This is a genomic window from Methanolobus vulcani, assembly GCF_900100715.1.
Taxonomy (GTDB): Archaea; Halobacteriota; Methanosarcinia; order Methanosarcinales; family Methanosarcinaceae; genus Methanolobus; species Methanolobus vulcani.
On record NZ_FNCA01000008.1, the window covers coordinates 1 to 57,671 of the forward strand.

Genomic DNA, 57,671 nt, shown 5'->3' on the forward strand with positions numbered 1-57,671 from the left:
TGCTATTGATAGAGTTGGGAAAAGGTTCATCAACTGTTCTTTTGGCAGCAGAGGCACAGAAACTGGAATACAACTCTGGGACAAATTAAAGGATATTGAGATAAAAGAAGTCATGACGGATCACTGGAAAGCATATGCAGAGTTTCTTCCAGCGGCGATTCATACTCGATCCAAAGCAGAAACATATACTGTAGAAGGATATAATAGTATATTTAGGCATTTTCTGGCAAGGTTGAGAAGAAAGTCCAAGTGTTATACAAAGAGTATTGAAATGCTGCGGTACTCTGTCCTACTGTTAATGAAATTCAGAAATAAAGAGTTAACTATATTTGAGTAACAATGCCAATAATTCTATTAAGATCCAGAATAATATCAGATGGTAGTGACAACTATGCAGATCAAGACTGGCAAGAGGATAGAGCTTATTGATATTACGGACAAAGTAAGAGAACAGTTAAAAGATACCGGAGTAAAGAATGGAATATGTGTAATAAGTACAAAACACACAACAACCTCGATCATTATCAATGAGAATGAATCAGGTCTTGTGTCAGACATACTTGAATTGCTGGAGAAACTTGTTCCTGCACATGCCGGTTATGCTCATGACAGAATTGAGAACAATGCTGATGCACACTTAAAAGCGGTGTTGCTTGGAAGCAGTGAAACACTTCCGGTCATTGATGGCAATTTACATCTTGGGACATGGCAGAGTATTTTCCTTGTAGAGATGGATGGTCCAAGGACAAGAGAGGTCACAGTTACTGTTATCAGTAGTTAATGAGACGCATGAGCTGCATAAATCTGATCATCTGATGGTAACTGATGCAGTAAAAAGAAAAAGAAAAGAACTGAATCAGTTTTATATTTTATTACTCTGACTTTTCGTAGTCAGCGTGTGCATAGAAGCATCTCTTTGGAGTGCAGACCGCATCTGCGCTCTTGAGTGTTTTGAGGATCTTGCTGACCTCTTTGCTTTCAAGACCTGTTGCTTCAGCAATCTCTCCAGGTCTCATTGGCTTTCCAGCATCCTTAAGTGCGTCAAGTACTTTCTGTTCATCATCTGCCATATTTTATTCTCCTACAATTATTTTACCATAAACGTGATTGTGAAATAAATAGTTGATGCAATTGATTGTGCTATTTTTCCCAGATATTTGAATCGGATGTTCAGATGCGATTTAAAATGAGTTCCTGAGCTTTTCAGCAAGTTCAGCAATGTTGTCTGTGGATGGATGAAGTTCCACGATGGTGTGCATATTCCCTTCTCCGTCACCTGCACGTCTTGGAATAATGTGAACGTGCACATGTGGCACTGTCTGTCCGGCTATCTCCCCGTTGTTTATACCAATATTCATCCCTTCAAGTTCCAGTGTTTTTCCCACTGTCTTTGCAATCTTATTAACTGAAGCAAACAGGCTGGCAGCCTCGTCCTCACTCATATCAGTGAATTTTCCAAAATGCTTTTTCGGAAGCACAATTGTGTGTCCCTCTGCACAGGGATAGATATCCAGAAACGCATAAACAAAATCATCTTCATATACTTTATGTGAAGGAATTTCACCGGCAACGATCTTACAGAACAGACAATCCATATATATCACCCTCTTCCTTTGAGGCTCTGGATATTTAATTATTGTTGTTGATTTGTTTTTTGTAAGCGTTAGTTTGTTTCTATATTAATTAAATTGATTTTAACTAAAAACATTCATCTTTTTATTCAAGCTTGTGATACCAATATATTTAGTGAATTAACGAAACTTTCTACATTATTTTTATCTAAAAAGGAAACTTCATTTGTTATGGATTGTCCGCCGGTGTTGTATATTGTGAAAGTTGTAGTATAGCAATTAAGGATGCCAAATAATCCCAAAAGAAGTAAAATTACTAAAAGGGATTGAATTAGTATTGATAGAAAAGCCAAACCTTCGATTGAAGGATTAAATATTAAATTTATTCCTAATATATCTAAGGCTACCAGTAATATTTTTGGCGATAAAATACAGAGTGTACCAATAATAAATCTTTCTGGATATAATTTATTTGATACTGTAACAGATGCTATTGTTTTTAATGGTTGGGTTATTTTTGTTTTTCCTAAAGGAATGCTATTGAATGCATATGTGTTATGTTTGCTTCCAAATAAATTCTTACTTGTTATCCAATAATTTGCTTTAATCCAAAAAAACAATATATTTATTCTGAAACTATAATATGTTAATATGTTTTCTTTGTCGTTAAATAAATTGTCCATATGTTCACCAAAAATACGATGGTGAATATATTTTGATTCTCATATAAATTTGTTATCATGAGAACTATAATGTAGTTAATATAATAGTGTGTTGATTCACATGGAGAAAAGAATACCTCAGGCAGAGTTACTAAATACCTTTCCTATAATCATTAAAGAGAGGGTTATAGTTGATCTTGATACGAAAATATGTAGTTATTGTACTTTTGATCGTTCTGGCGCTGGTTTCAGTCACATATCTGGACATCGGATTAAAATCAAGCATCACAAGTTCGGATTCGTCCGTAAGTGCATATTCCAGTGGTAACAAAACAGATCTGTCCAGTGATATTATCCTTTACGTTCATCAGCAAAATGCAAACACCAATATACTGGAAAAAGAACTTGTCAGTTCCCTTGAAGAATACGGCTACTCAGTAACAGTTGTGAATGAAATAAAAGATGATTATGCTTCACAGTTTGCGTTCGTGAATATCGTCAGCATAAGTAGATCCTATACACCTGTGTATTCAAGCTCCGATAGTCAGGTACGCTTCGGATTTTCTTCAACAGGTGAAACTAAATATCTCGATATTACAGGAAAAGATACACAAAAGACAGTTGTTTTCTCGTCAAATGATGGTTATTCCTACAATCTACTTATTCAGGGAGATATAACCCTGCATGATAAGACAAAAGGACTTTTCACTTATAGGTCATACCAGAACCACATTGAAAAAGAGATAGCAAAATCCGTTGCTTCCCAGCTTGATTCACAGTTAAGGGCACAGATGATCTCCAGTTAATAGTTGTTTGACAGTCAGACATTCCGCGAATTAAGGTATAATTATGACACAGAATGCTTCTTCCCCGTCCAGTACATCTCAAAAAGTCCTCAACATCCAAACTGATGTTGAAGGCACACTTATTGAAAGGCCAAATCGTTTTCTGGCCATCGTCGAGATCGATGTGAACGGAACCAAAAGTCAGGAAAAGGTACACGTCCATGACCCTGGAAGGCTCATTGACATACTATATCCGGGAAACCGGGTGCTGCTTAGAAAAGCCAGCAATCCGAAAAGAAAAACCAGCTGGGATATGATAGCCGGAAGGTCCGGGAATAACTGGATCCTCATTAACTCTGCATTTCACAGGCAGCTATCCGAATGGGTGATTGAGAATAACATCATTGACCTTTTAAGTAATGCAGATACCGTTCTGCCGGAGCAGAAATTCGGAGAGAGCAGGCTTGACTATCTCTTAATGAAAGGGGACACAGATATCTGGATCGAGGTCAAAGGTTGCACACTGGCAGAAAGAAAAACAGCATCTTTTCCCGATGCACCAACAACCCGCGGAAAACGCCACCTTGATGAACTTATCAAAGCCAGGTCAGAGGGCCACGAAGCTGCAATCCTCATTCTCATATTCAGACCAGAAGCAGAATGCTTTACAGCAAATGGAATAATTGACCCGGATTTTGCTCAAGCATTTGAAAAAGCACTGGAAGCCGGTGTTAATGTGTTTCCACTTTTGTTCTCATTCGAGAATAACACGGTTATATATCACTCACAACTTCCGTTCTGCAAGAACGTCCTTTACAAAAAATAAATTGTAATAATAACATTCATTTATCATTAACCAGCCAGCAGTGACAATTTGCCTGGAAAATATCCCTTCTTGTGAAATTAGCCGCAATGCAGCTTCCCCTGCACACAGGAAGCCACTGACAACGACTGCATTCACCTTTCATGTCCGAGGCTTTCAGGCTCCTGAAATAATTAAGGAAACGTGAATTATCCCATATCCACCGGAAAGACCGGTCTTTCACATTCTCAACATCTGCCCCCTCAAAATAGTTACATGGAAGCACATCACCTCTTGAAGTGACCGTGCAATATCCTATGGCACCATCACATCCGATCCTTATGTCAGTATCAATCTCAATCTCATGTTCTGGAATTGGTCGGAAAGTACACTCAAATTCCATGGGTGCGATCTCAGGACCATCAGATTCTCTTTTACTGAGAAGGAATTCTGTCAGCTTCCGCATCCTTGCGGGTTTTACTTCCAGGTCAAAAGCACCTGTTCCACGTCCGGAAGGAACAAAAGGCAGGATTCTGAATGTCTGCACTCCAAGTTCTTTCCCCAGTTCATAGGTTTCAGGGATATTATCTATATTCATTGTGGTTACTGCGGCTGCCAGTGTGACAGGAACACCGGCTTTTACCAGCAGTTTAATTCCCTTCACTGTTTTTTCCCACGAACCTGAAGACTGCCGAAAATCATCATGAATCTCAGGTACGCTTGAATCAAGGCTCACCTGCGCCCTCGCTCCGATATTTGCAAGTTTCTCAGCAGCATCCTCATCAATCAGCGTTCCGTTGGTGGCTACCTGTATCATTATATTTTTGGAAGCGGCATATTCTGCTATATCGAAAAAGTCCTTTCTTATCATAGGCTCGCCGCCGCTTAGTATCAACTGGCCGACTTCAAAATCAGCAAACTCATCGATAAGCCTGCAACAATCATCAAAGCTCAGCTCATCGCTGCATTCCTCTCCAGCACTTACAACGCAATGTCTGCATCTGAGATTACATTTTGATGTAAGGTCCCAGAGCACACCAGCAGGAGCAGGGACTTTCCAATAGTTCATCCTTTCATTGCGCCACCACAAAAGTCCTCGATAGGTGAGTTCATCAAGTACCGGTTTGCTTTTCTCCATCACAGTGTCCCGGTCAGAATGAAAAGATGTACTCAATTGTGCAGTGATCTCGTCAAGTGTCCGGTACCCGTCACACATTTTAAGCAGCCAGTATGCAGCTTCATTCAATTCCTGTATTTCAGAACTGAGAGGGTCTTCTGTTATCCAGATATCATCTTCTTTCCTTATCCTGAAAGGAAAATAAGGGACAGCAGATCTATCCGGAAGGCCACTGCCAAAAGCCATTCCAGCATCTATATTATATGCATCTGCTGTCAATGTGCCGGACTGCTTTTCTATCACTTGATTTCCCCAAGCATCACAAGTGTCTTCTTTCTCCAGTCATGTATCCTGTTTTCTGATATTCCAAGTGTCTTTGAAAGTTCAGCTACCTTTTTTGCATCCTCTGTTGCTTTCAGGAAGTCTCCAAGTGTTGAAATTGATCTTCCCTTGAAAAGGGTTGAAGTTTCAGGTCCGATACCGACGATCTCTATGATGTCAGTTTTCAGTGTAATGACCGGGTTCTTGACACGTATGTATGGGTCATATGGCAACGGGTCCGGTCCTGGCAGACATGAAAGTCCCGGAGATGGGGGACAGGCTATGTAAGGTGACGGTGGACAGATTACCATTGGTGATGGCGGGCATACAAAGTCCGGTGCAGGCGGGCAGATGTAAGGAGCAGGCGGACATACAAAGCCTGGTGCAGGAGGACATAGTACATGTGGTGACGGTGGACAGATCATCGGAGCTATCCAGCATGTGAATGGGCATATCACAGACGAACCTATTCCAACAGCAGCAAATGCATTGATTATGCTTGCTCTCCAGCGTGAATAATGCGGATTGGTTGCATATAGATCATGAAGTGAATCCAGTACTGCATCCCTCATGTCGCTGAAATCCGAACTTGATACCAGATATGTTGTAAGTGCCTGATAATAGAGAAGCCCAAGCACATCACGTCCAAGCCCCTCACATACCCTGATTCCTCTGTGCGTTCCGCCGGTGGCTATCAGGTAAGCGGCTTTGTTCATAATCCCACTGTTGATATGGACTCCACCGTTATCCGAATATCCTGTATATTTGTCGTCCATGTGGTCTGGCTGATGACCTGCTCTGCAACTATCAAGTGGATTTGCAGGGTCATACTGTCCCCCGTTTGTCGGATCTTCCATATTACGCAGGGCTGGCGCTGTTGCAGGCAACCACGCATCTTCACCGATGAGCCAGTTACCGGATATCAGAGCACCGAAAACATCTGACATGGATTCGTTAAGTGCACCAGATTCATTACTATAGACCAGTCCGGCTGTATGTTCAGTAACTGCATGTGTCCATTCATGGGCTATAATGTCCAGTGCACAGAGTGAATCAAACCTTGATCCGTCACCGTTACCAACCTTTACATAACTGCCGTTCCACGTTGCATTGTTCCAGTTAGTTCCGCAGTTGGCGTAGATATGCATGTCAGCTCCTGCATCATCGTAACTATCACGTCCGTGTACGGTAAAGTAATAGTCGTAAACCATTCTTGTATAAAGATGACAATCAACGTCAGGCCCCTGTCCGGATGCAGACCAGTTATTATTGTCGTCTTCCGAAACAGGAGCAGGAGGATAGTCGCCGTTGGCATCATGGGTAATTACTCTTGCAGAACTTGGTACCCATTGATCCTCGAGCAGATATTTGGCTGTGCCATGATCGTGTAGTGTGTTGATGGTTACAGAACCTGCATATGTTCCGATTCCCGAACCAGTGGTCCTAGTGTGTCCCTGCTCGTTATTATATTTCCAGACCACTTTTCCGGTCAGTGCATCAACAAAATATTCCCATTTGGCAGGAGTGTCTTCACCGCCAAGATCCTTGTCAATTCCGTTAACTGTAACATGCCATACCAGATGTGGTTCTTTCACAAACTGTGACAGTATCATCAGTGTAGGTTCTGCATGCAGTTTTTCTCTGGAATTGTTCCTGTCATCTCCAAGAACGGTCTTCAATGCCTCTTTTCCTGTTACCTTTGCCTTGTCCGGCAGATCAATTTCAGGAGTTAGCTTTCCAGTCGTTCCTTTAATATTATCATCGGCATCTATATGGACTATTATCTCACTGCCAAAAACAGGCAGTTCTTTGTAGACCTGCTGCATACGCACATGTCTGGCGCCGATACGGTCAGTATCGATCCTTTTAACAAGCATTTCCTTGCTGACAGAATTTAGCAGATAAAGGTCTTTGTTAACTTCCATAAATTCGATGGCAGCCTTTCCCGGATCCTTCTGTTCAGATTTTGCAAGCAAGCCTTTGAGTCTAAGTGGAATGCCGGTACGTTCATCCCATTTAACATCTACGTTCTCATCGAAGATTTTCAGCTTATCGAGTATGTCTTTTTGTTTCCTGACAGGTTCATACATTACCTATCTCCCCCTGTATAGTTTCCACTATCCTGATCACACTTCAGTCAGGGCAAATGAAAAAGATTGCAGACCTTTCCTGGAGCACCCCCGCCCGGCCAGATTCAGAACCTTCCCCTATCCTTATTACCCTAATTATAAATTCCCGCTAATAATCTATAAAGTTTGCTCTGGGATTCAGTTCAATATATTAAAATAAGTGAAAATAAGTAAAAAGAATTAATCTTTTTTCTCTCTTTTTTTCTTCTCTTCTTCCTCAACTGTAGTATTGTCACACCATGCATCAACTTCAAGATCTGCTGCACTTTTGTTTTCATCATTTGAATCCGGTACTGTACACCATGTATCGATCTGTTCATCAAGGCTTGGTATCTCTATATCTTCAATTTCTTTCTTTTTAACATCCTTTTTGTCCATTCTAAACCTCCGTTTTGGTTTAATTATACTATGTATTCAAAGCATCTGTTTTGTTTTCCTGAAATTCTATCAGTCCTGAAGCTTAAAAAATGTTTTTACCGTGAAGAATCGATGAAAGAATGATACCAAATTATATTAAGCTAAAAAAATGAATAATTCTGCAGGAAAATTATTAGTTCCGGGAAAAAATGGGGTAGTTATATCTATGGGAATGGAGTCAGGCTGCTAAAGTTGAAAAAGGGTTGGTATAAATCATTTAATGGAGATTGTTATGAAGCGGATCGTTTTAGGATTCCAGCATGTGCTGGCCATGTTTGGTGCGACAGTGACAGTCCCTCTGGTTGTTGGTTCTGCCATTGGGCTTTCACTTTCGGAAATTGCAGTGATGATGCAGGCTGTTCTTTTTGCAATGGGAATTGCAACCCTGCTGCAGACATTTATCGGATCTAAATTCCCAATTGTGCAGGGTTCAAGTTTTGCTTTCATTCCGGGTCTTATTGCAATAGGGTCTGGCCTTGGCCTTGCAGCTGCTGAAGGAGCTCTGATTGTTGGGGGTATCATTGAAGGACTTACCGGCGCTTTAGGTCTCATTGGCAGGCTGAAAAAACTGTTCTCACCACTTGTTACGGGAATAACCATAATGCTTGTGGGTTTCTCGCTTGCCAATGTGGCTGTCATGTACACGTTCAATTATTACGCTGATGCCGCTGGCACAACTATTCTGCCTTCTTCTATTATTGCTATAGTGACGTTCATTACAACTATTCTTGTAGCGCTCAAGGCAAAAGGAACCTACAAGACGATGCCTGTTATTGCAGGTGTAATTGTAGGGTACATTCTGAGTATGGCATTCGGACTTGTTGATTTCAGCCTTGTTAAGAGCATGCCTATTGTGAGTCTGCCAAAACTGTTTCCATGGGGAACTCCGGTGTTTGATGTCAGTGCCATCATAATCCTGCTCTTTGCTTTCATGGTAAGTATAATAGAGAGTGTAGGCGACTATCATGCAATCTCAACCATCGCTGACCTGCCAATTGATAATAAGAAGATAAACCGAGGTATAGGTTCAGAAGGTCTTTCCTGTTCAATTGCAGGTATTTTCGGTGCATGTGGTACAACCAGTTATTCAGAGAATATCGGTCTTGTGGCTCTGACAAGGGTTTCAAGTGTTCAGGTCGTGCAGATCGGTGCCGGAATTCTTATCCTGTTCTCACTTATCCCTAAATTCTCAGGTCTGCTGGCATCAATTCCTGCTCCGGTACTTGGAGGACTGACAACAGCGCTGTACGGAATGATCGGTGTTACAGGTCTGAAACTCATCAAGGACAGGGTAGAGCTCAACGACAGGAACACGCTGATCCTTGCAAGTTCACTGGTTCTGGGACTTGGTGCTCCTCAGCTTCCTGCAGAATTCCTTGCAAATTTCCCGCAGATAATTGCAAGCATACTCGAATCCGGAATGGCAGTGGGTGCGATCTCAGCAATCCTAATGGATCAGTTACTCAAATAGGGCAAACTAAACAGATACGACAGATACTGGATATTGATCAATATTAAGGGTGTTAACATGATAGAAGATAAAAGATGGGAAGGTGTGTATTCCTTTGAAGATTCTCCTTATCTTATGGAGATACTTACCGAGCTTCGTTCAAAAGAAACGGAAAATGTTAGATTCAGGAAAGATCTTGTGAAACTTGGCAGATACATGGGCTATGAGTTCACAAAGACAATGGATTTCAAAAAAGTAAAGATAGAGACTCCTCTTGAGAGCACAGAGGGTGTTGCCTCAGGTGACAGGGACCATGTGTATATCATTACTGTGCTTAGGGTAGCCATTCCGCTCATGGAAGGCCTCATCAAGACACTGGAACATTCAAGGGTAGGAATTGTCTCTGCTTCCAGGGGCAAGGCTCCTGATTTCAATATTGAGATGAGCTACATCAAAGTTCCTCATATGAGGGAAGAGGACACTGTAATAGTCTGCGATCCTATGATAGCCACAGGTTCAACTCTTCTGAAAACGGTTTCAGAGATAAAGAAATGCGGAAGCCCAAAGAGGATTGTCATCATAGGTATTCTTGCAGCTCCTGAAGGCATAACCGCTCTGAAAGAGGAACTTCCTGATGTTGAGATATACGTTACAAAGATCGACAGGGAGCTTAATGATAAAGGTTACATCCTTCCGGGTCTTGGAGATGCAGGTGACAGAGCATTCGGAGAACCGCTTAACATCTCAATGCTTCCACTGATGCATAATCTGGAATAAGCTGAAAAAGTTAAAGATAAAATCAAAAAATAAGTCAGGTCTGTTACAGGCGTAACAGAACCCTGTTTTTCTTTATTTGAGTTTAAAGTTTTAAGTAAGTTGAAACTAGCTTACAGTATCGGACTTATCGTTCTTATTTCTACAATCTGTCCCCACATGTGGAAACTTGCCATATCGCCACGTGGGTAGGCTGTGAATCTTACTTCCGTTCCATCAGTTCTAAGATCTTTCGGCAGATTTATAGGGTCATATCTCGCATCGTCGGTGCCCACGATTCCATAAAAGCCGCCTTCAAGGTTGTTGTATGTCACAGTTCCGGTATCGGTTATAAGCTCGCTTTCCGGAATTACCTGGATTGTCAGTTCATAGCTGTTCTCGTTTCCTGTAGTTTCTTCCCATGGCCGTTTGTAAATTGCGGATATGTTTTGTTCACCTGTTTCAGTAACCTCAAAAGTCCACATGTGAGAACCGCCTGCGCCAACAAGAGTTACATTTGTACTGGTTTCAAGGAACGCATCCTCTGTAAGCTTAAGTCCTTTACTGTATGTCATATTCCATGAATATCCGGTTGTGGGATTCTCTTTAAGCTCAACTATAATGGTGTCTCCGACAATGGCATAGGCAGTGCTCTGACTGTCAGTCTCTGAAAATTGATGGCTTAGGGTTGACACTGTGCCTATGGCAACGTCCGAATTATCGGTGTTTCCTGCCTGTTCGTCTACATTCTGTGTTGCATTGCCATTGTTGTCAATGCTGTTGTTACTGCCGGTATCTTTGCTGTCTGATACACAGCCGGAAGCCATGCATACAAGCAGGACAACTGCCGCAACCGTAACTAATCTAATGTTCATTTTAATGTTCATCTCCCTGTATTTATTACTTACAGAATTGTTTTTCAGATATATACAGGTTTATTTAACTGCGAATATGCTTGCATTCATAGGCTATAGTAGGATCACTGTCTTGAAGAATCGTAGTATTAATATGTATAGTATAAGTTAAAAGACTTATATCTCATGAGTATAAGTTAAAATAATTATATATTATAAATATAATTTATAAAAATGATATTATATATAAGCTAAAAACACATATAAATAATAAGCTTTTAATATGATATTATTAAGATATAATTTTGAAAACTTATAATTAGTCTTCATCTGACATATGATACGAAAACAGGAAGTGGTTTCATTTGCAAGATAAAAGAAAACTGTATGCAGTTATCACAGGCGACCTTGTAAGTTCTTCTGATATGGATTATAGTGACAGGGAATCACTTCTCTCGGTAATGCATGATTCCTTTTCTTTTGTGAAAAATTGTCTGTACCTGGATGGTGGCAAGATCATGCCCTTTGAGATATCCAGGGGCGACAGCTTTCAGACTGTGGTCAGGAATCCGAAGGATGCGTTGTTGATATCAGTGCTCCTCCTTCTGAAATTAAGTGTTGGTGAAAATGGGCAAAGGCTTGAATCCAGGTTTTCAATAGGTATTGGAAGTGTGGAATATTTCCCGGATTCCGGTAGTGTGGGTGAGGCTGACGGACAGGCTTTCAGGTTTTCAGGTAAGGAACTGGACAACATGAAAGAGCAGGAAAAACAGCTTCTAATAACAACAGCAAATCCGGCATTGAATCTAATGCTGGAATCACAATGCGCATTTTTTGATAACATGGTTGCCAGGTGGACAGATGTTCAGAAAGAGATACTTCTTGAGAAGCTTAGTGGCCTGACGCAGGATGAGATCGCATCAAAACTTGGTAAATCCCAGTCAAGCATTTCCCAGAGCCTTAAAGCCGCAGGTTTTGATGCGTTGAGGAAGTTTCTGGATAACTATGCAAACTTATTTGAATATACGGAGATATTCCATATGGAGAATGAATGATGGATGCTGCTCTGTTAAATGTATCACTGCTTGCGAGACTTCTTCTTTCACATGTACTTGCAGATTTTGTATTCCAGAATCAGGTAATGGTCAATGACCGTTTTGAAAATAAGTGGCATTCAAAATGGCTTTACATACACGGCTTCCTTGCAGGTCTGCTTGCATATGTTCTTTCAGGTGCTTATGGTTTTTTCTGGCTTTTTTTTGTCTACACGATCTCCCATATCATAATAGATGGTTTTAAGTCCACACGCAAAGATGATCTGAAATGGTTAATTCTTGACCAGCTGGCGCATATGCTGATAATATTGCTTGTTTGGGCATTGATCACCGGACCCGAAAATATAGTTTCAGGCCTTCCGTTTCTTCAATTGAATAATACAAACACATGGATTCTGATCCTTGCTTATGTTATCGTAATATGGCCAAGCGGGATATTAATTGGTAAATTCACAGAACCCTGGCATCATGATAAGGACGGGGAAGAAGGTGAAGGTCTTTTTAATGCGGGTCTGTGGATCGGGCGCCTTGAGAGATTCCTGCTTCTGACATTTGTGTTACTTGAACAATATCAGGCAATTGGATTGCTTGTAACTGCAAAATCCATTTTCAGGTTCACCACCGACCGTAAGGTAAGTGAATATATTCTCATAGGTACATTATTGAGCTTTACGATAGCTGTTTTTGTGGGAATTATCGCAAAATGGATGCTTGATATGGGAGTTTAGATCTTTTGATCGTTCGGTTTCAGTTATTTTTTGTCAGTTCTAAAATAGTATTATATATTATAAAGTCAGATATTGACTGCCGATTAAGGCAAAGGAAAAGGTGAAAACATGGATATAGCAACTACACTGAGGTATGGTTTGATAAACATGAACCATTTCAGAAGATGTATGATGAGCAGAATGACCTACCAGCTTTCATCATACTGGAAAAAAGATGCCGATATCCCTGCTTTCGACATGAAACCGGTGAGTTTATCGCCTTACACAGTATAGATTCAATCATCGCGAAAAACAACTTGCCATCTCTCCAATAGGAACTGCCGGTTTCATTAAAAATGAAGTCTACGTGGGTGCGAAAAGCACCCAACTCCTCCATTTTTTCCTAATTTTGTTTTATTTTTATTCTTGCTTTAATACAGGATGTTACGCAAGATTTAAGCATCTTTGCGACATATAATTTGTATAAAAGATGTTGGACAGTATCTCCAAATATCTTTTTAGACTAATTGTCAACAAATCGGTTTAATTATCAGGGAGTTACCGGGGGCAGTAAAATTACAGTTGTTATCTCACTGGAGAACATATGCCGGAACAGAACAACAGTTCTGGCCCAGCATGAAGGTAAGAATACAAGAATAAACGTTGAAACGACCTGTGCAAAGATCAAAAAATGGGGTAATGAATTCAACCTCCCTAAAATGGATCTTATAGACAGGGATGTATCTTTTGATCTTCTTAATAAAAAGAGGGCGGAGTATTCGATTTGCAGTAATTGTTACGTTCCTCCGACAGTTATGAGTGCTTACTGGATAGAAAACGAGAAGATCCCAAAAGAAGTTGCAAAGAAATATGAGAGTGTTGACATAACTTTCGAAGAGATCAAATAAAGGGGATATTTGAAACGAATTTGAATGAATTCTATGGAGGTTTAATATGGTTGTAACAATGTCAGTAGACTCTCTTTGTGGACATAAGGCCTATATTACAGCAGTTACTGAAGGCAGAAAGACTCACATACATATTGAAACAGATTGTAAGAAACTGAAAAAATGGGGTTGTGATTTTGATCTTCCTAATGCTGAAATGACACAACAGAATATTCCGTATTATGAGATTATCATGAAGACCATGAAGAATGCTATATGTGAGAATTGCTATGTGCCTGCCACAGTTATGAACGCATACTGGGTTGAAAATGAAAAGGTATCAAAAACCCTCGCAAAGCAAATAGGTAAAGTAGAGCTTACCATTGAGAAAATAGAATAGATATTCTAAAAATTCATATTTCTCCTTCATAATAATATATCTGATGTAATCGTGTTCAGAACTTCAGAGTAAATATCTTTTTGTTAAACTAAGAGTCTCCGGTATGGAAAATGGATCATTCTTTATTATCGGGACGTAAAAAATAACACTTATGCAGGACATATATTTCTTCAATGGCATAATGTCAATTTTTGGGGCAAATTGAAATGTGTCACTATTCCGGGGGCAATTTGAAGGGGGAATAATAGAAGATATTCAAAGCCTATTCTGTTTCAACATTGTTTATTGTATAATGTTTCTGTACTTGCCTGAAATTGTTTTGATCCATGAAACAGGAAATGACCGGAGTAATATCATATACAAAGTCACAGGTGTTGAATATGGTTCATTGTGAAACAGTAAATCGTATTGATAAAGATAATAACAGACATAATGATGGGCAAAACGAAGCTGGAAAATATACTAACGGCTGTATTGAGGGAATTGATAATAAAAATACAGGCAAAGTTTATGTAAACTCCATTGGAATTGAATTCGTGCTGATCCCTTCAGGTAAGTTCATGATGGGATCCAAGCAGGATGCCACTGCCAGGCCAGTACATGAAGTTACAATTTCAGAACCTTTTTTTCTCGGTAAATATCCAGTAACACAGAAAGAATGGATATCAATAATGGGCAGTAATCCTTCTTTATTTAAGAGCCATGATAACCATCCTGTAGAGCAGGTTTCATGGGATGACGTACAGGAGTTTATTAGTAAACTGAACAAAAAAGAGGGTACTGATAAATATCGTTTACCATCTGAGGCCGAGTGGGAGTATGCCTGCAGGGCAGGTACTACAAGTAAATATCATTTTGGAGATGATGAATCTGATCTGGATGATTATGGCTGGTATTCAGGCAAAACAACCTATCCGGTAGGCCAGAAGAAACCAAATCCATGGGGTCTGTATGATATGAATGGTAATGTGTGGGAATGGTGTGAGGATAAATGGCATTCAAGTTTTGAAGGTGCTCCCGAAGATGGCAGTGCCTGGGGAGATAGCAGCAGTTTCCTTCGTATTGATCGCGGTGGTTGCTGGAGCAGTCTTTCCAGGTTTTGCCGGTCAGCACTTCGCAGTGCTAACATTGCTGATGATCGTATGGGATTTACAGGATTCCGTATTCTAAAGGAAGTGTAAATTGTGCTTAGAACAAACTCTTTTTATTTTCTTGGAAATCACAGGATAAATAGCAATTTCATGTTTTTTGTCATGAGTCCGAATATTTTCAGGAGAAAAACATATATTAACGCTGTTAACTATCATTACATGCCAAAATCTGCCCAGCCTCTCAGAGAGTTTATAATAACCAGGGCTTGCAGGTTACTTTTACTTTAGGATCCAGAATAAAACTAGGAAACAGGAGATTTTTACATGACGTCTGTAGTACACGTAAACTCAAGTATATGTGGTTTCATCCATATAATTAATGGAAAATTTGATGGAAAGAACATCATAGTAGATATTGAAACGCCCTGTTCAAAGGTAAAACAAATGTCAAGTATGGAAATTCCAATGATGGAAACCCTGGATGTCAAGGATAATTATGTGATGGACAGGGCGCAGGAAGCTCATTGCTGTCCTGGTTGTATCTTGCCTACCGGAGTATTGCATGTATGCAGGCTGGAGTCTGGAATGATTTCAAAGACCCTTGCAAAACAGGTTGAAACAATGACAATTGAGTTCAAAGAATGATGATTTACAAAAACTGCCGGATATTTTTTAATAGTTTTTTGCCTTTTGTTTTTTTCAGGTAAGAATCCTTCTTCATTCTGATTGTTTTTATATTTTCGTTTATATTCCCAGCAGAATGTAGCCTACATTATCATACGATTTTCAGATATTTCAGTAAATAATATATTTTAATTTAATGTTCTGATCTTGTTTTTACTAAATGGTCTTTGTGGATAGTCTTATTAACTAATCGGACAAATGATTATATGGGGGTATATGATGTCGGATACATCATCTCAAGGTGGGAAAGAAGATTCTGAAAGTTCATTGGAAAAAGTACTTGAAAGAAAAGAGGAACTTGAAAAGATAAGAGATAAAAGTCCTGTTATTTCTTTTCTCTGGAAAGCAGGGGGTCCTAATGAAGAGGAAGAATGGCCGGTGGAGTATGTTTCAGGTAACGTGGAGCTCTTAGGCTATACAGCAGATGATTTTCTTTCCGGTGACGTTTTTTATGCAGATATAGTTCATCCTGATGACCTGCATAGTTTGCGGAAATCTCTTACTGAGCAATGTAATGAAGGGGCAGATTTCTTTGACCATAAATACAGGATCATATTAAAGTCCGGTGAAGTACGTTGGGTAAATGAGAGAACTTATGTACTTCGCGATAAAACCGGTAAAGTGGCACACTACCAGGGTACGATCTTCGACATAACTGAGCAGAAAGAAAAAGAACGGACCTTGCAGGAAGCATTGAAGAAAAAGCAGCTTCTGGAAGAGATCATCAATAATAGCTCCATCATGGTATTTCTGTGGAGGAACGAGCAGTTCTGGCCTGCAGATTATGCTTCTGACAATGTTTCAAAACTTGGTTATCCTGTTGAGGATTTTGTAGAAGGTCGTATCATGTATAGTGACCTCATACATCCGGATGACTATGAAATGGTTAAAAATACACTTGCTGAGCAGTGCGATAGCGGTAGTGACTATTATGATAAGGAATATCGCCTGATAACAAGAGATAATAAGACCTTGTGGGTAAGTGAAAAAACTTTCATCCTCAGGGACAGGGCCGGGAATGTAACTCATTTTCAGGGAATTGTCCAGGATATCACAAAAGAGAAAGAAAATGAAATTGCTCTGCGACAGTCACTTAAAAAACAGGATGAACTTCTGGAAAGAAAGCAAGCCCTTGAAATAATCATTAACCACAGTCCTGTGGTAGCTTTTTTGTGGAAAGCAGAGCCAGAGGATGAAAATGAGCTCTGGCCGGTTGAGTTTGTTTCAGATAACATAAACCAGTTCGGATACTCAGTTGAGGAATTTCTTTCAGGAGAAATCCTTTATGGTGATATAGTCAATCCTCATGATCTGCCCTATATTCAAATAGAGCTTTCAGATGTTGTAAAAGAAGGTGGCAAGGTTTTTGTAAAGGAATACAGGATTAGGACAAAATCGGGAGATGAGAGATGGGTGGAAGAGCAAACATTCATTCAGCGTAATGATGATGGTGTTGCTACACATTATATGGGTGTTATCCAGGATATTACAGAACGAAAAGAAACAGTTTAAATGTTAGTTCCACATGAATTATGTGGAGGAAAAAAGGCACTGAGTACCGGCAACATAGTTCTAGCTAGATCAATTGGTACACAGCTGTAATATATGTCAGGATTCAAGCTTATTTCTACTTTCCAAATAAAGATATTCTATGAAGTCAATGTTACAAAAATTATTATCCTTCAGTGAAATCGATATCAACTGTACCTGCTTGTTTTGCCAGGTTCTTTGAAAGCATACCCAATTCCATTTTGCACACATACATGACTGCTGCAGGGACAATACATATTGCACAGCATGTATCTTTTGCCTGGTCCATGGCATAGTTCTCCTTAATGTTCATTGTCTGTTTTTTAGGAATCTCCATATGCGCGATCTTGGCTACTTTGGCACAGTCTGTTTCGATATCAGTTATTATTTCTTTTCCTTCAAGCTGCCCATTGATCTTATGTTTAAATCCGCATATTGTTGAATTAACTTTAACGCTAGATGGCATATTTTCTCTCCTGTAGTAATTTATCAGATAACGGTCTTTTTAAGACGTTATTCTATTGTTAAGTAATGGATTGAACCGTACTGGGTTTAAAAGTTTTTGTTAAAATCAAAAAACACTGATTTTTCAGCAGTTCTATATCAATATCAATGCTAATACAGAAAATCAGAAAATAAAAAAAAGTAAAAAGAAAAGATGTCGGTAATTTATTTCTCTTCGTCTCCTGAACAACTGCAGCAGACATTGCCTTTCATTATTTCTTTCCAGTCACCGATCACATCATGAGTCCAGCAGTCATCTGCACCCGCGGCTTCTCTCATTGTAAGAGCGAGTATATAGGAAAGCTCTTTTACGGTTGCTCCGGCATCCAGTGCACCCTTGAAATGCTTAAGAACACAGGGCTTTGACCTTGCTTTGATGGAAAGTGCAAAGCAGAGGAACTGGTATGTTTTCTCATCAACGGGTCTGTTTTCAGCGTAAAGTTTGTCGATCTCATCAAGTTTTTCGGTAAATTCCGGGAAGAATTCTTCTAGCATCCTCATGGCATAATCTCCATTGTTTTTGAAGTTAACAGTGTTAATCCATCGCCAATCTTTTCATATCAGCGGTGAATACTTCAAATTATGTTGAAATAGATATTTAAGCTTAATTATTGATCTCTGGTGAATGATACAAAAAAGAAAATAGTTTCTCTCCTTTTAAACCTGTATCTTAAAGTATTTCCCGAATATCTTCGGGCTTTTTTCCATTACTGCAATGTAGGCTCCAAAGAGAATGAAAACACATCCTATTATCGTATTCATAAGTAGTGGGGTATGAACGATGGTATAATCAAAAAAGATACCACTCACCGGTTCAAGCAATGCAAGGATACTTCCCTTTTGTGCTTCTATCTGGGAAATGCCGCTAACATAAAGAAGTGCCGCGATGGCCGTATTGATAATACCAAAGAATATCAGCATTGGCATGTTGTCTATGATGACTGGTTGCGGGACACCACCTGATAAAGGGATCAATAGGATCACTCCAATAAAAGTATACCAGAAAAGCAGGGCAACACTTGAGTAATCATCCTTGATATATCTTATAGTTACTATCTCACTTCCAAATGAAAGACCGGACAGAATTCCTGCGGCAATTCCTATTAGGTAACCGTTGTTACCGTTGATTCCAAGACTAATTCCTGTTACAACATTTCCTATATTAACAATAAAGAGAAGACCGGTCAATGATAGTATTAATGCAACAACACCTTTTCTTGTTATTTTCTCTTTAAGCACCAGCGGTGAAAGCAGGGTTACATACATGGGTGCTGTGTATAGCATCAGTATTGCAACTGAAAAGCTGGTATATTTGATGCAGGTGAAGTATGAAAATATCGTGCATGTATTGATAAATCCAAGAAGTAGAATATACTTTTTTTTCCTGCGTGGTACAATTTGGGATAGCTTTCCGGTTAATACGATAAAGATAAGCAGTGATACCAAACCAAAAAATTGCTTGTAAAATATCATGGGTCCTGTGGGAACGTCTTTAAGATATTCAACAAAAACTCCCAGAAGTCCGAACAGGACCGAGCCTGTTATCAGTTCAAAATAAGCTTTTTTAGAACCCTGACTCATAGACTGGAAATATCCATATAAGCTATAAAGCATTCGGTGGACATGGTTTTGATACTATGACAAAGATATTAATATTTAGGGATACAAGTTTTAATGGGGGTTTAAAAATGCCTGCGTTTATACATATTGATATACCAACGGATAATGTGGAGAGAGCCAAAAGATTCTATTCCGATATTTTTGAATGGACATTTGAGAAACCATCACCTGACATGGATTACTATCTATTCAGTACCAAAGATCTTGATGGAAATGAAGGTATTCATGGAGGAATGGGGCTTCGTGGTGAACCTGATCAGAGGATAGCTGCGTATATTGGGGTTGATTCAATTGAGAAATATGCGTCCAAGATCGAACAGGCCGGTGGTCAGGTTCTGAACAAAATGCCAGTCCCGGACTGGGGTGCTCTTGCAATTTGCCTTGATACTGAGGGAAACCTCTTCGGGTTATGGGAAGATTCAGATAAAGGGGAAAACAAATAGATCCGGAAGAAAAGTATTTCCTCAGCAACATATTTTATTTTTAAATATACTCTTTCATGTATCTGTAACTATAGGATTTTTTTTAAAAATGGTTATTGCACACTAATTTGAACTCTATTAATATTTGTTTGATCTCTATAATGACAAATGATGATGATTTTTAACTGTGATATTGATGAGTAAGAAATATATTTCTCATTTTTTAGACGTTAACTTTACATATCAGACTTGCACTTAAAGTAGCCATTGGTATAATGTATATACATTATACTTCATTACAGACGTCCACAAACTGTGAACGGTATGCATTGTTTAAAAACGAGAAAGTACAAAGGAGGTTCAATGCTAGATATAGACCCAACGGGTATCCTTGTCAGGTACAATGTTAAGTTAGAAAGTGAATTAACCCCTGATGAGATAGCAAGAGAACTATTCCCCGTAGATATTCTTTTAAGGAATATAGTTGAAGCGGTTTTTGAAGGTGATGAGGACGAGGTTATAGTTACCCTCAAAGATGCCGTAAAAAAAGGCAAAGACCCTATATCTCTCATCGATGATGCGCTTATGGTGGGAATGGATATAGTATCCCAGTTATATGAGGATGGGAACCTGTTCCTTCCGGATGTGATGATAGCATCCCATGCAATGACAGATGGTATTGAATATTGTAAACAGATATCAGGTAAGACTCATGAATGTAAGGGTACTGTTGTTTCCTATGTTGTGGAAGGTGACATACATGATATCGGCAAGAAGATACTTACAGTGCTTCTGAAATCCAATGGATACGAAGTCATTGATCTTGGAAGTGATGTGCCCACTGATGAAGTTATCAGCGCCGTACTAAAATACAGACCTATAATGATCACAGGCACTTCCCTGATGACAACTACCATGTATTCTTTTATGGAACTTAACAACCGGCTTCTCGATAATGATATCAGAATACCTCTTGTATGTGGTGGAGGTGCTGTGACCCAGGATTTTGTCATGAACTATGAACTTGGCATCTATTGTGAAGATGCTGCATTGGTGCCTAAAATTGCAGATTCTATTCTCAAGGATAAAAGTATAGATGAGCTAAGGGAACAGTTTCATGTACATTGAAACTATTATGCATGGTTAAGCATTAAAAAGAGGTGGCTCACATCCAAAGACAGATCCCTCTTGTGTAGATTGGATTGAAGGAAGTATGGCATTCAGATGAGAGCCAATTTATGCTTTTCAACTCCATGTATTTAATATCTCCTTTTTTGTGATATTTATATGAAATGTAAGAAAGGAGCTTTTGCATATAATAATAACAAATCTTTGCAATATCTTTATAATTGTAAGTGAGATGCCATTAAATCTTATGTCGTAAGGGAACAAATGGCGCAGCGCGGGGGTCACATTATCAGCTCTGAAAAAATACAGGAAAATAAGTATTCTTTGCTTAATGGGAATACTGATTGCCGAATGTCTGACGCTATTATCTCTTTTCTCTGGAAAGGAGCTGATAAAAAGCATGTTATCTCAGTTTCTGAAAACATATCCCTTTTAGGTTATCACCCAGATGATCTAATATCTGGAAAATCTGGTTTTATGGATATTATTTATCCCTCTGACATTGAGGCTGTAATGCACAAGTATACTCAGTATACTAAAGATAATAATAGTCCTTTTTTTGCTGCAGATTATAGATTGAGATCCGCTGACGGTAAGATATGTGAGGTCAGTGAAAGAACAGTTGAACTTTCCCGGGATGATGGTTGCCTTTATCATGGGATCATATCTATAAAAAGGAGTTTTGAGTTCGACACAGATAAAGAAAAGAGCTATTGCAAAAGCATAGTTGACGGTATACAGCATCCTCTTTTAATTCTTGACAGCACATTTCACGTTTTTTCTGCTAACCGATATTTCTACGAACTTTTCAAGTTGAAACCTGAAAATACTGAAGGAAAGCATTTTTTAAGTTTGAATAATTCAAACAGGAATGAGCTGAGCTCTTTTTTTGATAAAGCCCTTCAGGATGAGTATTTCTTTGATTCTATTGAAGTTGGCTGTAGTATAGATGGCCTTGGAAACCGTACAATGAAACTTACTGCCCGCCTTCTTGATACGGGTATGGATAGAAAGAAGTTAATTCTGGTTTCAATAGAAGATATAACTCCACAAAAAATGGCTGAAGCAAAACTCCGTGCTTCAGAAGAAAAGTATTCCACTCTTGTCGAAAAGGGAAATGATGGTATTCTTATCGTAAACAGAAAAGGGGATCTTGGTTTTGCAAACTCAAAATTCTCCCAGATGATCGGAATTGAAGAAAACAAACTTTCAGGTAAGAATCTTCTGGATTTTGTCCCTCTGGAATATCATCGTATGATAGGTATTCGACTCAAGAAAGTTCTCAGAGATATGCGCAGTACAAAGCGCAATGATGAGGTTGAATTTTCCAAAACAGAGGGTGGAACATTTTCTGCAGAGATCAGTCTTTCCTATATAGTACATGAACACCAGCCTTCTGTGATGGTGGCTGTCAGGGACATCTCTGAGAGAAAACGTGCCGAAGCAGAACTAAAAGCTTCCGAGGAAAAATATTCCACACTTGTTGAAAAGGGCAATGACGGTATAATAATTCTACATGATCTGTCCTTTAAGTTTGCAAATTCAAAGTTCTCTGAGCTAACGGGCTATTCACGAATGGAATTACTCGACAAGACATTCACAGATCTTGTGCCGGTAGATTACAGGCGCATGATAGGAAAACGTATCAAAAAGGTCTTGAAAGATAAACATAGCATCCGTAGAAATGATGAACTTGAGTTTCTGACAAAGGCAGATGAGATCTTCCCGGCTGAGATCAGTCTTGCGTATATATTACATGAGGAAATGCCCTCTGTAATGATGACTGTCAGGGACATCTCTGAGAGAAAACAGACTGAAGCTGAACTAAAAGCCTCTGAAAAGAAATATTCCTCCCTTGTAGAAGAAGGTAATGACGGTATTATTATTGTTCAGAACGGTGTACTTGTTTTTGCCAATATGAAGTTCTGCGATATAACTGGTTTTTCAAAGACTGAAATACTTCGCAGGCCTTTTGAGGATTTCCTTTCACTGGAGTACAAGCGGCTTGTTATGAACAAATTCAGGAGGAGCCTTGAAAAGAAACGCAAGTCTTCACTGAAATATGAGATCGAGCTTGTTTCAAAGGAAGGTAGCAATACTCCTGCTGAGATCAACTCTTCAATTATCGATCATGAAGGTGCACCTGCTATAATGGCAATTATCAGGGACATAACCGACCAGAAGGAAAAAGAAAGGGAACTCCTTGAACTTATCGAGGTACAAAAAGTACTTGAAACTGTAATCAAGAGCAGTCCTGCGGTTGTCTTTTTCTGGAAGCCTGACGAAGACTGGAAAGTGGAATTCGTTTCAGAGAACATATCACAGTTCGGTTACCAGGCAGAGGACCTGATGTCAGGTAAGATCCTTTATGGCGATATCATTCATCCTTCTGATGTGGAAAGGCTTACTATGGAGTATGATATCTTTTCAGGTGAAGATAACCTTTCTTTCGAGTATCGCATACTTACAAAAGCAGGTGAGGTACGCTGGGTAGATGAAAGGTCAGTTCTGAAACGTGATGCAGAAGGAAATCTCCAGTATATTCAGGGTATTATTGTAGATATCACTGAGCGCAAGAATGTGAATAACTTCATGCAGATCGGTAATGATGTAGGGATGCTTTTCAGTCCTCTTGGTGATGTTGGGGACATGTTCTCGCAGCTTGTGGAATTCACTACCCAGATGGATAACCTGGACTGCGGCGCTCTCTATCTTGTCGACGGGGAAACAGGTGATATGAATATAGTTGCTCATTCCGGTCTTTCGGCTGAGTTCGTTAAAAGCGCAAGGCATTATGGTGGAAAATCCATCCATGCCCGCCTGTTGAAGACGGAATATCCCCTATATACAAGATACTATGAGCTGACTTCCATGATTCCCGGGGAAAAACAGAGTTCTGAAGGTCTTGAAGCAACCGCCCTGGTTCCTATTAGATATGGTATGGAACTTGTGGCAATATTAATGCTGTCATCTCATAGCGTTTATGCTGTTCCTTTTGAAGTAAGGGATTCTCTTGAGACTGTGGCATCTCAAATCGGTCCTGTGATAGGGCGCATGCGTGAACAGGCAGATGTCCAGAAGAATATCAGGAACCTGCAGGTTATTTTTGATGTCATGGAGGACATGGTTTTCATGCTTGATGCTGATGGTTGTATCCTCTATGCAAATCCTCACACGTTCACAAGACTTGGCTACTCCAAAAATGAGCTTATTGGGATGAATCTTATCAATCTCTATCCTCAGAAAGTGCTCCTTGAAGCCGCAACTGAAATCAAATCTATACTGGAAGGCAGGGCAAAGGTCTGTGCAATTCCTTTTGAGGCTGTTTCTGGTGAACTTGTGGCTGTTGAGATGAACTGTTCAATGGGGCAACTGGAAGATGATCCAATAACGATATGCGTCTCCCGTGAAAAGGTATAATATAATCCTTTTGGTCGAGTTCTCTTTTTTAGTGCAATTCTATCTGTAAAAATAAATAGCAATATATAATTTATTATGTATTTTAGTTTTAACATTCATTTTCATTCATATTCATTTTTCAAATAGAGATTTTATCAATTACATTATTAAATTCATTTCTTCTAGCTATAAAGTTCGAAAATTTGTTATATATAAAGACATCGGTAATTTATTGAATTAAAAATCCAGCAATATTCTTTATTATTGATAAACGCCATCAATAACCCTTATAATTGACTATTATCTGTTAATTTTTACTAAAATCTATTATTTTGTGTACATTTCTTTTTATATCAGTTTTTATGGGCTGCTTTTAGGTTCATTATATATAAACATTCGTCTCTATATTGTAGTTGAAGATGTACATGTAAACATAAATGTATACTAAACGCTATCTAATAGCCTTGTATTTAGTTGGAATTAATTTGTAATTATGTATGGCAAATAAATAGTTTTATATATGTGTATCTTAGCAAGGGAACCTTTATATATCATAAAAAAAGTGCATGATTTGAGGTTCGGAAGAACCTTTTTGTGTAGATTGGATTGAGCTTGACTCAAGCTCAAGAAAATAGACTATCCAAATTGAAGGAGGTATAGAATGTTAATAGTAGACAAAGAAGGTATCCTTATCAGATACAACGTTAAAATGGAAAAATCAATGACCCCTGAAGAGGCGGCAGCAGAACTCTATCCAAAAGAGGAGTTATACAAGCCAATCGCAGAAGCGATCTTTGAGGGTGAAGAAGATGATGTTATCGAAGGTCTCGAGGCAGCTATCGCAGCAGGCAAGGACCCAATCGCACTCATCGACGATGCACTTATGGTAGGTATGAAGGTAGTAACAGACCTTTACGACCAGGGTGTAATCTTCCTTCCAAACGTAATGATGTCAGCAGATGCAATGCTCGAAGGTATCGAGTTCTGTAAGGGCCAGTCCAACGAAGCACCTGTCCAGAAGGGCAAGGTTGTCTGTATGGTCGCAGAAGGTGACGTACACGACATCGGTAAGTCAATCGTAGCAGCTCTCCTCAGGGCAAACGGATATGAAGTTATCGATCTCGGAAGAGACGTACCATCCGCAGAAGCACTCGCAGCTGTAAAGGAACACAAGCCAATCATGATGACCGGAACTGCACTCATGACAACAACCATGTATGCATTCAAGGAAGTAAACGACCTTCTCGTCGAGAGCGGAATCACAATGCCATTCGCATGTGGTGGCGGAGCAGTAAACCAGGACTTCGTATCAACCTACTCACTCGGTGTATACGGTGAAGAAGCAGCAGATGCACCAAAGATGGCAGACGCTATCCTTGCAGGCGCAGACATTGCAGCACTCAGAGCAAAATTCCACAACCACTAAGGTGATTACAAATGGCAATTAAAAGATTTACATCAATGGCATACTCCGAAGCAGATGAAATGGTCTTCGGTAACGCAAAATTACCTGTGAAAGCAGGTCTTGACCTCGAGATCGGAGCAGGATACACAACTGCAGAAGTAAACTACGCACCAAGGCCAGAAGCTGGTGAGTCCATGGAGAAACTCGTAAACGAGTACCAGAGGATTACAAAAGACATCATGGCAAGAATGGTCCAGGTCGGTTTCCCATCCGTAGTACTTGAGACAGAGCACGTTCAGCAGATGACCAACAACCCATCATGGGGAGCAGCTGTAGCACACGCACAGAAGACCATCATGGAAGAGTACCATGAAGAATATGGAATCAAATGTGCACTGAGACACACCCCTGGTGACATCAGAGAACACAAAGAGTTCATGGAGCTCAGAGGCGACAAGATGACAACCGTCATGGAGTCCTTCGAGCAGATCGCAGAAAGCGGCGCAGACCTTCTCTCCATCGAATCAATGGGTGGAAAGGAAATCTTCGACTACGCAGTACTCAGGAACGACGTTCCAGGTATGCTCTACGCAATCGGTTGCCTTGGTACCATGGACATGGAATACCTCTGGCAGGAAATCGCAAGTGTCGCACAGAAGAAGGGCGTAATAGCTGCTGGTGACACAGACTGTGCACAGGCAAACACTGCAATGTTCATTGCAGGTGGTCTCCTTGACAAGAATCTTGCACACACCCTTGCAATCCTCGCAAGAGCAATCTCCGCTCCAAGATCACTCGCAGCATACGAGGCTGGCGCAGTAGGTCCAGGAAAGGACTGTGGATACGAGAACATCATCGTAAAGGCAATCTCTGGTATGCCAATGTCCTTTGAAGGTAAGACTTCAACCTGTGCACACTCCGATGTAATGGGTAACCTTATCATGCAGTGCTGTGACCTCTGGTCAAACGAGTCCGTTGAATACCACGGTGAATTCGGTGGTACAACAGTACAGTGCTGGTCCGAGTCCCTCAACTACGACTGTGCTCTTATGAACACAGCTCTTAAGTCAGGAAACGAGAAGATCCTCAGAGACCTCCTCATGGCTTCCGACAGATTCAGAGACCCACAGTCATATGTACTTGCATACGACAACGCATACACCGTCGGTGAAGCAATCGTAAAGGACGCAGACGATGTCTTCCTCCGTGCAAAGAATGCTGCAGTAGCATGCTGTGACCTCCTGAACAACGCAGAGGGTCTTGAGATGACAAAGTTCGAACTCGGTGCACTCGCAAAGGCAACCTCAGAGCTCGACGCAATCACCTCAGAATCCGAGACATTCATGAGCGAATGCATGGAGAGATTCAAGGCAGAAGTACCAGTCTTCAAGCCAGAGAACTACGCTCTCTAAATTTAAAACCAGGACTAGAAGTTTTCTTTACGAAAACTTCTTTCCTTTATATTTCAAAAACGAGAAATCTTACAATTATCAATTCAAAATTAACTCCACAATTAAAAATCATAGGCTTTACAGGATTAAGGGTCAAAACGCCATCAATTCTACCTCCAACTCCACAACCTTCATTTTATGGCAAGTGCCTGTCACTTCTTCTGTAAAGCCTTTGATATCTTCATAATTCTGTTTTTCCTGTTCTTGCTAATGTTTTTCAGATGACAATATTAAGTTTTTTGTGTACATGAATCCACATTTCATGTTCATTACACTAATAAGCACAAACAAAGGTTCCTTCATATAGGTGCCTTTATGGATTCTTCAAAACGATTTAATTTACTTACAATATTTACATTAATAGCTGTGGTTATTTTTCCTGGATTGGTAGATGACAGCAGTTCTGCAGAGTTTTCTGTCAGTGAAATAAGCGTCATACCTTCCAGTTATGAGGTTGAACCGGGAAATTCGTTCACGATTGATGTCAGTATTGATCCGGTAAATCCTGTATCAGGTGTGCAATTTGACCTGTCACTTCCTTCTTCGGATTATTCAGTGATCAGTGTGAATGAAGGGGACCTGTTCTCCCAATCAGGAGCTACTGTGGCATTTGAACTAAAAACTACTTCTTCATCAATTTCTTCAGGAACAGTATATTCAGCAGTTCTTGGTAACATCTCAGCAACAAATGCCGGTACAGTTGTAGAAATGACTGTTGTTGCCGGAAAAGAAACCGGCTTTTTTGATATTGGTCTTCAAAATGTGATATTGAGTGATTCATCATCAAATCCTATGCAATTTGTCTCAAATCCGGCAACGGTTCTTGTTGATTCAAAACCTATTTTGACCAATCCTGGATTGGTTCAGGTTAAAGAGAGTGATCTGCTGGATCTGACATTACAGGTAACTGATGCAGATAAAGATATTCTGATATTCTCAGCCACTTCACTTCCAGCCGGTGCATCATTTAATAGTTCCACTGGTAACTTAATGTGGATTCCTGATGCCACTCAGGTAGGTGAGCATTCTGTTGAAGTAATGGTAAGCGATGGTTATCTGAATGACACAGCGGTTATGACAATTCAAGTCCTTCCTTCAGATTTGCCACCCATTGCAGATGCAAATGGTCCGTATACAACAAGAGTTGGTAAAAAGATTAAATTAACAGGTACAGATTCCTATGATCCTGACGGAACTATCATGTCATATATCTGGGATTTCGGGGATGGTAGCACTTCAGTTGATGCAACTCCTTTCCATACATATACAAAGACAGGTGTCTACACTGTAACATTGACCATAATGGACAATGCCGGAAATACTGATACAGATGTGACAACAGTAACAGTTGAGAGCTTCTTTAAATATTATGTTAGTCAACTAAAATAAAAAAAGGAATCAATTTAATGTCAGAAGGCTTTAAGCCTCCTGCCATCCTATTTCTGTAAGTGGTTTCACGGCACTTTCTTTTACTTTCATTGTGTATTGACATTTTCCATCATTGAGAATGTCAGAGCTCAGATCTGAAATTTCTATGTTATACACAGTGCCAAAGTATGCAATTGCAAGTTCTTCTTCTGTTGGTTCTTTGAAGAAGTTGATATTACCTTCAGCATACCAGTTCTGCCATGGTGTTTCATTGCAGTTCATTTCTCCTGATACCATTGTGACAGTTTGCTCCAGCATTACCTGGTTAACTTCATCCCATACACCGTCAATTGTTGCGGTCATCACATTCCTGTTATACAGCACCAATTCGATACTGTGCTCGGTTATTACTTGAGTTACCATCTGTCCGGATCTGTTTCCATAGCCACCGTGGCTGCTTGTGAATTTATATGATAGGGTGGACTCACTGGGATTCTCTACACTGACATTGTATTTGACAAATTCAAGATCAGAACCATCAAAGCTGTAAGTTGGTGCTTCCATTATCCATTCGCTGGCAATTTCTTTTAGTTCATCTTCAGTAGGTGACATTACGTATTGTCTCAGTTTAAGAAGTTCATCATTTATCCTGTTTAAGCCATCTGGCATGTATTCGGAAGCATAAGGTTGAACCTTGACTATTTTTGTAGCATCTCCCTGAATAACCTGGATCTCAAGTGTACCTGTATCCGCAACGATGGGCATTCCGTCCTTTGGTTCATAGAGTTCATTAAGTTCCATGAAGTTGTTCTCATTAAAAAGAGCAACCAGTTTATCTCTGGTTTCCTGATCAACAGGTTTGACATATCTGGCTGTCAGTTCATCCTGGTAATTGTAATAACTGAATTCAACTGATGTGGAGTTCACTACCAGTTTCTGAACTGCCATTTCAGGTAATGTGTAAGCACCGTATGAAAGACGCACTATTGTGGCACTATCAGATACAGCATTTTCGTTAGTATTGTTCTGCACTTCAGCACAGCCAGCGGCGATGAGGAAAAGTGCTAGTAAAAAAATAGTGATCAATTTATTCAATATAACCCTCCCGTTATTATAATGGTTCGTTTTTTCTATAATATTGTTCTTGTTGTTCGTAATGTCCTTATTGTCTCACAGTTGAGACTAAAACGCATTGTACTTATTAAATAATTACTAAAACTTCAAACCAATTCGTAGCTATGATCCTGAAATATTATCTGAATAAAATGTATTAATTTCAAAAAAATATTCATTTATAATATTCCTTTCAGTCCTCTGAGTGAATCACCAATTTTTAAGATATTTGAAGGTTCACCTCCAAGATGGAAATATTCAATGTTTATTCACATGAATATAAATATATTTTCATTTAGTTTCAGAAAACTAGCCTTTAAAAAATTAAAATGTGGATTAGTTCTATTTTCAGACGAAAACTGAGATGATTCCGTTCTCAATCTTTATCTCATAAGTGTCAACCTTAGGATCATCCATGTCGATATATTCTCCTGTATCGACATTCTCACCGGTCCTTATGTCAAAACCCCAATTGTGACATGCACATTTGAGCGTGTAATCATCAAGTGTGCCACTTTTAAGAGGACATCCCTGATGAGGACATTCGTTATCAAGTGCATATATTTGATTGTTCTTCCTTATCAGAGCTATTTGCTTATTACCGGTGTTCACAACTTTTATTTTCTCTTCTTTAAGATCTTCTTCCTTAACGGCAGCTACCCACTCAGGCATGATATTACCCCACATCTGGTTTTAGTCTAAAGAATGGATTGGTCTGGTAGTAACAGCTTTTTCTTCGCAGACTTTTCCCTTTTCCCACAATTATCTCTGACCTTTATTTATAAATAAATTTCTACAATTCAAATTTACTGTCAGTTTCTAACAGTTTGTATCGGTTTATGATTTTTGTAGCAGCCCATAATTACATATGTTCTGAAAACAGATACTAAAACAGATACCAATTAAAATGGCAGTATTGCATGGTTGTCATAAAAAATGACTACTGCTTAAGGAATGAATACTATCAATAGTACAAAATCATTTAGATTATTAATAGATGAAAAGATTTCTGCAGATGTTCTGTATTTGTGGTTAAAACGTATATTTTTCTATGTTCTTCTGTTCTTGGTCAGTTCAGGGCTTTCTCATTATCTTGTCAGTGAGTTCGGTTCTTCAGATTATAATATGGCAAGTGCACGTTACATGATAAGTGCCCTGATACAGAGTGAAGCAGCTATAATGGCAATAATTGTGACTTTAAGTCTTGTTGCTGTGGAACTGGCTTCCAGCTCCTACTCTGTGAGAATGATAGACCTTCTCAAGTTATATAATCCAGATTTCTGGATTTTGATGATTGCATATATTGTATCAATGAGTTATGGCCTTTTTATCTTAAAATCAATTCCGGATGAAGGTAATAGGGAGATAGATATGCATATCTCATTTGTATATTATACAGGGATATTTTCATTTTTAATATTGTTCCCGTATCTTTTCAGAACACTCAAAACACTCAAACCTTCAACTTTACTGAATATGCAGGCAATGAAACTGACAGCTGGCAATATTACAACTGCTATCAGTTCGGATGCGGCCGATCCACTGGAAAAAGACCCGATACAACCATTGATCGATATTGTGAGCAGTTCTATGCTGAACCATGATTTTGAAACAACAAGGAATGGGTTGAACATCATAGGCCTCAGGTCAAAGGAAATATTTTCTAATGAAGATCTTGAGCCCACTGAACTTAAAATAATAGCAAATTACATATTTTCCAGACTTGCAAGGTTTGGTAAGTTCACTTTGAACCATTATGATGAAGATGCTACTTTCATTGTTATCAGAAATCTGGAATTGTTATGGAATGAGCTTGAAAAAAGTGACAAACGGGAAGCAATACTTGAGGCTTCATCTTCACTGGAGCAGATAGGTGTGGTTGCTGCTGATGTAAACCAGAAGAATATTCTCTCTACTGTTATTAATCATCTGTATGATATCGGTCAGAAGGGATTGAATGAGGATCTTGATAGTGAATCTGCAAAGGTTATCGATTCAATTGGTTCAATTGGAGTTGCATGTGCCGGGAATAGAATGGAACCATGGATTATTGAAGATATTATTCATGATATCAGTAAGCTTGGTGAAAAATCATCTGAAATGGAGCACTGTGCTTCATTGAAGCAAGCCCAAGATCAATTGGATGCATTGAAATCTTCCATTCAATTAGAAAAAAATACAGGTTATTTCATTAATATGTAAATTGGTTTGAGGAGACTATATTAATCTTAAAGATGTAACATCAGAGACATGAATTCTAAAAAAATGTTTGTTTTAGTTCTGCTGCTGGTTTTTGTTGCAGCTGCAGGATGTCTTGCTGAAAGTCAGGTATCAAGGGCCAATGTGGAATCATCAAATTATGATGGGGCCCTGCTAAATGAAAATATGGATCGAATTCTGGATAGTCAGATAGTTGGCTCCGAGCCTATTAAGTTTAGCAGTGTTAATGATTCTAAAGTTTATTGGGACTGGCACCATCATACTTCAGATATGTTAGAAGAGCGAATTGGAAAAAAGATTACGGTTTATAGTCACTCGTTAAGTTATTCCGGAGTACTAAAGGAAGTTAGTAAATACTATATTCTAATGGATGACTATTATTGTGGGTTAGTTTATATTGATATTGACAGGATTACTGCTATTTCTGATAAGAGTTACTGTTATTTCTGCTCAAAATTGTAAGGTTATTATATTGCTAAAACAGATAATGATCGAAAATCAATATATTCATATAGTAGTGTAATTTTATTACAAATCACCCTATCATTTATTCAAAGAAGGTAGAGCATGGATTCTAAAAAGGTATTTATTGTATTTATGTTACTTGTCACAGTAGCAATTGCAGGCTGCCTCGCAGACAGCCAGACCAATCAAATGATTGAAAACAATTCGAATGCACCGGATAATACTGTAACTTCAGATAATGATAATGGAGATGATGTTCAGGAAGTTCGAATTGTCAATTCCGAGCCCATCAAATACGAGAATGTCAGAAGCTATGAAGTTTATTGGGACTGGCACAATACAACATCAGATCTGCTTAGAGAACATCTTGGAGAGGATGTAAAGATATATTGTTATTCCTTAAGTTATTCAGGAAAACTCAATGAGATTGGAAAGTATTATATTCTCCTAGATGACAATGCACAAGGCTTGATATATGTTGATATCGATCAGATTACTGCTATTTCTGCAGAAAATCCAACTGTAAATGCACACTAAGTCTCTAGGAGATTTTTGGACAAAGTTGAGATGATGATTTTAAATCTGTAGAGCCATCATCTCAATTTGCTTTATAACCGACAAGCTTAATTCCATTGTTGCTATTAAGAGAGCACAGATCTTTTTTGTTTTGCTTTACCAAAACAATTTGGAACGTTTAAAGACTCAAAGACTTTATTTTGAAGCATGGCCAAATTGGAAACCGTTGTGATGATTTATCTCATCCTGTGTTTTGCATAAGGCCGTATCATCACAGGAATTATTAATATGGAATCATCAACTTTCAAAGACCTTCATTTATCACGAAATCTTGAAAAAGCAATTGAAGAACTGGGTTTTGAGGAGCCAACTCCTATCCAGGCCCAGTCAATACCTTTTATTATGGAAGGCAGGGATGTCATCGGACAGGCCCAGACAGGTACAGGAAAAACAGCGGCTTTCGGAATTCCTGCTCTTGAAATGGTAAATCCTAATAGCAAGAAGACACAGGCACTTGTACTATGTCCTACAAGGGAACTTGCAAACCAGGTTGCAGAAGAGATGGGCAAACTTGCCAAGTATCTGAATGTAAAGATACTTCCGGTTTACGGCGGACAGAATATTGACAGACAGATCAAGGCTCTCAGAAAGGGTGTCCAGATAGTTATCGGTACTCCTGGAAGGGTTCTGGATCACATTGAGAGAAAGACACTGAAGCTTAACGGCGTTGATATGATCGTGCTTGATGAAGCCGATGAAATGCTGGATATGGGTTTCAGGGAAGATATCGAGACTATTCTTAGCAGTGTTCCTGAAACAAGGCAGACCATTCTTTTCTCTGCAACCATGCCAAAGCCAATAATGAGGCTTACAAAGCAGTATCAGCAGAACCCTACGCTTGTAAAGACAATTCATAAGGTAGTTACTGTTCCAAACATGGAGCAGTCCTATTTTGAGGTAAAGCATCATATGAAACCTGATGTTCTTTGCAGGATGATCGATATCTATGATGTGAAGTCTTCTCTTGTATTCTGTAATACTAAGAGAATGGTTGATGATCTTGTTACCACTCTAAAGGCCAGAGGGTATCTTGCAGATGGTCTTCACGGTGATATGAAGCAGACCCAGAGAGAAAAAGTAATGGCTAGTTTCAGGAAAGGTGAGATCGAAACACTTGTTGCTACTGATGTGGCTGCACGTGGTATCGATGTGGAGAATATTGAGGTTGTATTCAATTTTGATATGCCACAGGATGAAGAATCATATGTTCACAGGATAGGAAGGACCGGCCGTGCAGGAAGGCAGGGAATTGCACTTACTTTTGTCACTGCAAGGGAAATCTACAAGATCAAGAATATCCAGAAGTATACCAAGACCAAGATAAAGTGCAAGAAGGTTCCTACCAGAAGCGATGCCGAGGAGATCAAGGCAGGTATGCTTGCAAACCGGGTCAAAGAAACCATTGATGAAGGTCATCTGGGCAAATATGTCCACTGGGTAGAAAAAATGCTTGATGAGGATTGTACTACCATGGATATTGCAGCAGGTCTTGTTAAGATCATGCTTGCTGAGAACAGGTAATCATTCTGATATTCGGGTCATTGGATATATGAGCTATATATACTGATCAAATTAATGGGGATTCCCCCATATTTCATTTATATCCTACGGTTCATATTATATACTATGACCCTGTTTATTGAATACTGATAATTAAATACCTGTTAAAAACTGTTAATATCTTATTATTTTTCAGTAACAGGTAATGTATGTTTGTTTTATTTAACTGGGATATTTTTGATGTTGTGTGATCTTGACAGCATTTGTCATTAATGTCTTGTATTTGAATAAAGCAGGAATAAAAACAGTTCACACTGAGGTATTAATCTGGCTAATTATAGAAGTAAGAAAAGGAAAAGTAACGCAAGTGGGGGAAACACTGATGGCGAAGTTGTCAGAGTCAGAACTCCACGTAAAGATAATGGTGAGGTTCTTGCAACCGTTTCAAGTTTACTTGGAGCTAACAGGGTAAGGTTGCAGTGTATGGACGGTGTTGTCCGTATGGGAAGGATCCCTGGTTCAAAGAAGAAGAGAATGTGGGTTCGTGAAGGCGATATTGTTATTGCTACTCCCTGGGAAATTCAGGATGAGAAAGCTGATGTTATCTGGAAGTACACAAGGCCACAGGTTAACTGGCTTGAAAAGAAAGGATTCCTTAAATAGATGAATTTATTATTCATCTTTTAATTGGTTTTGATCTTTAAGTCATCCAGATTTTCGTTTTTTAATATTTTACAAACTACTATTTTGAACTATGGACTATTGCATTTCATTATTTTGCATTATTCTCTTTATAGGTCCACAATCTCTTTACAGGATATAACAATTTTTTCAAATAATCAACATTGCTATTTGAAAGACCGTTAAAAATCAGATTGCTTCAATAGTAGAAGATTAAAGAGTTCAAGAATAATTTAAAAGAGTGAAAAATATCTGAAGTACCGATGTTACTTTATTAAAAAATGTAAGTTGCTTATTCAGCAACTTCTGCGAAAGCGAACTTTCTGAGTACTTTTGTGATCTTGATGTTTACTTCATCGCCTACGGATGTACCTGGTACAAAGATTACAAAACCGCTTACTCTTGCAATTCCGTCTCCTTCTCTTGCGATATCCTCGATTGTTACTTCGTATGTCTCTCCGGCATCTACTGGAGCAGTTGATTCTTCTCTGTTGAACATTTTAAATTCACGTCCTTTTTAATAAAGCCTAAAATACCTGAAGTAAGCTGAAAACATAATGCAAAATAGAAATCTACAGTAAAAGTAAATGCCATTTAATGTCAATACGTTTAGCGAATAACAGTCTTATTTTAAAGCATTCTATCATAGGTTTGTTTGTATAAAAGGGTTATGCATGGAGGTGTTTTTTATTTATTACTTTAATTCTTTCTTCTTTAATAATGGCAAAAAAATTTTACTGGCAGCATCCATCCTCACCACAGCAGCATGCTTCGCTATCCATGTCCTTTCCCTTAAGGGCTGCACTGATCATTGCCCACGCACAGCCAACACCACTCTGTACTTCAATTGCCTGTACCGGACAATTCCCGGCACATGCTCCACATTCCATGCATAATTCCGGTTTTGTGAGTTCTACATGCTTTTCTCCTTCGGTGAAAACTCCATGCGGGCAGACATGTGTGCACATAAGACAGTTGATGCATTTTTCAGGATAGTACTGAAGTGTGTTCTCTTTGTATGAATTGAACATCAGATCATCTCCTTCAGGTATGCAATTGTCAGAATGAGCAAGCAAAGCAATCCGGCTCCTGCTGTCAGTGCCATGTAAGGTACGTATCTGAATATCTCTTTCTTAACACCGGTTCTTGATGTATAGGTTGTACAGCCTGTAAAGTTAAGAGCAAGGTAGCCTGTTACTGCCGGTACTATCAGGAACATAGCTATCAGTGATAGCATTTCTTTCCAGAGGAACATGGTATTATTTGCTGCAAAGCTGATTCCAAATGGCAAGGCTACCAGCCATCCTAAGATCATTCCCTTGATGCTGAGATCATGTGCTGGCAGGTAAGGCAGCAGAACAGGGAACAATACTGTTCCTGCAAATGCTGTTACGATTGCAAGAAGTGCTGCAAAAGGACCGGACAGTAGGTAGAGGATTATCACAGCAATAAATGTCGGTTTGATAACATGGATGAACTCTATCGGTGTCAGTACCAGCCTGTCCCGGAAAGTGAACCTGACCTTTCTCATTTCAGTCGTTGCAATATGGTTCTTGAGATACTCCGGCAAGTCCTGAGCGCGTACCGGCCCGTATTCTACTTTGAATCCGGATTTGCGTTTAACTTCATGTGCAGAGACACCAGGTGCTCCAAGCTGTGGTAATATCAGGTTGCGGTGATTGACAAGCTTTGCAAGTCCTGACCACCTGATGCGATATACTATCTCATTAGTGCCGAATGTTCCTTTTCCGGCAGCACACCAGACATTGATTCCTTTTGTGTCAATGACAAGGATGTAACAGTCAATACCAGCCAGTGAACTGCGCAGTGCATCAAAACTGAGTGTGTAGTTGGCAGAAACAAATACCGGTGAATCAGAATCAGGACTACCAAGTTTATAGATGCCCGGTTCTACTATATGTCCCATCCTGTTAACTCCCCAGCGGGCAAGGAAATGGTCAAGCCTGTCGTTGGAAGTGATTAAGCTTGTTGTTTCACGGATCTGCGGTGCAGGGACGTTTTTGTCCAGACCTATCATCTGAATGAACTGGCCGGTATCCGCTTTGCTGTCAGAAGGGCAGCATGAACCTTTATCTATGGTGTCGTCCATGTTTTTCACCTTGAAATAGGAATGTTTCAAAAAGATTTGAACAATTAGTAGTATGGTGGGAGGCTGCACTTATATTTATCTGATAGATTGTGACAAGGGTGTTTTCTTGATATAATAATTGAGGATAGAAGTTTATTTTTTCGTTTATGGAATGTGCCGGCTTCGCCGGGACTTCTTCGACATGTTTTTTACTATATTTTCCGATTAGTCAACTTTAACGCAAAAGTAATTTCAAAATTGCTATGCGTGTTGTAAAATGAGATTTAACATATAAATTAATCTTTTGTATACTAAATTTAATTGGAAGTTTTCTTTTATTGGGTGGTTACGGAGAAGTGTTAACAAGTGCGAGTGCCGACTCCATCTTGGAGGACCAATCATTCCACAGAACAATTATAATCACAAAGGAAAGAATAAAAAAAATGATATTTATCCATATTCTACCATTTTCATTCAACTTATCTTTAGCTACATAATCATCTATTAATCTGAAAAGAGTAGTTATAAATAAATTTCCTGCAATTCCAGCAGCCAAACCTATACCTAGTGCAGCATAAAACAAAAATGAACTAAAGGCTTCAGAATTCATATCATTACCCAATTAACTTAATATACAATACAAAAATCAAGAAAAGATATATACTTATTTATTTTGTTTTGATATTCCGATAGATTAAATAATAAAGTATTTTTAGGACCACATGATATTTTGAAATACCAAGTATTGTATGGGGGATTAAAATGGCAAAGAAATCTGCAAAAAAGACCAGTTTAGTAGGTCCAGCCATCGAGAAAAATGGACCTAAAACAAGGCAAGGTAAAATAAATAGAATGATGACTGGAGACGGAAGACGTAATTATAACAATTTATCCTTAGAGGAAAGAATGAATCTTATGATGGGAATCGCACCGACTTCTAAAAAGAAAAAATCAAAAAAGTAGTTTCAATTAATCTTCCTTTTATTGGTGATAATAAAAAATCCATCAAACAAAATCAAATCAACAAATCACTCAGATCGATCTCTTCCCCAGTCCTCAACTGGTCTCTCATAAGTGTGATCTTCCTGTCAATTTTCTCAAGGCTTTCCAGATGCTTTTTCTCATCATCTGTGGTCTTCAGAAGTTTTGAGATGCCGCCGTTCTTGATGACAATACGCTGGTCTGCCGACAGGGCTAAAAGTGGGTCATGAGTGCTGATAAGGACAATCTTATTGTTACTTACCAGAAGTTCAAGGGATTTGACCTTGTCAACTCCGGCATTCTCAATTTCGTCTATCAGGACAACGGATGCAGGGCTTAGGAGCGCTGTGTCTGCTATCATCAGGGCTCTGGATTGTCCTCCTGAGAGTTGTGTAACAGGAGTTTCCCGGCTGAAAGGTTCGCCTGCAAGGACGTTTGCAGTATCGTATATCTTCTGGACAATGTGGTGGATCTCATCGACCATACGGCTCTCGGCATGAAGTGTCAGGAAATCCTCGACGCTCAGGTCCATGACAAAATTCATGTTCTGGGAAAGTTGTGCGATAAAGCGTCCTTCAGTTGAGAAACGTTCCTCATCTGTAGGGGAGCGGCCATCCACCAGTATGCTTCGTCCAGTGGGTGTGTCTTTCTGCGCCAGTGATTCAATATCAGCCAACAGGCGGGATTTGCCTGATCCGGTTGGACCGACAATTGCTGTCACTTTTCCCTTTTTCAGCTCAACTGAAAAAGCCTCAGTTTCTCCATTCTTATTTCGTCCGGGGAAGACTGTCAGTGAATTGATGGAAAATCCACTATCCTGCTTAAGAGCTTTGACCTGCTCGATAAACATGAAGAAACCGTCAATAAAGGCATGATAGGTGGTTCCTTTTTCCATAAAATAATCCTTGCCAGGTGTTGAACCTAATTCTTCCAGCTTCAGGTTCCCGATCTCAGCAGGGTCGATTGCAAACGAAGAGAAATAATCCTCTATCCAGGGCATCATCTCCATGAGCTCATCTATTGCCATTTGAAGAAGAGTTGTTCTCATTTTAGTCATCTCCCCTGAAATTGACAAGTTTTGAAACACCAATTTGCCTGTCATCGCCTATCTTTCTCTCACCAAGGCAATAAGAGCACAAAGCTCCTGGCATGGTAAACCTGAGTGTTGCACCTCGTAGTGTATCAACCGAGCTGGTCTTCTCAACTTGCTTTGCAAGGTAGAAACTACCCTGTCCTGTAACGCCGTTGATGTGAATAATCATTCCTCTTGGGTTGACCTGTCTCACCCTGTATGCAAAGACTTCACGCTCAGCCTGGGAGACAATATCGCCTTTGGTTATGACAACGATGTCTGCCATTTTAAGCATCGGACCTATCTTTTTAGGTGTGTTGACACCACTGAGGTTATCAATTACACAGATTGCCAGAACATCTTTTATGTGAGGAGAACACCGGTTGCAAAGACCTGCACTCTCTGTTATCAGGAAGTCAAAATTCCTGTCTTCAGCCCATTTGATTGCTTCTTCAATATTGCTCACAAAAAAATGATCAGGACAGAGTCCTCCGGAAAGTCCGGTCCTGACAGGGATACTGTAAGCTGAATAAAGCTCTTCGTCCTGTGCCGAGAGACAATCGAATTTAACTACGCCAACAGTGAAGCCCTTATTTTTGAGTTCTTCAACTGTCCTGACGATTATGCTGGTTTTTCCTGAAGATGGAGGACCTGCTACCGTAACAAGTCTCAAACCACGCCTCCGGTTGTCATGAACTGTTTGTTGAATACTTCAGCAATCTCCTTTTTGAGTGCACCGATGTCATTGTTTAGCAGGAAATCCCATCCAAGCCAGTAGAGTGAGCCGACATCATCCATCTTATTCTTGACTTCAGGATTTGTTGTCGGGAAGAAAGCCCTGGCAGAAATGTCACCGAACTTCTTTCCGCAAAGGAAATCAATTATTTCCTTAACTCTTTCAGTTGCTTCCTTTTTTACCAGCATCTGTACCGGACTTACGATTGCTCCTTCTTTTGGTACAGTAATCGAGACCCTGGATTTGTCCTGTATCTTCATTGCAAAGAAATGAGGCATGATATACATAGGTGGCACATCATCCTTCTTGCTATCTACCATCTTCACCATCTGGGATGGGTGCAGTCCCATATAAACCGAGGATGCCAGTTTCCTGATTCCTTCCGTGCCATACATCTGGTAGAATGGAAGCAGTACTCCGTTACAGAAGAATCCATTCTGTCCACGCATAGCAACCTTGTTCCTGAATTCGTCTTTCAGGAGTTCTTCCCATGACTCTGGTCTTGGATTATCTCCCATGAGTTCATCTATTGTAACCAGCACAAGGAGATTTCCTGAGATCATGGTAAACTGTTCACGAGGGTCAGCAAAACCTATCTTCTCAAAGTCACTGTTCATTGGTGATGCACCAAGATCAATGAAGTATTCATGACTCAGGAAGTTCTCCAGGAATGGTTTATGGTAGAAACTGTTAATATCGGAACTGATGATTATATCCGGTAATTCTTCAACCGACGTTACCGAGTCCATATATGCATAGTAGGAAAGTTCATGATTGACGTTACCTTCTACGAGTGAGTGGAGCACATTACCTGTCTGCTTGCTGTACTCGGTAGAGAACTCATTAAGAGCTCGGTTAAAAGGCATTTTCATGCCACATGGTAAAAGGGCAAGAAGTGTGAGCTCCTTTTGTCTCTGCGGAGCATCGGCAAGGGTGAAATCACCTCTTGATTCATTGTCTGCTATAGCCTGGTTCAGTAACTCAATGAATGATTCCTTATTTACTGAAACCATTGAAAGGGCTGTTTTCAGTTTGAGTAATGGTCCGAGTTGTTCAAGCACATCCTTCGTCTCGAATTTTCCCATCCCATGCTGCTTGAATATTTTCAGTAAAAAGGGATATTCACTTAATATCTGGTATACGCTCATCGTTTCATCTATTTTTTCCATATTTATTCCCCTGATACTTTTTTACTTATTTTTGATCCTTATTCTCACAGCTTGCATTAACTGTATTAATAATCTGTTTTGATTATCAGGTATCCAAATAGCTATACAAATATATAAATATTATCATATAAGAACTAGTTTTCCGGGTAATTGGTTGCTTTTTGATAGTCTGTCGCTATTTTGCGAAAATGTCAATTGTTTTTTAAGTAAATGACCGCTCTACATCATCATTATGATATATTAATTCATGGATATATTTATTAAGTATTAAAATCTACTAGATTTTAGTCAACAAACACAATAAAAACGGAAAAACAAAGATAGTGAAAGATGCAGGTATTACGGTTACACTCTCCCCTCAGACCATGTCCGTAAAAGGACGATAAACCTGTACATTTCATTTGACACAAGAAGTGGAGTATGAGCGGTGGGGTTGTGTTTGTTGATGGGGTTATTGTCATACAGGAGGATATTTCCTCTTTTTTCCAGCTTTTTTATATAATATAATTGCTGCATGAAGGAGTCAGAGTCTTTAGTATTTATTTTATACTTACTATTCTGAAAATATATGTTAAATCAAAAATAATTGCTGCATTTCGTATCAATATTTCAGAATGTTTATATAGTACGGACGCCAATGTTAAAAAGGTGAGTTTTTTATGAAAAGTAGTACTTATGTTGAAATTAAGAAAGGTCTTCTGATATTTCTGGTCTATACTTTTCTAATGGTATCATTGGGAATTATGTCCCAGGTGACTGGATTTATTTAATCCCGACTCTTCCAATATGATTTTCTTAATCATCAAGTCCTTTACGGCCGAAAATATAGTTTGCCACCCTTAAGGCATCCTTATCTCCTGTCTCTTTTCCTTCGTCATCACTCAATTTTACAACTGGTATATCATTGACACTATGCAGTTTAATGACCATGTTCAGAGGTGGACTTGAGCGGAAAAAATCATAATTGTTTGTAAGGCTGGTACCTATTCCGAAAGTGCAGTTTATGTGTCCCGCACATTTCTTCTTTATTTCAATAGCAGCAGTAGCTGAAAGTGAATCACTGAACACCACTACCTTTGTCAGTGGATCAATTCCCATTTTCTGATAGTGCTCTATGACCCTGTCCGCAAAGACAAGCGGATCACCGCTATCATGACGCACACCATCGTAAAGTTTGGATAATTTCAGGTTGAAATTCCTGAAGAAAGGCTCTGAGCCAAAAGTATCAGAAAGAGCAATACCAAGATTTCCCTTGTAAACGCTTACCCAGTTCTCCAGTGCAAAAAGATTAGCATTTCGCATTCCGATAAGTGCGGAAATTCCCATAATCCATTCATGACCTATTGTACCTATGGGTCTGACACCATATTTTTTCGCAAGATAAACATTACTTGTACCTGAGAACGCCTTACATTTATGTAATACTTTTACAGCAATGTCATGTATTTTGAAACTGCGTCTTCTGCGGGTTCCGAACTCTGAAAAACTACAGTTGTTCTGTTCAAGTTCCCTGCCTATCTTTCCCATAAGATCAGCGTAATCCTGCAACAGTTCATCATAAACTCTGCCAGTATCAGGGTCTGTATTTTTCCAGTCACTTTCTACCATATCAAAATAAAGCTCGGAAAGTGTTGCCATAAGGACGATCTCCCAGAGAATACTGCTGTGCCAGGGTCCTTTTACCACAAGGTCAAGATTGTTATCTTCAGTCAGGGACACAGATACTTCCGAAGGGTCAAAACGATAATTTCTGAGATATTCTACATAACTGGGTTTAAAAAAAGGACATTCAGCTTTCAGCCATTTGTATTCATCATCTGTCAGGCGGAATAAAGGAATCTCTTCCCTGATAAGCCTTTTAAGCTCTTCAACAAATTCCGGTGTGAAGCGCTGTTCTCCTCTGTTGGTGAATCTGTATTCTGCAGATGCCTGCGGGAACAGCTCAAGAACTGCCATCTGCATGGTCAATTTGTATAGGTCGTTATCCAGTATTGAGCAAATCAAGTTGATTCATCCCCATAAGTCAGTAATAAATAGTTGCTGTAAAGCTTCCTACATGCCTACACTCTTCATCTATATATCATGTTTGATTGTGTTCATCATTTTTGCCTGCATATTTCATCTTTCTGGAAATCAGTTCAGTATAGATTAATATAGTTTCATAACATCATACTGTACAAGGTTAAAAACAGGAAGGATATTTTTGAGTAGCAATGCAATCACTGATGATACTGCCGCAGGTAGCGTTATGGAGAATGTCTATCTGGAAGAGTTCAGGAACCTCAGGTCTGAGATCAAATCCCTGAAAAAAGATGTCAACAGAGCACTGGAAATATCCGGTCACAGACATTCGGATGCTCTTTTCATGGAGATGAAAGGTGGCCTTTCCAGACCGCTTATCCAATATATGCTTGCCGACACAAAAGAAAATCTTGGAATTGGTCTTAATTCAAGCTGCAAGCATGGTGATTCCTGTAAATCTGCTTTTTCAGGCCTGCTTCAGGAAATGGCATTGCTTTTGCTTGAGGATAGAGTTAATGAAACATCTCTGGTAGAATTTAGGCAAAGGTTTGAAGAGCTTAAAGACATGGCAGTCTTTGAGAATTGTGACAACTGTCTGGAAACTACAACCCGGATATTTGAAAAACAGGTGGAACTCATAAGGTCGTTCAGTATATCTCCGGCTGAAGAACAATCTTCTCTCAATACTATGAATATAGAAAACATATCAGATGACATCGTAAGTCAGATATGCGAACCGCTTGCCAACAGGCAAAGACTCTTAATTCTCCGTCTTGTGAACTCGTCCACAAGAAGTTTTTCTGATATATCCAAAGGCACCGGTCTTAGAGGTGGTAATCTTCTGTTCCACATACAAAAACTTCTTGATACCGATATGATAGTCCAGAGAAGCGAGCGTGGGGACTATATGATCACAAGAAAAGGTCATATGACTTTAAAAGGAATGGCTGAGCTTTTTGAGAAGCTCAGCAAAATCTAATTATTCGATCTCAATTAAACAAGCATGGCATTAATACTGCCACTTGCTTCTGTCTTTTTTACCTTTGAAGACGCTTTTGCATTTTTGCTGACTTTAAACTTGGAAACCAGTACCTGCATGTCAGCAGAAATAGTTGATAATACCTGTGCTGAAGCTGCGAGCTCCTGCATTGACGCTGTCTGCTGTTGTATAGCTGCAGCTGTCTGCTGAGTTCCGGCAGCAGATTCTTCGGAGATGGTAGCAACTTCTTCAATTGAGGTTACAACCTGGTCAATTGACGATGCCTGCTGTTCTGCCAGTGATGCCATCATCTGGACCATGGTCATGATCTCTTCTCCAGAGCTGACAACCTTTGCTACGGATTCCACTGCCTCTTCAAGAGATTCATATCCAACAGCAACCTCATTGTTCACCTGTTCCATTGAGGTCACTGCACCATTGGTTCCGTCCTGCATCTCATGAATCAGGTTTGCAATTTGCTTTGCAGCATTACCGGAATCCTCTGCCAGTTTTCTAACTTCATCTGCAACAACAGCAAATCCACGCCCATGTTCTCCTGCTCTTGCAGCCTCAATAGCAGCATTAAGAGCAAGGAGGTTGGTCTGGTCTGCAATATTTGTGATAAGGTTAACAATTTCATCGATACGAGTGGATTTTTCAGCCAGGTCATTTATCTGTCTGGCAGAATCACCGGATGCATCTCTTATGCTATCCATCTTATGTTTGAGAGTATTGGCAATATTCCCAAGGTTCTGTATAAGCTGATTTGAAGTAACAGAGGTTTCTGCAGTTTTGCTGGAGTTCTCTGCAACTTCCTGAACTGCATTTGTCATTTCATCCATGGATTTTGTAACCTGTTCGGTCTTCAGGGACTGTACCTGTGCACCTCTTGCCATCTCCTCAACCGTTGATGATATTTCTGTGGCCGCATAGGTAAGTTCACCGGAAGATGCGGAGATCTGTTCTGCTGTAGCAGCAACGTTCTGTGCAGATCTTAACATATTACCTACGATCTCATTCAAGGCCAGTCTGCAGTTCTCAACTCCTTCTGAGAGCGTCTTGAATTCTCCAACACCTTCCACTTCCACTTCTCTTGTCAGGTCATTGGCTGCAATAGCCTCCAGCACTTCATTAGAATCCTCGATAATAGACTGTAATCCTTCACCAAACATGTTCAGGGTATCTGAGAGTTTCTTGAAGTCACCTCGTGTCTCTATGACAGTTCTGCTATCCAGTTTACCTTCTGCATAATCAGTGATTATCCTTGAAGTTTCTTCAATAGGTGTTACAATGGCATCAAGACAATTATTCACACCTTCTACAATTTTCCTGAAGTCTCCTCCATGTTTAGATGCATCTGCCCTGGTTTCCAGTCTGCCATCAACACCTGCATCAGCCAGCATTATTGCATCTGCAACAAGCAAATTTACGGCATCGATACACTGGTTTATGTTGTTCTTGATCTCGTTGAAATCTCCCTGGTACTCATCTGTGATCTTATCAGGAATGTTACCTTTTGATATACGGTCAATATATTCCGCAGCGACGTTAAGAGGTCCTATAACCGCATCAAGGGTTGAATTGACACCTTCTATTATATTCCTGTAATTACCTTCAAAAATGGTAGGGTCAGCACGCTCATCAAGTCTTCCTGCAATGGCTGCATTCACAAGGTCTTCCACACCTTTTGTAATTTCCATCTCTTTACTTATGTCAAGAACATATTCCAGACCACCTACTAACTCCCCGTCTTTATCACGTAATGCAGTTCCGGTGTATCTGATTGGAATGGTACCTCCCGGCAGGTTTGCTTTCGTATCGCCTGTGCATACCTCTCCGGTTTTCATGGCACGGCTGACTCTGCATTCTTCTGTGTTACAATGTGGGGTATTGAAAAGATCAAAACATTTCCGACCAAGACATTCTCCGGTAGTACATCCGACAGCAGAAGCTGCAGCATTATTCATAAACTGGACTGTGAACTCCTTGTCAACAATCATGACAGGCGTCGGTATCTTTTCAAGGTAATCAACCTTGACATTAGCATCTTCGATGGCATTTCTGATCTCTGTTTTATCAACAACTATCTCAAGTGCACCAACAATATTTCCTTTCTGATTTCTTATTGGGACACCATTGTATTCAATGCATAATTCCTGTTCTCCAGGATGTGCAAATGTCTCGCTTGTTTCACTCTTATTTGAATTCATAGCCCTTGCACAGGCACATTTTCCCGTAAGACAATCATCAGTCTTGAAATGATCGTAACACTTGTCACCAATCAGTTGTTCTTTTGTTGCACCTAGAACATCGGCTCCTGAATTATTTATGTAAGAAATGTTAAAGTCCCTGTCAATTAGCATTAACGGGGCTGGTATGTGGTTTATGTGCCCAACTAATGTGTCAATAACCTGATTGATATTGTTTACCAGTTCACCATATTTGCCATCAAAGACTTCAGCATTACCTCTGGTATCTATCTTTCCTGCAATAGCCGCATTGATAAGGGAATTTGTTTCTTCAAGAAGCATGCTAAGGGAAGCAATGCACAGGTTCAGGTTGTTCTTTATCTCGTTGAAATCACCTTTGTAATCATCAGTGATTATATCAGGAATATCTCCCTTTGATATCCTGTCCACATATTCTGCTGTAACATTCAGTGGTCCTATCACGGCATCCAGACAGTTGTTCACCCTTTCCACAACTCTTCTGAAGTCTCCTGAGTGTCTGCTTGCATCTGCTCTTGTATCAAGTTGTCCTGCAATTCCTGCGTTTGCCAGCACAAGAGAATCTTCAACAAGTAAGTTGATGGCATCGATACACTGATTCAGGTTATTCTTTATCTCGTTGAAATCCCCGTTGTACTCATCTTTGATTTTTTCTGGAATGTCACCTTTTGATATCCTGTCCACATATTCTGCTGTAACATTCAGTGGTCCTATCACGGCATCCAGACAGTTGTTCACCCCATCCACAACTCTTCTGAAGTCTCCTGAGTGCCTGCTTGAATCTGCTCTTGTATCGAGTTGTCCTTCAACTCCAGCATTTGCCAGCATCATTGAGTCATCAACAAGTAAGTTGATGGCATCGATACACTGATTCAGGTTATTCTTTATCTCGTTGAAATCCCCGTTGTAGTCATCAGTGATCATATCAGGAATATCTCCCTTTGATAACCTGTCTACATATTCTGCTGTAACATTCAGTGGTCCTATCACAGCGTCCAGACAGTTGTTCACTCCTTCCACAACTCTCCTGAAGTCTCCTGAGTGTTTGCTTGCATCCGCTCTTGTATCAAGTTGCCCTGCTATCCCTGCGTTAGCCAGTATAAGGGAGTCTTCCACAAGGAAATTCACAGCATCTATACATTGGTTGAGGTTGTTCTTTATCTCGTTGAAATCCCCTTTGTATTCATCTGTGATCTTTTCAGGTATGTCACCTTTTGATATACGGTCAATATATTCTGCAGAAACATTCAGTGGTCCTATCACAGCATCAAGTAGCTCATTAATGCCACTGAGAATTTCCTTTGAAGGACCTTCAAAGTTTTCTGCCATTGCTCTTGAATCAAGTTTTCCATCAACAGCATTTTCCACAAGAGCCGAAATTTCATCTAGCAGTACTACTGCACTATCGCAAACCCTTGCATTTTCTTCCAGCTCTTCTATCTTTGCATTCATATCTGAAAAGCTGTCTAGTAAAAGATTTATTTGTTCAGCAGCATTCTGGTTCTCAGAATGTGATTGTGCTTGTATTCTGGCATCTAAATTGCCGTTCATAAATTGAACAAGAACTTCTGATATTTCAGATTGAAATCCTGTATCTTTTTTAAACATCCCTATCCCTTTCACAACAGTTTAATTGTTACCCATAAAAATATCCACATACATCTAAGCTGACAGATATTTTTACAAAGATTCGAATAATTAAACTTTTTAATTGTACTACACATTATATATATATATTTATGTATTGTAGTTTATTTATTTATAATGTTGTTATTTAGTACGAACTACAGAAAACAGGCTACATTTAAACAAAAAAAACAAAATATAGAAAAAAGTAGGATTGTAAAAAGAGAGCAATTATGAAACTTCAATCAGCATTCATTCCACATTGAATAGATGGACATAACTTCCTGAGCTCTCTCTTTTCCCATCTTTTCAGCTATTACATCAAGGAAGACGGTCATATAATGAGGCTGTACGCATCCGAGGCTCTCTTCACCAGTTTTGATAAGTGAAAGGAGATACTCAAGATCATCTGCATCAAGAGCTGATATTCTGCTCCTAAAATCCTCTTCGTTTTTAGCATAGTGGTTTGAAAGTGGAGGAAGTATTGATCTGTATGGTGCCTTTGAACCGGCACATTCAAGTCCTTCGCATTCCGGAGCTACCTTTTTCAATACTGCAATGTCTCTGGGGGAAAGTTCTCTTGCCATGGTAATTACCCTGTCGTTTTTAAATAGTGCTATCAGTACTATTCCATGAAGTATAATGTCCTTATGCTTTTTATGTTGGTACTATAATCTAAAGAACACCTTTGAAGTAATGACCTTCGTCATATTCTTCTTCCCTGCTATTCTTCAGTTTGATCTGTTTACCATCAAGTGCTTTCCTGAAATTGCGTGTTATATCCTTTACATCATCCCTGTCATAAAGCGAGAGGTCAAGTCTCAGCACATCCGCACCGGTTACAGATAATTCATCCAGTTTTTCCAGCATATTAAGGACAGTGGAATTATAGATCAGTGTACGTTCATCCTTTCTCATGACAGGGAATGAACCTTTGGTGCTGTCTATCAATAAGACCTCACTATTTTCATCTATTGTTTCGTCCTGAAGAAGTGGTTTGAGCAGGTCGTTCTTTGTAACAAGCAAAAGTTCACGTCCATAGGCCAAAACTTCTATCTGAACGTCAGGATTTGTGTTCCTGCAGACAGCCTTGGTTTCTTCAAGGTTCAGCTCGGTTGAAAGGGTAACACGATAAGCCCCGGAACTTCCAAATGCATTGGCTGTCCAGGCATTGAAAGGGTTGAACTCTTTCTGCGCTACAAAACCGGTTCCAAGTTCATTTGCAAGCTGCACTGTTCCATAATTGGAACACGCAAGTTTGAATCCGGAATCAGTGACCTGCTGCATGAGTTGTTTTAATTCAGGCATTTCCTCTTCAAAGGAGATTGCAGGTGTCATGAGAACCAGTTCAACATTCTTTTCTTTCAGTCCCATTGTCCTGAGAATATTGTCCTCGTTCATCATTTCACTGAAAAGAGAAATTGGTGCATAAACAATATCTGCTCCTGATTTTGATGCAACTATTACAGAGTCGACATCAGAAACCTCAACGCTCAGCAGCGGCTCGTTTTTCTTTTTGCTTTTCTTCTTGCGGTCAAACCCTGTGGAAACATCAGGGCAAGGACGGTTGCGTCCCTGCATATCAAAACGTGATTCATACAATTTGTCTACTGCTTCTCTTCTAGTGCCTGAAAGTGCTCCCAGAGGAATGAATATGTTTTCATCTACATCCAGAATTATATCTTCTGCATGGAATGTAGTATCGCCAAGTTTTCCAAGCGCCGTGATGATTTGTTCTCTGCTTGTGGGAGCTTTCTTTGCTTCTTCTACAACATAATCCCCAATGGCTTCCGTTTCGAGATTGCGGCTTTTGACGTTGATCTTCAGTTTTTCCCCTTTGTGCGCATGAATAGTTATGGTAAGGGGTGTTGTCATCAAATCCATATTCTGCAATCTTTCAAGCATCTGTGGGTCCATGGATACATATACTTCATCATGTTTCCTCACTGATTTGCTTGTTCTAGGACTTATCAGCAGGGTTGCAGTTTCACCTTTATGCGCAATCTCAACAGGCTTATCATCAACAAGAATTCCATCAATACGGCACCCAATTATCCTTATTTTTGTGTTGATGCTGATACCATCATTGACCTTGATGTCCTGTTCAGGTACAATGGTGAGTCTTCCCTCTTTCTCGGATTTGACGATGTTTGCAACTTTTCCAAGATAAGCACCGTAGTTTGCACTATACTTGCGCTGGGTCACATCTTCCTCACCAAGCACAAAGCCTCTCGTAAAACCCCGGTAGAATAACTTTGCAAGCTCGGTTTCCATCTCCTCGAGTTCTTCGTCTGTGAAGTTCTCTCCGGTTTTGCACACCTTCTCTGCAACAGCCTTGTAGGTTCTTACACTGGCGGTCACGTATTCAGGCTTTTTCATCCTGCCTTCTATTTTAAGACTTTTTACACCGGTCTTTATTATATCTGCAAGCCCGGGAAAAGTACAGAGTTCAGCACAGCTTATTGGGTAGCCACCTACAATATTGCTGTCAATTATCTTTCCATCTGCAGACATCTTGTATTGTCTTCGGCATGGCTGGAAACATGCTCCACGATTTGCGCTTCTGTCAGTAATTGCAGTACTGAAAAGGCATCTTCCTGAAAATGAATAACAAAGTGCACCGTGAACAAAGAGTTCGATTTCAATGTTTGTTTTGTCAATTATGCTTTTGACCTGCTCGGTTGTCAGTTCCCTTGAAAGTATAACTCGTGAAGCCCCTGCATTACCAATAAAGTCAACACCCTGCGGGTTGTGAATGGTCATCTGGGTGCTTGCATGTAATGGAAGGTCAGGGAAATGTTCTTTCAGCAGGAAGAAAAGACCAAGATCCTCAAGGATTATTGCATCGATCTTGTAAGAATAAGCTTTATGCACAACATTGATGGCTTCCCGCATCTCATATTGTTTAAGTGGAATATTAAGGGCCAGGAAAACTTTAACTCCATAGGAATGTGCAAGTTCGATATTCTCCCTCAGTTCTTCTATTGCGAAGTTCTTTGCACCCTGGCGTGCATTGAACTCTCCTACTCCAAGATAGACGGCATCTGCTCCTCCTTTTATGGCAGCCCTTAAGGCTTCAGGATCACCGGCGGGAGCCAGTACCTCAGGAGGCGTGCAGACTGAATTCATTGAATTATAATTAGTATGCATGCAAATCAGTTAGATCAGTTGTAATCGTCTGTTTCGTTCTCGTCAACATATTGTGATTCTATAATAGTACCTTTTCCTACCAGCAGATTATATGAATCATTTGCTTCATTGTACTTGACAAGAACGTTGAATATTTTGATGATACTGCCATATGGCGCTTTTGTGAGAACTTCGTTATCCTCTGAAAGGTTATGGGAAGGGATAACAGTGTATACTGCCTTTTTTGAAGTACCGTCACATACACGGAAAAGTTTATACTTTTCATCCCCAAGGTCTCCTGACATAACAGAACAGATGACATTGATACGCTTTTTGTTGTGTTTTTCAATTTGTGACAGGCGGGCAAACTTTGATTTTGCAGACATATCAATGAAGTGTTTTGCAAGTTTATCTTTTCGAAGTATTGCATAAGAGTATTTAATGTCAGTATTGATGTAACGGTATGGTTCATCACACTGGGCAAGCGTTTCCATAAGTCTTGTGGTTTTGATGTCCTTTTTCTGCCCAAAGCTCCAGCAATTTTCAAGGCTGCATTCTCCAGACCATAGGAATGTGCAGGGGCTATATATCCTGACACCCATTTTCTTCAGCATGATGGTAAGCCTGCGAAGTTCGGTTGAATTAGTCTTGTCAGCAGGTTCGATTATTACTATATTTCCATCCTGTGAGAGTTTTTCAGCCATGCTTTTTACAAGACCGGCTTTCTCTTCCAGACTCATGTCTTTGATTTCGTTAAGGACATTGGAAAATACCATGAGGTCAATATTATCAGGCAGCTTTTTGATGTCAAGTTTTGATACATCTGCCCTGATGGGTTCTTTAACTGTGATATTGGATTTGATGGCTGCATATTGTGGTACCAGGAAATTGTAAGCCTCTACATTCTCATCGAAAAGTTCAACTGAATATATCTCAGCCTTGTGGTCGTCCAGGCGATTGTACATATCGACAAGCGCTAATGGAATTGTACCAGGTCCGCTTCCAACATCAAGTATTTTCATACGGGTCTTTAATAGTCCGTCCTTTGCCATTTCATAGAGCAGGTACTGGAATTGTATAAAATAGACTGGAAACTGATATGCCAGATAGCCAAGTACACTGTAGCCTTTTTCATAGCTTATGTTCCTGGAACTGCCTTCGCTCCAGTAACTTGCTTTTTGCATGCGTATGGCTTTTCTTATCTTATCAAGTGTCTGTGGATCGTCCCAGCTTTTACTTGTTTTTTTCTCGATGTACTGTTCGATAAGACGTTCAAGCTTTCTGGAAACAGCAGCAGATCCAAAGAATTTCTCATTCTTCTTTATTTCTTCCTCACTGAGGGTCATCTGCCTGGAGGGGGATGCACGGACAATACGATAATCGTCATTTTCAGTAATGATATCAGTACCCATATCGAAAAGAAGAGGGCTGAGTATCTGGTGTATTTGCTGGAGGGATGCCTCTTCTTTCAGATAATCCCTTAATTCTGACAACATGAATTCCTGTTTCATACGTGAAACATATTTGAAAGTAGATATGATCTCCCTGTCTGACATTAATGGATTCATAGCCTGTTACCCCTGATAAATATAGTGATGAAAAAGTGGTGAAAAAGCGATGAAAAATAACAGATTTTTTGATATCTTACCTATAATACTATTATATATTATGCTAAACCGTGATATTTATATGGGATGGGGTCGTAATCAATTTTAGTTGTCTTAACACAAGTAAATTGGACCTGGTCCAAATATCATGGCAACAGATCTCACTTAAATGCATATAAATTCCCTTTGGACGAGGGATAAAATCATTTAAAAAGGACTGTCTATATGGAATCAGAAAAACCATTGTTCCGGAAAATACTACAAAAAGCACGGGAATCCATTCTTAATTTTGACAGCAACGAAGCGGAATCTGCTGTAAGGGAGGCAGTAGATGCCGGTATGGACCCTGTCGATCTAATAGAACTTGGATTCATCGAGGGAATGAAAGAAATGGGAGATAGATATGAGAAAGGAGATGTTCCTCTTTTACATATATTCGCTGCCTCCAGAATTATGGAAAGAGGTGTCTCTCTTCTCAAATCCTGTGCAAATGAGAATAAACTTGAACTGAAATTGTTCGGTAACATTGCCATGAATTCATAAGGCAGACTCCGACCCTGCCTTATGTTCCTTTTATCTACTGTAAGATTTATTACTGATAAGTTTCCATCTTTTTATCATGGGAAGTTCTTCCGCAGATGAAAACATCCTGATGCGAAAATCAGACATACTTATCGCTGATGGGAATTATGAGGAAGCCATATCCTGCCTGGACATGCTCCTTGAAGAAAAACCAGATGATGAAGAAGCCCTTTCTATGAAGGGACTGGCTTTATGCTTAAAAGGTGAAACTGAAAAGGGAATTGACATTCTGGAAGAGGCACTTTCAATAGATCCGTTTTCAAAAAAAGTCCTTATCATTTTTGCAGATGCATGTCTGCATTCTTCTATGCCGGAAAAATCCCTGGAGATACTTGACAGGGCGATAAGCTACTATCCTGATGATGATGGTTTCCTTATGCTCAAAGCCACCATACTTGGTGCTTTGAAAAAGAATACAAGAAATTCTTATCTTAATTGATTCAAATCATTAACTATTTATGGAAACACTTTATATTTATTTACATGAGCTGGTATGTAATAGATGTAATTGACAAGGCTGTGGAAAGGACACGTGCATGTCTTTTTGAGCCTTTTGATATCACAAAATGGTTGAAACTTGCGATAATAGTATTCTTCATTGGCGGGTCCGGGGGCTTCAATAGTGGGGGAAACGGTGGGTCATATGATACATCAGGAGGAAATCCTGATCTGTCCTGGATCCCGGATAGTTTTACAGATTTTATAAGTAATTTGTCTCATCATATCTCATCATATTCAGATACGACATTGTTACTTGTAATTGCTTTATTTTTACTGCTGCTTTTTTTATTAGCCATTATTTTAGGTTATATAGGCAGCACAATGGAATTCGTGCTGGTGGAATCACTTGTAAGCAATGATGTCAGGGTACGTGAATATTTCAAAAAGTACATGGGTAAAGGTCTTGCACTTTATATCCTGCGCCTGATATTGGTGTTGCTGGTTATTCTAACAGTAGTTGTAGTGTCGCTACCTTTCATATTCCTGATATCTGCAGGTGACTCTGGCTCTTCAGGAGCAATAAGGATAGTGGGTCTGATCTTTGCGATCATTGTTGTTGTTCTGGTACTTGTCATTATTTTAGGAATTATAGGTTCATTCATATCCATGGCAGTTCCTGTTTCCATGTATCAGGGTTCCGGTTTTTTCTCTGCAATCGGAAGTGTGTTCAGGCAATTCAAAGCTGACTGGAAACAAATAGTAATTTATTGGATAGGACGCGGTATTCTGGGAATTGCCGTTGCCATTATGGCCGGAATTCTAGGTCTGATAATACTAGTCATTCTGCTATTGATCTTAGGAGCAATTGACCTTGGATTATACTTTATTCTAAATATGATACTGCCCGGGACTATACTATGGTCACTGCTAATATCAGTGGTAATCGTGGAACTGCTGATTCTAAGCTTTGCATCGGCTATGATCAGGATGCCATTTTCTGTATTCATGAAGTATCACATGCTGAGTTTTCTGGAATTATGGTATCCACTCAAAATGCCAATGTTCGATGAGCATTATCATGTTCCAGGCAGCATTTCTGACCAATGGATCGAAGATGCTATGGTTCCTGAAGAATAAATTATAAAAATGGTAACTTTGCTTACCATCTTTTTATTCTTTTGCTTCTACCGGATAACTGATATTCTCTGCCAGCTTCCCTCTACTATGAAAAAAGTTATACTTGCCTCTGCGTCTCCAAGAAGAAGCGAACTGCTTTCCACTCTTATTGGTGGGGATTTTGAAATTATTGTCAGTTCCTATGATGAGAAAGCATTTGATGATCTGGCTCCGGTGGATCTTGTGATGTATCATTCCAGGGAAAAAGCGATTGATGTTGCAGGAAAACTTAACGAAGGTATCATTATTTCTGCTGACACTGTTGTTGTATGTGATGGAGACATTCTGGGCAAACCAGATGATACAGAAGATGCTGAAAGGATGCTTAAGAGGCTGAGTGGTAAAAAGATACAGGCAATTTCAGGTATCACTGTGATGGATGTGGCTACGGGTTTAGAAGTCACAGAGTATGAGATCACAGATATACTGATGCGTAAAATGTCAGATACTTTCATCATGAAATATATCAATACCGGAGAAACCGAAGGCAAAGCAGGTGCATTTGCAATTCAGGGAAAAGGTGCTGTACTTGTTGAAAGGATCGAAGGCGATTTTTTCAATGTGGTAGGACTTCCACTTTTCAGACTATCGCGTATGATGGAAATATTTGGAATAGATGTTCTGGCGGTATAGCCGGAAATTAAAAACAGCAGAATAAAGAGCTATAGGGAAAAATAAAAAGAAAAGAAAGCTGACCTTTGTGTTCAGCGATCTTTTTTCCAACGTTTCAGAATTCCCATTGCACACAGCATTGCAATAATGAACACAGGTGTTTCAAATCCCGGACTTGGTTGCCCGGATGAAGAGTCTGTTGCTACTTCTTCTGTTGCTTCTGTCGTAGGCATTTCTTCCACAGGAGAGGACGATGCTACCAGGGCATATGTAGTGGGTGTTTCCAGTTTAAGATCATGTAGTTTGATTGACGATGTGGTTGCTGCGCTGGAAGTCACTTTTCCATCGACAATAACATCAACACTGAAACTGTAAGATCCATCTGCAGGAACTGTCATTCTCACAGTAGCTCTTGTTTTCTGATTATTTTCAAGATTAGAGGCAATTGCACTGCCGGTGTATCTTGTGTAATCATCAACAATTGCAGTGACAACCACAGTTATCTTATTAGCTTCATTTCCCTGATTGTAAAGACCCGGTGAAGCTTCAAATATAATATCTTCTCCATAGTTCGTTGCCTGTATGGTTTCAATCATAAGGTCAGTAAGTATTACATTTGGAACTTCTTCGGTTACTGCACTTGCCAGACGCACATGGGTTGTAGATTCATCTAAAAGACTCCCATCTTCAAAAAGCTCGATAACTACAAGTTGTTCTCCGCTTTTTGGAACGTTAAAGGATATTGTCTTGTAAGATTGCTCCTGAGCCTTCAAATAGCCAACACTTTCTTCATGTTCAGAAGTTATCAAATTCGTAGAAGGGTCCTTTGATTTCACTTTAAGGGAAAGTGAACCAGTGTCTGTGTTCAATGGGTTCATTATATAAGCTGTTACTTTAAGTTCGAACTCTTCGCCGTCCGGTGTCGACATTACATCCACATTGGTGATAGTTGGGTGTGGTGTCTCTTCGATCATATTCTGATTAATGCATCCGCTGGAGACACAAAAAGCAAAAATGAAAAAGAAAAACAGAAGGTTCATAACTTTCATGTTATCGCCTACAGCTTAACTGTCAGTATCAGTGTCTGCTCATCTACGACATTATCGCCGTACATAAGTTTAACATAGATATCGGTCTCCCCGTTTGGAGCATCGCTCTTCACTGGTATCTGGATACCTTTGGTATATGATGTCCCACTTCTGGCCATAGATTCATTAATATCCATTGAAGCATCATCAGCAATAAGTTCATTGTCCACATCAAATACAACTGTAAGGAGACCTGCAGGTATTGTGCTCTGACCATGGTTCTTCACGGAGAATGATATAGTTGCATTTTCCCCTTTCTTAAGTTCCCAGGTTTCAGATGTTGTTGTACGCAGTGAATCCATGTTCTCAACAAATCCAAGGAACTGAAGCTGTACATCAGGCATTATTGTCACATCAACAGGTACTGACTTTGTCTTTGTGATCTGCTTGCTTTCCTCATCCATTCCTGAGAGGTAACTGATTGTTACAGCAGAATCATTGACATCTGTGTTAAATGCAGGTGCAGTGATCTTTGCATTAAGGACTGATGATTGTGCAGTTGTTTCTTTACCTGCTATGTTCACGGATCCTGTCCCTGTAACTGTAAATGGTATAAAACCTGAAACAGTCACAGATTCAATAGCCTGGGTATCATTGTTCGTTACTGTAAGCGATATGTCCTGTTCCTGGAATTCTTTAATAACTACAGGATTGGTGCTGACAAAGACATTGTCAGGGCTGACCGGATCAGCCGTTTGCACTGTGTCTGCACATCCGGACACCAGCAGCATTGCCAGTATTGATATCGCTAGGATCATCTTTCGGACTAGTTCTGTCATATATAACTACCTCACTTTTGAAAGTACTCAAAAGTTTAAATATTCTTTGTTATTTTTTTTGATTGATATTATATTTTTTATTTAAAATCGCTTGGTCAGTTTTATTTCCAGATTTCCCATGGAATTACTTTCTTATGCTCTGCATTCATATACAAGTAACAAGCAACGATCAGAGGTCTCATATGTCCGGTTATAATGCAAAAGAACGGTTTATTCGCTCCCTTGAGGGAAAAAAAGTGGACAAAGTTCCTGTTTGCTCTGTTACACAAACAGGTGTTGTTGAACTTA

58 protein-coding genes (1 of these 58 running past the window's edge) are annotated in these 57,671 nt (G+C 39.6%); 32 read left to right on the forward strand and 26 right to left on the reverse strand.

All coding sequences use genetic code 11. The features are described 5' to 3' along the window. Both BLP52_RS10975 and BLP52_RS10980 read left to right on the forward strand, forming a co-directional pair. Positions 1 to 337, forward strand: a 337-nt coding sequence (locus BLP52_RS10975; protein ID WP_162272977.1) for an IS1 family transposase, incomplete at its 5' end; no start/stop codon positions are given. 39 nt (positions 338 to 376) lie between these two features. Beyond that, a complete protein-coding gene (locus BLP52_RS10980) occupies positions 377 to 781 on the forward strand; it encodes a secondary thiamine-phosphate synthase enzyme YjbQ (protein ID WP_238380808.1) in 405 nt (134 codons plus the stop codon). 91 nt (positions 782 to 872) lie between these two features. Here BLP52_RS10980 and BLP52_RS10985 read toward each other — a convergent pair whose 3' ends face one another. The 3 genes from BLP52_RS10985 to BLP52_RS10995 all read right to left on the reverse strand — a co-directional run bounded on the left by BLP52_RS10985 (position 873) and on the right by BLP52_RS10995 (position 2,254). Next, the gene (locus tag BLP52_RS10985; RefSeq protein ID WP_091710540.1) at positions 873 to 1,070 is read right to left on the reverse strand and encodes a helix-turn-helix domain-containing protein; all 198 of its coding nucleotides are present in this window, start codon (positions 1,068 to 1,070) and stop codon (positions 873 to 875) included. Positions 1,071 to 1,181: 111 nt separating this feature from the next. Continuing rightward, complete coding sequence (locus tag BLP52_RS10990; RefSeq protein ID WP_091710541.1) at positions 1,182 to 1,595, reverse strand: HIT family protein; 414 nt, start codon at positions 1,593 to 1,595, stop codon at positions 1,182 to 1,184. 125 nt (positions 1,596 to 1,720) lie between these two features. Continuing rightward, positions 1,721 to 2,254 (reverse strand): hypothetical protein, encoded by a 534-nt coding sequence (locus BLP52_RS10995; protein ID WP_091710542.1) that lies wholly within the window; start codon positions 2,252 to 2,254, stop codon positions 1,721 to 1,723. A gap of 176 nt (positions 2,255 to 2,430) precedes the next feature. Between BLP52_RS10995 and BLP52_RS11000 the strand changes: the two genes are divergently transcribed. Then, entirely contained in the window at positions 2,431 to 3,039 is a 609-nt protein-coding gene (locus BLP52_RS11000) for a hypothetical protein (RefSeq protein WP_162272978.1), read from the forward strand. Positions 3,040 to 3,082: 43 nt separating this feature from the next. Further along, positions 3,083 to 3,844 carry a DNA/RNA nuclease SfsA gene (sfsA, locus tag BLP52_RS11005; RefSeq protein WP_091710544.1) on the forward strand — a complete coding sequence of 254 codons (762 nt, stop codon included), beginning with the start codon at positions 3,083 to 3,085 and terminating at the stop codon, positions 3,842 to 3,844. A gap of 16 nt (positions 3,845 to 3,860) precedes the next feature. Here the strand turns inward: sfsA and BLP52_RS11010 are convergent, their stop codons facing one another. From BLP52_RS11010 to BLP52_RS11020, 3 genes are all read right to left on the reverse strand, one after another. Next, the gene (locus BLP52_RS11010) at positions 3,861 to 5,240 is read right to left on the reverse strand and encodes a PqqD family peptide modification chaperone (RefSeq protein ID WP_091710545.1); all 1,380 of its coding nucleotides are present in this window, start codon (positions 5,238 to 5,240) and stop codon (positions 3,861 to 3,863) included. Next, positions 5,237 to 7,348, reverse strand: coding sequence for a M4 family metallopeptidase (locus BLP52_RS11015; protein WP_091710546.1), 2,112 nt, complete (start codon positions 7,346 to 7,348; stop codon positions 5,237 to 5,239). Before BLP52_RS11015 ends, BLP52_RS11010 begins: the two co-directional genes overlap by 4 nt. 219 nt (positions 7,349 to 7,567) lie before the next feature. Then, entirely contained in the window at positions 7,568 to 7,765 is a 198-nt protein-coding gene (locus BLP52_RS11020; RefSeq protein ID WP_091710547.1) for a hypothetical protein, read from the reverse strand. A gap of 271 nt (positions 7,766 to 8,036) precedes the next feature. Between BLP52_RS11020 and BLP52_RS11025 the strand changes: the two genes are divergently transcribed. Together BLP52_RS11025 and upp are read left to right on the forward strand one after the other, a co-directional pair. Continuing rightward, positions 8,037 to 9,275 (forward strand): uracil-xanthine permease family protein, encoded by a 1,239-nt coding sequence (locus BLP52_RS11025; RefSeq protein WP_091710641.1) that lies wholly within the window; start codon positions 8,037 to 8,039, stop codon positions 9,273 to 9,275. Between the two features lie 57 nt (positions 9,276 to 9,332). Continuing rightward, a complete protein-coding gene (upp, locus tag BLP52_RS11030) occupies positions 9,333 to 10,031 on the forward strand; it encodes a uracil phosphoribosyltransferase (RefSeq protein WP_091710548.1) in 699 nt (232 codons plus the stop codon). A 110-nt stretch (positions 10,032 to 10,141) separates the two neighbouring features. Here the strand turns inward: upp and BLP52_RS11035 are convergent, their stop codons facing one another. Next, positions 10,142 to 10,882 carry a protease inhibitor I42 family protein gene (locus tag BLP52_RS11035; RefSeq protein WP_162272979.1) on the reverse strand — a complete coding sequence of 247 codons (741 nt, stop codon included), beginning with the start codon at positions 10,880 to 10,882 and terminating at the stop codon, positions 10,142 to 10,144. Positions 10,883 to 11,226: 344 nt separating this feature from the next. On the opposite strand from BLP52_RS11035, the gene BLP52_RS11040 reads away from it, so the two are divergent. The 8 genes from BLP52_RS11040 (at position 11,227) to BLP52_RS11070 (ending at position 17,197) form a co-directional block, all read left to right on the forward strand. Then, positions 11,227 to 11,916 (forward strand): SatD family protein, encoded by a 690-nt coding sequence (locus BLP52_RS11040; RefSeq protein WP_091710550.1) that lies wholly within the window; start codon positions 11,227 to 11,229, stop codon positions 11,914 to 11,916. Further along, the gene (locus BLP52_RS11045) at positions 11,913 to 12,644 is read left to right on the forward strand and encodes a DUF3307 domain-containing protein (RefSeq protein ID WP_238380809.1); all 732 of its coding nucleotides are present in this window, start codon (positions 11,913 to 11,915) and stop codon (positions 12,642 to 12,644) included. The genes BLP52_RS11040 and BLP52_RS11045 overlap by 4 nt, the downstream gene beginning before the upstream one ends. Positions 12,645 to 12,752: 108 nt before the next feature. Then, positions 12,753 to 12,917: a hypothetical protein gene (locus BLP52_RS14445; protein ID WP_154717857.1), complete on the forward strand. Its 165-nt coding sequence runs from the start codon at positions 12,753 to 12,755 to the stop codon at positions 12,915 to 12,917. A gap of 233 nt (positions 12,918 to 13,150) precedes the next feature. Next, the gene (locus tag BLP52_RS11050) at positions 13,151 to 13,531 is read left to right on the forward strand and encodes a DUF6951 family protein (RefSeq protein ID WP_091710552.1); all 381 of its coding nucleotides are present in this window, start codon (positions 13,151 to 13,153) and stop codon (positions 13,529 to 13,531) included. Between the two features lie 46 nt (positions 13,532 to 13,577). Further along, positions 13,578 to 13,910, forward strand: coding sequence for a DUF6951 family protein (locus tag BLP52_RS11055; RefSeq protein WP_091710553.1), 333 nt, complete (start codon positions 13,578 to 13,580; stop codon positions 13,908 to 13,910). A gap of 380 nt (positions 13,911 to 14,290) precedes the next feature. Then, positions 14,291 to 15,091 (forward strand): formylglycine-generating enzyme family protein, encoded by an 801-nt coding sequence (locus tag BLP52_RS11060; protein WP_091710554.1) that lies wholly within the window; start codon positions 14,291 to 14,293, stop codon positions 15,089 to 15,091. Between the two features lie 234 nt (positions 15,092 to 15,325). Further along, complete coding sequence (locus tag BLP52_RS11065; RefSeq protein WP_091710555.1) at positions 15,326 to 15,646, forward strand: DUF6951 family protein; 321 nt, start codon at positions 15,326 to 15,328, stop codon at positions 15,644 to 15,646. A 255-nt stretch (positions 15,647 to 15,901) separates the two neighbouring features. Further along, positions 15,902 to 17,197 carry a PAS domain-containing protein gene (locus BLP52_RS11070; RefSeq protein WP_238380810.1) on the forward strand — a complete coding sequence of 432 codons (1,296 nt, stop codon included), beginning with the start codon at positions 15,902 to 15,904 and terminating at the stop codon, positions 17,195 to 17,197. A gap of 163 nt (positions 17,198 to 17,360) precedes the next feature. Here the strand turns inward: BLP52_RS11070 and BLP52_RS11075 are convergent, their stop codons facing one another. From BLP52_RS11075 to BLP52_RS11085, 3 genes are all read right to left on the reverse strand, one after another. Next, on the reverse strand, positions 17,361 to 17,681 hold the full coding sequence (locus BLP52_RS11075) for a DUF6951 family protein (protein ID WP_091710557.1): 321 nt from the start codon (positions 17,679 to 17,681) through the stop codon (positions 17,361 to 17,363). Between the two features lie 203 nt (positions 17,682 to 17,884). Further along, the gene (locus BLP52_RS11080) at positions 17,885 to 18,220 is read right to left on the reverse strand and encodes a carboxymuconolactone decarboxylase family protein (protein ID WP_091710558.1); all 336 of its coding nucleotides are present in this window, start codon (positions 18,218 to 18,220) and stop codon (positions 17,885 to 17,887) included. Positions 18,221 to 18,376: 156 nt separating this feature from the next. Then, positions 18,377 to 19,300, reverse strand: a complete 924-nt coding sequence (locus tag BLP52_RS11085; RefSeq protein ID WP_162272980.1) for a DMT family transporter — start codon at positions 19,298 to 19,300, stop codon at positions 18,377 to 18,379. Positions 19,301 to 19,407: 107 nt separating this feature from the next. Between BLP52_RS11085 and BLP52_RS11090 the strand changes: the two genes are divergently transcribed. From BLP52_RS11090 to BLP52_RS11115, 6 genes are all read left to right on the forward strand, one after another. Next, positions 19,408 to 19,782: a VOC family protein gene (locus BLP52_RS11090; RefSeq protein ID WP_091710560.1), complete on the forward strand. Its 375-nt coding sequence runs from the start codon at positions 19,408 to 19,410 to the stop codon at positions 19,780 to 19,782. A 342-nt stretch (positions 19,783 to 20,124) separates the two neighbouring features. Then, entirely contained in the window at positions 20,125 to 20,889 is a 765-nt protein-coding gene (gene mtaC, locus BLP52_RS11095; RefSeq protein ID WP_091710561.1) for a methanol--corrinoid protein MtaC, read from the forward strand. 264 nt (positions 20,890 to 21,153) lie between these two features. After that, positions 21,154 to 24,309 (forward strand): PAS domain S-box protein, encoded by a 3,156-nt coding sequence (locus tag BLP52_RS11100; RefSeq protein ID WP_091710562.1) that lies wholly within the window; start codon positions 21,154 to 21,156, stop codon positions 24,307 to 24,309. A gap of 640 nt (positions 24,310 to 24,949) precedes the next feature. Next, the gene (gene mtaC / locus BLP52_RS11105) at positions 24,950 to 25,714 is read left to right on the forward strand and encodes a methanol--corrinoid protein MtaC (RefSeq protein WP_091710563.1); all 765 of its coding nucleotides are present in this window, start codon (positions 24,950 to 24,952) and stop codon (positions 25,712 to 25,714) included. A gap of 11 nt (positions 25,715 to 25,725) precedes the next feature. Further along, positions 25,726 to 27,105, forward strand: a complete 1,380-nt coding sequence (gene mtaB, locus BLP52_RS11110) for a methanol--corrinoid protein co-methyltransferase MtaB (protein WP_091710564.1) — start codon at positions 25,726 to 25,728, stop codon at positions 27,103 to 27,105. A gap of 354 nt (positions 27,106 to 27,459) precedes the next feature. After that, positions 27,460 to 28,533 (forward strand): PKD domain-containing protein, encoded by a 1,074-nt coding sequence (locus BLP52_RS11115; protein WP_091710565.1) that lies wholly within the window; start codon positions 27,460 to 27,462, stop codon positions 28,531 to 28,533. Positions 28,534 to 28,563: 30 nt separating this feature from the next. Here the strand turns inward: BLP52_RS11115 and BLP52_RS11120 are convergent, their stop codons facing one another. Together BLP52_RS11120 and BLP52_RS11125 are read right to left on the reverse strand one after the other, a co-directional pair. After that, positions 28,564 to 29,607 (reverse strand): hypothetical protein, encoded by a 1,044-nt coding sequence (locus BLP52_RS11120; protein ID WP_091710566.1) that lies wholly within the window; start codon positions 29,605 to 29,607, stop codon positions 28,564 to 28,566. A gap of 366 nt (positions 29,608 to 29,973) precedes the next feature. Beyond that, the gene (locus tag BLP52_RS11125; RefSeq protein WP_091710567.1) at positions 29,974 to 30,297 is read right to left on the reverse strand and encodes a Rieske (2Fe-2S) protein; all 324 of its coding nucleotides are present in this window, start codon (positions 30,295 to 30,297) and stop codon (positions 29,974 to 29,976) included. Between the two features lie 393 nt (positions 30,298 to 30,690). On the opposite strand from BLP52_RS11125, the gene BLP52_RS11130 reads away from it, so the two are divergent. From BLP52_RS11130 to eif1A, 5 genes are all read left to right on the forward strand, one after another. Then, positions 30,691 to 31,827 carry a hypothetical protein gene (locus tag BLP52_RS11130; protein WP_154717858.1) on the forward strand — a complete coding sequence of 379 codons (1,137 nt, stop codon included), beginning with the start codon at positions 30,691 to 30,693 and terminating at the stop codon, positions 31,825 to 31,827. Positions 31,828 to 31,875: 48 nt separating this feature from the next. Next, entirely contained in the window at positions 31,876 to 32,307 is a 432-nt protein-coding gene (locus tag BLP52_RS11135) for a hypothetical protein (protein WP_091710569.1), read from the forward strand. A 105-nt stretch (positions 32,308 to 32,412) separates the two neighbouring features. After that, complete coding sequence (locus BLP52_RS11140) at positions 32,413 to 32,847, forward strand: hypothetical protein (protein WP_091710570.1); 435 nt, start codon at positions 32,413 to 32,415, stop codon at positions 32,845 to 32,847. A 267-nt stretch (positions 32,848 to 33,114) separates the two neighbouring features. Then, positions 33,115 to 34,407 (forward strand): DEAD/DEAH box helicase, encoded by a 1,293-nt coding sequence (locus tag BLP52_RS11145; protein ID WP_091710571.1) that lies wholly within the window; start codon positions 33,115 to 33,117, stop codon positions 34,405 to 34,407. A gap of 306 nt (positions 34,408 to 34,713) precedes the next feature. Beyond that, positions 34,714 to 35,049, forward strand: a complete 336-nt coding sequence (gene eif1A, locus BLP52_RS11150) for a translation initiation factor eIF-1A (protein ID WP_084324031.1) — start codon at positions 34,714 to 34,716, stop codon at positions 35,047 to 35,049. Between the two features lie 310 nt (positions 35,050 to 35,359). Here the strand turns inward: eif1A and BLP52_RS11155 are convergent, their stop codons facing one another. From BLP52_RS11155 to BLP52_RS11170, 4 genes are all read right to left on the reverse strand, one after another. Further along, positions 35,360 to 35,566, reverse strand: a complete 207-nt coding sequence (locus BLP52_RS11155; protein WP_091710572.1) for a TRAM domain-containing RNA chaperone — start codon at positions 35,564 to 35,566, stop codon at positions 35,360 to 35,362. Positions 35,567 to 35,801: 235 nt separating this feature from the next. Then, positions 35,802 to 36,098 carry a mercury methylation ferredoxin HgcB gene (gene hgcB / locus BLP52_RS11160; protein WP_091710573.1) on the reverse strand — a complete coding sequence of 99 codons (297 nt, stop codon included), beginning with the start codon at positions 36,096 to 36,098 and terminating at the stop codon, positions 35,802 to 35,804. After that, positions 36,098 to 37,177, reverse strand: coding sequence for a mercury methylation corrinoid protein HgcA (hgcA, locus tag BLP52_RS11165; protein ID WP_238380811.1), 1,080 nt, complete (start codon positions 37,175 to 37,177; stop codon positions 36,098 to 36,100). The genes hgcB and hgcA overlap by 1 nt, the downstream gene beginning before the upstream one ends. A gap of 325 nt (positions 37,178 to 37,502) precedes the next feature. Beyond that, entirely contained in the window at positions 37,503 to 37,766 is a 264-nt protein-coding gene (locus tag BLP52_RS11170; RefSeq protein ID WP_091710574.1) for a hypothetical protein, read from the reverse strand. Between the two features lie 152 nt (positions 37,767 to 37,918). Here BLP52_RS11170 and BLP52_RS11175 point away from each other — a divergent pair, with 152 nt between their 5' ends. Beyond that, a complete protein-coding gene (locus BLP52_RS11175) occupies positions 37,919 to 38,119 on the forward strand; it encodes a hypothetical protein (RefSeq protein WP_091710575.1) in 201 nt (66 codons plus the stop codon). 52 nt (positions 38,120 to 38,171) lie between these two features. Here BLP52_RS11175 and BLP52_RS11180 read toward each other — a convergent pair whose 3' ends face one another. The 4 genes from BLP52_RS11180 to pncB all read right to left on the reverse strand — a co-directional run bounded on the left by BLP52_RS11180 (position 38,172) and on the right by pncB (position 43,118). Continuing rightward, complete coding sequence (locus BLP52_RS11180) at positions 38,172 to 39,185, reverse strand: ATP-binding cassette domain-containing protein (protein ID WP_091710576.1); 1,014 nt, start codon at positions 39,183 to 39,185, stop codon at positions 38,172 to 38,174. Between the two features lies 1 nt (position 39,186). Beyond that, a complete protein-coding gene (locus BLP52_RS11185; protein ID WP_091710577.1) occupies positions 39,187 to 39,882 on the reverse strand; it encodes a GTP-binding protein in 696 nt (231 codons plus the stop codon). Next, positions 39,879 to 41,114, reverse strand: coding sequence for an ABC transporter substrate-binding protein (locus BLP52_RS11190; RefSeq protein WP_091710578.1), 1,236 nt, complete (start codon positions 41,112 to 41,114; stop codon positions 39,879 to 39,881). Before BLP52_RS11190 ends, BLP52_RS11185 begins: the two co-directional genes overlap by 4 nt. 795 nt (positions 41,115 to 41,909) lie before the next feature. Next, a complete protein-coding gene (gene pncB / locus BLP52_RS11195) occupies positions 41,910 to 43,118 on the reverse strand; it encodes a nicotinate phosphoribosyltransferase (protein WP_091710579.1) in 1,209 nt (402 codons plus the stop codon). A gap of 199 nt (positions 43,119 to 43,317) precedes the next feature. Here pncB and BLP52_RS11200 point away from each other — a divergent pair, with 199 nt between their 5' ends. Further along, positions 43,318 to 44,115: a winged helix-turn-helix domain-containing protein gene (locus tag BLP52_RS11200; protein WP_091710580.1), complete on the forward strand. Its 798-nt coding sequence runs from the start codon at positions 43,318 to 43,320 to the stop codon at positions 44,113 to 44,115. Between the two features lie 14 nt (positions 44,116 to 44,129). Here BLP52_RS11200 and BLP52_RS14610 read toward each other — a convergent pair whose 3' ends face one another. From BLP52_RS14610 to BLP52_RS11230, 4 genes are all read right to left on the reverse strand, one after another. Continuing rightward, positions 44,130 to 47,951 carry a methyl-accepting chemotaxis protein gene (locus BLP52_RS14610; RefSeq protein ID WP_202905785.1) on the reverse strand — a complete coding sequence of 1,274 codons (3,822 nt, stop codon included), beginning with the start codon at positions 47,949 to 47,951 and terminating at the stop codon, positions 44,130 to 44,132. Between the two features lie 263 nt (positions 47,952 to 48,214). After that, positions 48,215 to 48,556, reverse strand: coding sequence for a hypothetical protein (locus tag BLP52_RS11220; RefSeq protein WP_091710581.1), 342 nt, complete (start codon positions 48,554 to 48,556; stop codon positions 48,215 to 48,217). A gap of 88 nt (positions 48,557 to 48,644) precedes the next feature. After that, a complete protein-coding gene (locus tag BLP52_RS11225) occupies positions 48,645 to 51,098 on the reverse strand; it encodes a U32 family peptidase (protein WP_238380812.1) in 2,454 nt (817 codons plus the stop codon). Positions 51,099 to 51,133: 35 nt separating this feature from the next. Continuing rightward, positions 51,134 to 52,666, reverse strand: a complete 1,533-nt coding sequence (locus BLP52_RS11230) for a small ribosomal subunit Rsm22 family protein (RefSeq protein ID WP_238380813.1) — start codon at positions 52,664 to 52,666, stop codon at positions 51,134 to 51,136. Positions 52,667 to 52,930: 264 nt separating this feature from the next. On the opposite strand from BLP52_RS11230, the gene BLP52_RS11235 reads away from it, so the two are divergent. The 4 genes from BLP52_RS11235 to BLP52_RS11250 all read left to right on the forward strand — a co-directional run bounded on the left by BLP52_RS11235 (position 52,931) and on the right by BLP52_RS11250 (position 55,537). Continuing rightward, complete coding sequence (locus BLP52_RS11235) at positions 52,931 to 53,248, forward strand: cobalamin B12-binding domain-containing protein (RefSeq protein WP_091710583.1); 318 nt, start codon at positions 52,931 to 52,933, stop codon at positions 53,246 to 53,248. Between the two features lie 76 nt (positions 53,249 to 53,324). Continuing rightward, positions 53,325 to 53,726: a tetratricopeptide repeat protein gene (locus tag BLP52_RS11240; RefSeq protein WP_091710584.1), complete on the forward strand. Its 402-nt coding sequence runs from the start codon at positions 53,325 to 53,327 to the stop codon at positions 53,724 to 53,726. Positions 53,727 to 53,770: 44 nt separating this feature from the next. Continuing rightward, positions 53,771 to 54,865 (forward strand): DUF7544 domain-containing protein, encoded by a 1,095-nt coding sequence (locus tag BLP52_RS11245; RefSeq protein WP_091710585.1) that lies wholly within the window; start codon positions 53,771 to 53,773, stop codon positions 54,863 to 54,865. 87 nt (positions 54,866 to 54,952) lie between these two features. After that, a complete protein-coding gene (locus tag BLP52_RS11250; RefSeq protein ID WP_091710586.1) occupies positions 54,953 to 55,537 on the forward strand; it encodes a Maf family nucleotide pyrophosphatase in 585 nt (194 codons plus the stop codon). A 71-nt stretch (positions 55,538 to 55,608) separates the two neighbouring features. Here the strand turns inward: BLP52_RS11250 and BLP52_RS11255 are convergent, their stop codons facing one another. Then, positions 55,609 to 56,490, reverse strand: a complete 882-nt coding sequence (locus BLP52_RS11255) for a DUF7490 domain-containing protein (protein WP_154717859.1) — start codon at positions 56,488 to 56,490, stop codon at positions 55,609 to 55,611. Positions 56,491 to 56,573: 83 nt separating this feature from the next. Then, positions 56,574 to 57,383 (reverse strand): COG1361 family protein, encoded by an 810-nt coding sequence (locus BLP52_RS11260; RefSeq protein WP_091710588.1) that lies wholly within the window; start codon positions 57,381 to 57,383, stop codon positions 56,574 to 56,576. Between the two features lie 182 nt (positions 57,384 to 57,565). Between BLP52_RS11260 and mtaA the strand changes: the two genes are divergently transcribed. Further along, positions 57,566 to 57,671, forward strand: the 5' end (the start) of a protein-coding gene (mtaA, locus tag BLP52_RS11265; RefSeq protein WP_091710589.1) for a methylcobamide:CoM methyltransferase MtaA. Its footprint extends 923 nt past the window's final position; only the first 106 of its 1,029 coding nucleotides appear in the window; its start codon is at positions 57,566 to 57,568; its stop codon lies beyond the right edge, outside the window.

Excerpts from the sequence above, each read along its gene's own strand:
- BLP52_RS10980 (WP_238380808.1), top strand. The coding sequence starts at position 377 with ATGGTAGTGACAACTATGCAGATCAAGACTGGCAAGAGGATAGAGCTT.
- BLP52_RS10985 (WP_091710540.1), bottom strand. The coding sequence starts at position 1,070 with ATGGCAGATGATGAACAGAAAGTACTTGACGCACTTAAGGATGCTGGA.
- BLP52_RS10990 (WP_091710541.1), bottom strand. The coding sequence starts at position 1,595 with ATGGATTGTCTGTTCTGTAAGATCGTTGCCGGTGAAATTCCTTCACAT.
- BLP52_RS10995 (WP_091710542.1), bottom strand. The coding sequence starts at position 2,254 with ATGGACAATTTATTTAACGACAAAGAAAACATATTAACATATTATAGT.
- sfsA (WP_091710544.1), top strand. The coding sequence starts at position 3,083 with ATGACACAGAATGCTTCTTCCCCGTCCAGTACATCTCAAAAAGTCCTC.
- BLP52_RS11015 (WP_091710546.1), bottom strand. The coding sequence starts at position 7,348 with ATGTATGAACCTGTCAGGAAACAAAAAGACATACTCGATAAGCTGAAA.
- BLP52_RS11020 (WP_091710547.1), bottom strand. The coding sequence starts at position 7,765 with ATGGACAAAAAGGATGTTAAAAAGAAAGAAATTGAAGATATAGAGATA.
- BLP52_RS11025 (WP_091710641.1), top strand. The coding sequence starts at position 8,037 with ATGAAGCGGATCGTTTTAGGATTCCAGCATGTGCTGGCCATGTTTGGT.
- upp (WP_091710548.1), top strand. The coding sequence starts at position 9,333 with ATGATAGAAGATAAAAGATGGGAAGGTGTGTATTCCTTTGAAGATTCT.
- BLP52_RS11035 (WP_162272979.1), bottom strand. The coding sequence starts at position 10,882 with ATGAACATTAGATTAGTTACGGTTGCGGCAGTTGTCCTGCTTGTATGC.
- BLP52_RS11045 (WP_238380809.1), top strand. The coding sequence starts at position 11,913 with ATGATGGATGCTGCTCTGTTAAATGTATCACTGCTTGCGAGACTTCTT.
- BLP52_RS14445 (WP_154717857.1), top strand. The coding sequence starts at position 12,753 with ATGGATATAGCAACTACACTGAGGTATGGTTTGATAAACATGAACCAT.
- BLP52_RS11055 (WP_091710553.1), top strand. The coding sequence starts at position 13,578 with ATGGTTGTAACAATGTCAGTAGACTCTCTTTGTGGACATAAGGCCTAT.
- BLP52_RS11060 (WP_091710554.1), top strand. The coding sequence starts at position 14,291 with ATGGTTCATTGTGAAACAGTAAATCGTATTGATAAAGATAATAACAGA.
- BLP52_RS11065 (WP_091710555.1), top strand. The coding sequence starts at position 15,326 with ATGACGTCTGTAGTACACGTAAACTCAAGTATATGTGGTTTCATCCAT.
- BLP52_RS11070 (WP_238380810.1), top strand. The coding sequence starts at position 15,902 with ATGATGTCGGATACATCATCTCAAGGTGGGAAAGAAGATTCTGAAAGT.
- BLP52_RS11075 (WP_091710557.1), bottom strand. The coding sequence starts at position 17,681 with ATGCCATCTAGCGTTAAAGTTAATTCAACAATATGCGGATTTAAACAT.
- BLP52_RS11080 (WP_091710558.1), bottom strand. The coding sequence starts at position 18,220 with ATGAGGATGCTAGAAGAATTCTTCCCGGAATTTACCGAAAAACTTGAT.
- BLP52_RS11085 (WP_162272980.1), bottom strand. The coding sequence starts at position 19,300 with ATGAGTCAGGGTTCTAAAAAAGCTTATTTTGAACTGATAACAGGCTCG.
- BLP52_RS11090 (WP_091710560.1), top strand. The coding sequence starts at position 19,408 with ATGCCTGCGTTTATACATATTGATATACCAACGGATAATGTGGAGAGA.
- mtaC (WP_091710561.1), top strand. The coding sequence starts at position 20,125 with ATGCTAGATATAGACCCAACGGGTATCCTTGTCAGGTACAATGTTAAG.
- BLP52_RS11100 (WP_091710562.1), top strand. The coding sequence starts at position 21,154 with ATGGCGCAGCGCGGGGGTCACATTATCAGCTCTGAAAAAATACAGGAA.
- mtaC (WP_091710563.1), top strand. The coding sequence starts at position 24,950 with ATGTTAATAGTAGACAAAGAAGGTATCCTTATCAGATACAACGTTAAA.
- mtaB (WP_091710564.1), top strand. The coding sequence starts at position 25,726 with ATGGCAATTAAAAGATTTACATCAATGGCATACTCCGAAGCAGATGAA.
- BLP52_RS11115 (WP_091710565.1), top strand. The coding sequence starts at position 27,460 with ATGGATTCTTCAAAACGATTTAATTTACTTACAATATTTACATTAATA.
- BLP52_RS11125 (WP_091710567.1), bottom strand. The coding sequence starts at position 30,297 with ATGCCTGAGTGGGTAGCTGCCGTTAAGGAAGAAGATCTTAAAGAAGAG.
- BLP52_RS11135 (WP_091710569.1), top strand. The coding sequence starts at position 31,876 with ATGAATTCTAAAAAAATGTTTGTTTTAGTTCTGCTGCTGGTTTTTGTT.
- BLP52_RS11140 (WP_091710570.1), top strand. The coding sequence starts at position 32,413 with ATGGATTCTAAAAAGGTATTTATTGTATTTATGTTACTTGTCACAGTA.
- BLP52_RS11145 (WP_091710571.1), top strand. The coding sequence starts at position 33,115 with ATGGAATCATCAACTTTCAAAGACCTTCATTTATCACGAAATCTTGAA.
- BLP52_RS11155 (WP_091710572.1), bottom strand. The coding sequence starts at position 35,566 with ATGTTCAACAGAGAAGAATCAACTGCTCCAGTAGATGCCGGAGAGACA.
- hgcB (WP_091710573.1), bottom strand. The coding sequence starts at position 36,098 with ATGTTCAATTCATACAAAGAGAACACACTTCAGTACTATCCTGAAAAA.
- hgcA (WP_238380811.1), bottom strand. The coding sequence starts at position 37,177 with ATGGACGACACCATAGATAAAGGTTCATGCTGCCCTTCTGACAGCAAA.
- BLP52_RS11170 (WP_091710574.1), bottom strand. The coding sequence starts at position 37,766 with ATGAATTCTGAAGCCTTTAGTTCATTTTTGTTTTATGCTGCACTAGGT.
- BLP52_RS11175 (WP_091710575.1), top strand. The coding sequence starts at position 37,919 with ATGGCAAAGAAATCTGCAAAAAAGACCAGTTTAGTAGGTCCAGCCATC.
- BLP52_RS11180 (WP_091710576.1), bottom strand. The coding sequence starts at position 39,185 with ATGAGAACAACTCTTCTTCAAATGGCAATAGATGAGCTCATGGAGATG.
- BLP52_RS11190 (WP_091710578.1), bottom strand. The coding sequence starts at position 41,114 with ATGGAAAAAATAGATGAAACGATGAGCGTATACCAGATATTAAGTGAA.
- BLP52_RS14610 (WP_202905785.1), bottom strand. The coding sequence starts at position 47,951 with ATGTTTAAAAAAGATACAGGATTTCAATCTGAAATATCAGAAGTTCTT.
- BLP52_RS11220 (WP_091710581.1), bottom strand. The coding sequence starts at position 48,556 with ATGGCAAGAGAACTTTCCCCCAGAGACATTGCAGTATTGAAAAAGGTA.
- BLP52_RS11225 (WP_238380812.1), bottom strand. The coding sequence starts at position 51,098 with ATGAATTCAGTCTGCACGCCTCCTGAGGTACTGGCTCCCGCCGGTGAT.
- BLP52_RS11230 (WP_238380813.1), bottom strand. The coding sequence starts at position 52,666 with ATGAATCCATTAATGTCAGACAGGGAGATCATATCTACTTTCAAATAT.
- BLP52_RS11235 (WP_091710583.1), top strand. The coding sequence starts at position 52,931 with ATGGAATCAGAAAAACCATTGTTCCGGAAAATACTACAAAAAGCACGG.
- BLP52_RS11240 (WP_091710584.1), top strand. The coding sequence starts at position 53,325 with ATGGGAAGTTCTTCCGCAGATGAAAACATCCTGATGCGAAAATCAGAC.
- BLP52_RS11245 (WP_091710585.1), top strand. The coding sequence starts at position 53,771 with ATGAGCTGGTATGTAATAGATGTAATTGACAAGGCTGTGGAAAGGACA.
- BLP52_RS11250 (WP_091710586.1), top strand. The coding sequence starts at position 54,953 with ATGAAAAAAGTTATACTTGCCTCTGCGTCTCCAAGAAGAAGCGAACTG.
- BLP52_RS11255 (WP_154717859.1), bottom strand. The coding sequence starts at position 56,490 with ATGATCGAAGAGACACCACACCCAACTATCACCAATGTGGATGTAATG.
- BLP52_RS11260 (WP_091710588.1), bottom strand. The coding sequence starts at position 57,383 with ATGACAGAACTAGTCCGAAAGATGATCCTAGCGATATCAATACTGGCA.